This window comes from Deltaproteobacteria bacterium RIFCSPHIGHO2_02_FULL_44_16 (genome assembly GCA_001798185.1).
In the GTDB taxonomy this organism is placed as follows: domain Bacteria; phylum UBA10199; class UBA10199; order 2-02-FULL-44-16; family 2-02-FULL-44-16; genus 2-02-FULL-44-16.
Genome location: MGRM01000012.1, coordinates 109,903 through 161,685, shown reverse-complemented (window position 1 = coordinate 161,685; position 51,783 = coordinate 109,903). Strand labels below are relative to the sequence as shown.

The window sequence follows — 51,783 nt, the reverse complement described above, 5'->3', positions numbered from 1 at the left end:
AAGTGTTACCTATGTGCTTTTAAAAATCTGTTACCTATGTCCTTGGTTGCACAAATTCGATGAAAAATGAAAAGTCAAGACTTGACCCCCCTCCCTTTTTTACAAGATGTTTGAAAATGAGCTTGAAAAGGAAAATTGATGCCAAATTATTGGAAAGAGATTTTGAAAATATAAAACGGAAAACTCAACTGGCAGCGTTCTAGAACTCCAGATAAAAATGACTTCGTCATTCTTGGAGAGAAATCACTCGTTGTTTTGGATGAACGCACCAATCAAATCGTTCGAGAAGGTTCATGCCGATCAAGCCTTCTGCTCCTTGTTCTTTTAAATCACGACATCCAACCTCTGCTTCAGGAAAAGTCATTTTTTTCCGTGGAGAGTTACCGGGATAATGACAAGTCGTCTGTCGATTCGGTATGGGAAATTTGCCATAAAAGAGGAATATCCGGGTTTTTGATGATCGCTCCTGTAAATTGGAGAGCCATCGCTCCATATTGAGGAAGGAGTTTCCCAACAGTTTCGTGAAATTGTTTTCGATCAGGATTGTGAACTATGAGAATTCCTTCCACTGGGAAACCATCTTCTTCACGATAATCAGCGAATGCGATCCATTCATCGGGATAATTTTTTTTGGCTTCTTCCCATGTTATTCTTTGATTCATGATGAATTCATACACGAAATGAAGACGAGAAGCAATGAACAGAAATGATTACCCCTGAAACTGCAGATGCGTATCGCCGATTTGGATTTCGTCGCCATTTGAAAGGACATGTTCTTCAACGCGCTCGCCATTGACAAAAGTACCATTGGAGCTGTTCAAATCCACAAGGACATATTCGCTTCCTTTTTGTACGATCTGGCAATGTTGACGACTGGCTTTTGCATCTTTCACCATAATCGTGTTCGACTCAGCACGACCGAGCGACGCAAGGCCATTGAGACCAAAGATAGCTCCTGCATCAGTGCCATCAACAAAGAGAATGCGAGAATGTTTTTTTGAAGAATCAGAAGATTTTGTTTTTTGCGTTTTCGCGGTGTCTTGAAGATGTGGATTTGTAGTCTCTGCGACTCCTGAAAAATAATGGGGCCCTTCTTCTTCGATAATATATCCAGACTCATCAGTCACAGGTTCTGTTCCACGAGATATCATCTGACTGATCGGAAGATCAGTGTCTGTGGTGAGAGGGCGCTCATCCTCTTCACTCGTATCCGCAATTTCTTGAGAGACAAAAGATGTTTCTTCAATCCCTTCAAAAACTGCTTCATATTTTTGTATATTTTCATTGACCGCAGCGATGATCGTTTCAAACTTGGTTATTTTTTCCTGCACTTCACCTACGCGTTGGGTAAAATCTCCTGCTTCAAATTCTCCCAATGAATGACGAAAATTAATTTCATCAAAAGCATTTTTGTGATTCTCAAGTTCCTTCTCAATTTTTTGTTTGGTCGTCGTCAGGCTCGCCAGTTCTTGATCAATGGCGCCCTTGGTTTCGAGCAATCCTTTTTTTGCCTCTTCGCGTCTCTGTTCGTAGTCCATACGAACGCGTCGATAGACAACATCTGAAACTTGAGGTTTGCTTTCCTCAATTTTTTGGAGTCGATCGACAATTAAACCCCATTGCTCACGAACCGCGACGGCATGATCGAGGAGTTCTTTGTTCAGGGGTATTTGCACTTTGGTTGTTTCTGCTTTTTCGGCCACTGCATCCTCCGATTTCTTCAAAAGAATCAGGTAGTTATTTTAAAGGTGAAGAGAGGGGCCCGTCAATGACGAAAATAAGAAGGCCCGAAAGGGCAAAAAAGAGCCCTTTAGCACTATCGCTAAAGGGCCCAAAAGGGGGGTATGGTAAAACCTAATGTTGTGCTTCTATGGTTATTATCGGAAGGAGAGGATGCAAATGTTGCTTACTTCAAGTGATTTCTTAATTTATCTGATAAATATATGAAAAATAATAACTTAAATAAGTGACGTGCACTTAATTGTGATTTTTCTCTGTTTTATTCAGTTTTATCCAAAATGAAGTGCACGGCACTTATTTTAAATATATCAAACGATAATTATAAAGAGAGCAACCTTTGAAGTGGGACTTCGATAAAAACTAAACACAGGAGGAAATATGGGAAACCCATCTTTTCAAATCGTCGGGCAATTGCGAACATGTAAAGACCAGAATTGTAAAGAGAGTGAATTGCAAAGTGCTTTTCCGGTAGATGTAAAAAAAGTGGTTGCTCTTATGCCAAACAGTGATGCTGCCTTGGTGGCAGCAACCATGTTACAAGGGACGCAGGAAGATGAATTTATTGATATCATCCTTCGTGAAACCAGTCTTCTCGATTCCTCTGGTCGGTTGATTCGTGTTTCGATACCTGCTCCTACAAACAACAGCAACGAACAACTTTCACAATTAAGAGCTTCCTTTTTTAGAGGTGAGATTAATGAGCTGAGTGGAACGAATAATTTTGCTCTTCAGCTTCTTGAAAAAATTCCACAAGCTCATAGGAGTACGTCACACCGGATGAGCATTATTGCGATGGATGATGGGATTCCTCTGTCAATAAAGCCTTTAGGTGTATCGCCAGATGAAATCAAATAATTTAAGTGCTGTGCACTTAATCGTCAGAAAGATGCATTATTTTGTTTCTATGAGTCGATTGACAACGCTCGGATCTGCAAGAGTAGATGTATCTCCCAGATCATGAATTTCACCTGCAGCGATTTTGCGTAAAATGCGGCGCATGATTTTACCGGATCGTGTTTTGGGAAGCGCGTCGGTGAAGTGCAGCACGTCAGGTGTTGCAATGGGACCAATCTCTTTGCGAACATGATCACGTAGTTGCTGTCGCACTTCACTGTTTGCGATAATATCCGGTTTTAATGTCACAAACGCATGAATACCTTGTCCTTTGATTTCATGCGGCGCTCCAACAACTGCTGCTTCGGTGACATGCGGATGTGAAACAAGAGCGCTTTCAACTTCTGCGGTTCCGATGCGATGGCCTGCAACATTGATGACATCGTCGACACGTCCCATGAGCCAATAGTAACCATCTTCGTCCTTACGTGCTCCGTCGCCGGTAAAATAGAATCCAGGAAACCGTGAGAAATACGTTTCTTTGAAGCGTTCATGTTGGCCGTAGACTGTACGCATGATTCCTGGCCATGGCTTCGCGATGACGAGGAGTCCACCTTCATTGGTTGCAGCTTCACTGCCGTCCTCTCGTAAAATTTTCGGCTCTACACCAAAGAAGGGGAGCGTTGCCGAACCTGGCTTTGTTGCGACTGCGCCCGGAAGGGGGCTGATCAAAATCCCACCCGTTTCTGTCTGCCACCAGGTGTCGATCACAGGACATGCTTCGTTCCCAATGGTTCGGTGATACCACATCCAGGCTTCAGGATTGATCGGTTCGCCAACAGTTCCGAGAATGCGAAGTGAAGAGAGATCATATTTTTTTGGCCAACTCTCACCTTCACGCATGAGCGATCTGATAGCGGTCGGAGCTGTGTAGAAAATATTTACTTTATATTTTTCGCAAATTTTCCAAAAACGTCCTGCATCGGGATACGTCGGTATTCCTTCGAACATCACACTCGTCGCTGCGTTTGCGAGAGGTCCATAGAGGATATAGCTGTGACCAGTGATCCAGCCGATATCAGCTGTACACCAATAAATATCTTGAGGATGATAATCGAAAACAAAACGATGAGTGGTTGCGGTATACACCATATACCCAGCAGTGGTGTGCAGAACTCCTTTTGGTTTTCCTGTGGAGCCTGAGGTGTAGAGAATAAAAAGGGGATCTTCTGCATCCATTTTTTCCGGCGCGCATGAAGTTGATTCATTTTTTGTGACATCATGAAACCAATGATCTCTTTTTTCATGCCACGAAATTTTTTCTCCTGTTCGTTTTACCACCAGACACGTAGTGACATGATTCCCCTGTGTAGCGGCTTTTTGTATGGCTTCATCAGCAGTCTCTTTGAGGGGAATCTGTTTTGTGCCACGATAGCTACCATCAGCTGTAATCAGAAATGAACTTTTGGCATCGCAGATGCGATCAGCCAGAGAATCAGCAGAAAATCCACCGAAGACAACACTGTGAATCGCGCCAATGCGAGCGCAGGCGAGCATGACAATGGGAAGCTCGAGAATCATGGGCATATAAATGGTGACACGGTCGCCTTTGCGAACGCCTAATTTTTTCAGTGCATTTGCAGTTTGGCAGGTTCGATCAAGCAGTTCTTGATAGGTGATGACCCCAGATTCTTTTGGATGGTTTCCTTCCCAATAAAAGGCGACTTTGCGGCCAAGTCCAGCTTCGACATGACGATCAAGGCAATTGACGGTGATGTTTGTCTTTGCGCCTGTAAACCAGGAAATAGAAATATGATCGTGGAAATCGTATTGCCGAACAGAGTTCCACTTTTGAAACCAAACAAAATCCTGTGCGATCTCGTTCCAAAAGGGTTCTGGAGCAGTGATCGATTCTTCATAAATATTTTTATAGTTCTCTAAACTTTTAATCCACGATCTTTCACGGGCACGCTCATGCGGCTCAAACCGCCGGTTTTCCGTCAGGACTGATTCGATGGTTTTCATTTACACTCCAACCGGATGCCAGGCGGTTTTCATTTCGATGAGATCTTCAATCCAATAGGGACTTTGCGCTTTACGGTTATCAAACCATTCTTCACTCTGCGGGGTTTGACGAATAACGACTCGCTTGATGTTTTCGGTTGCGGATTCTTGAATCAAACGAATTATTTTTTCATCTTTTCCTGAATAATCGATGGCGTTGATATCCATATGTTGTGCAAGAGGCGTGATCAGTTCTGATTTCAATCCGGTGATGATGTTGATCACTCCAGCAGGAAAATCGGACGTTGCTAAAATTTCTCCGAAAGTAATTGCCGAAAGGGGTGATATTTCTGAAGCTATTGCAACGACGGTATTCCCGCTGACAACTGCCGGTGCAATCTTGGAGATAAGTCCCAAAAGCGGTTTTTCCTCTGGAGCAATAACACCAACAACACCTGTCGGTTGCGGAGAAGTAAAGTTCCAATACGGAGCAGCCACAGGATTGATAGAGGAAAAAAGTTGAACATATTTATCAGCCCAGCCCGCGTACCATACCAGTCGATCCACAGCTAGCGCTGTTTCATGGGTAGCGTTTGGTTTGGTCACTCCTGTGGTCGCAATGATTTCTTCAATAAAAGTTTCTTTTCGACTCTCGAGCATTTCAGCTGCGCGATAGAGAATTTGTCCGCGATTAAAAGCTGAGCGATCTTGCCAAGCGCTTTGCGCTTTTCTTGCGGCACGAACCGCATCGCGAATATCTTTTCGCGATCCTCGACTTGCATTGGCAATCAGTTTTCCTGATTTTGTTTTGATTTGATAATAACGATTTGACTCTGATCGCGGAAATTTTCCGTCGATGTAGAGTTTGTACGTTTTTTGAATTGGAAGTCTGTTCATAGTTTCTCCCTTGTAAGTCATTGCGAGGAGCGTTAGCGACGAAACAATCCGACACAAGGTGTCGTCCCGAGCGAAAGCGAGGGATCTCCGGGAGATCCTTCGTCTTCGCCTCAGGATGACCTTCGGTCAGATCGCCACGCCCTTCGACAAGCTCAGGGCTCGCGATGACATTCTATATTAATTCAACATAAGCTTTGAGTCCGTGCAGCCCACCTTCGCGACCAAAGCCGCTCTCTTTATAGCCGCCAAACGGTGACGAAGGATCGAATTGATTAAACGTGTTTGCCCACACCACGCCCGCGCGCATTTTATTGACGATTTTAAAAATCTTTGAACCTTTGTCTGTCCACACTCCCGCTGACAATCCATACGGAGTGTTATTTGCTTTTTCGATAACTTCTTCTGGTGTGCGAAAAGTGAGGATCGAAAGAACAGGACCGAAAATCTCTTCGCGCGCGATGCGGTGAGACTGTGCAACATCCGTAAAGAAGCTTGGCTTAAACCAAAAACCTTTTTCAGGAAGCGAGCAATTGGTCTGATGAAGCTTCGCTCCTTCAGCAACGCCACTTTCTACGAGTTCGCAAATTTTTCCGAGTTGTTCTCTGGAATTAATAGCGCCGACATCGGTATTTTTATCGAGGGGATCTCCAACGCGCAGTGTTTGGAGCCGGTCTTCGAGTTTACGAATCACGGTTTCGTAGATTCCTTCTTGCACAAAAAGTCGTGAGCCAGCGCAGCAGACGTGACCCTGATTAAAATAAATTCCATTGATAATTCCTTCAATGGCTTGATCGATCGGTGCATCTTCAAAGATGATATTTGCTGCCTTGCCACCAAGTTCAAGTGTTAAATGTTTCTGCGTTCCAGCAACTGCTTTATGAATAATTTTTCCGACTTCGGTTGAGCCCGTGAATGCAATTTTATTGACGTCAGCATGATTGACGATCATTGCTCCTGTTTTTCCAAACCCAGGAACAATATTGACAACTCCTGGCGGAAGATCAGCCTCTTGAATAATTTCTGCAAGGTGGAGTGAGGTAAGGGGAGTTGTTTCTGATGGTTTCAAAACAACAGTGTTCCCACATGCGAGTGCCGGTGCGATTTTCCAGGAGGCCATGAGAAGCGGAAAATTCCACGGAATAATTTGTCCCGCGACCCCGAGTGATTTTGCCTGACGACCGGGAAAGGCATATTCGAGCTTATCGGCCCATCCAGCGTAATAGAAGAAATGAGCGGCTGAAAGAGGAAGATCGATATCGCGCGATTCGCGAATCGGTTTCCCTCCATCCATGGTTTCGATGATGGCAAGTTCACGAGCTTTTTCCTGAATCATCCGTGCAATGCGATAGATATACTTTGCACGTTCCGTCGGTTTCATTTTTGACCAAACTTTTTCATAAGCACGACGAGCTGCTTTCACCGCGTGATCGACATCAGCTTCGCCTGCTTCTGAAACGGTTGCGAGAACGTTTTCATTCGCAGGATTGATTGTCTTAAAAGTTTTTCCTGATTTAGCAGGAACAAATTTTCCGTCGATGAAAAGATCGTAATGTTTTTTCAGCTTCACATGATCTGGTTTTTCGAGAGAGGGAGCGTAGTCCCAAAGATCACCAAAGAGAAGCTGTCGAGTTTTGACGACTTCAAGATGCGGCTGAGTTACTTTCTGTTGTTTTGTCATAAATTCGTAAGGAGGCGAAAGAATGATTCGCACGGCGCATACGGGCATGTTACGGAGCAGAGCGTATTCCGAAGTGAAAAATTGTATTGGTTTTGAAATTTGAAGGCTGACAGCGGAAGACATTCAAATTTCGGAAAATCCAAACAATTTTTCACGAGAAATAGCGGAGCGCAGTATGCCAGCGCCGGAGAATTATTGTTTTGCCTCCTTTCCTTTATAAAAGTTAATCAATCGTGAAATATTCACCAGCTTGATAATTCCCCTTCATCTCTTTCATAATTTGCATGAGCAAATCATTCGTAAGTGTCGAAGCTCCGAATCGAAAATAGTCTTTGTTCAGCCACATATCACCAAGCGTCTCTTTGACCATGACCAAATATCGCAGTGCCTCTTTTGCTTCGCGAATGCCGCCCGCTGGCTTCATGCCAATCATTTTTCCGGTTTCGTACCAAAAATCGCGAATGGCTTCGAGCATCACAAGCGTCACAGGCCGTGTTGCTGCAGGAGAAATTTTTCCTGTGGAGGTTTTAATGAAATCAGCGCCCATTTCCATCGCCAGCCAACTCGCTTTACGAACATTGTCATAGGTTCCGAGTTCGCCTGTTTCCAAAATGACTTTGAGATGAGCAGGACCGCAGGCCTCTTTGACTTTCGCAATTTCATCGCCGACTTTTCGATAGTGACCGGAGAGAAAAGCTCCGCGATCAATCACCATATCGATTTCATCAGCGCCGAGTTGCACCGCACTTCGGACATCAGTCAGTTTAATAGAAAGAGGATATTGACCTGATGGAAACCCAGTTGCGACTGATGCGATTTTAATATCGGTTCCCGTAAGTTGACGTTTGGCTTCGGCAATGAAGTTTGGATAGACACACACCGCAGCGACAGAGGGGATATCGGAGTTTCCGGGAAGAGGATAGCGAGCTTTGGTGCACATAGCTCTGACTTTTCCGGCAGAGTCTGCTCCCTCAAGAGTCGTGAGATCGATCATGCTGAGCGCCAATTTAAGACCAGCAAGTTTTGCAGATGTTTTAATACTTCGCGTGGCGAGCCGCGCTACCCGTTCTTCGATGCCGACTTGATCAATGGTTGTATGAATCATCGTTAAGAACTCACTTCAAAACATTTTGCTGTTACGGGTCCTGTCACCTCCGTCGTTCCACCTCCCCGCTTGCGCGGGGCACCCCTGGGATCCGACGTCGGTGCCACCCGAATCATTTGTCAGTTTTGAAGTTGCGTTCTTAATCTTTTTTCATAAGCGAATCAACCATGATCTTGACACTCTCACCTGGAATCTTCAGGATGCCCTCCACTGGAGGACTTATGGAATATACCGACTATTTCCCTCATGTTCGTGAAGCATCAGAATGGTTCAAAAAACGAATAAAAATCACACCGCGTGTGGTGGTTGTTCTTTCAGGAGGCCTTGATCCTTTTATCGAAGGACTTTCGGAGAAAACAACGTTTGTGGCTGGAGATATTCCGCACTTCCCGGTGTCGCGTGTCGAAGGTCATGCAGGAAAGCTGCATATAGGAACCTATCAAGGAGTTCCGCTAATAGCGATGCAGGGTCGCCAACATTATTATGAAGGATATACTCCACAACAAATCGTCTTTCCCTATTTTGTCTTCAATCAATTAGGAGCTACATTTCTCATTACCACAAATGCAGTCGGGGGGATCAATTTTGCACTCGAAGCTGGCGACATTATGATGGTGACCGATCACCTGAATCTCATGGAAGATAATCCGCTACGTGGCATTGCGATCCAGCGTCAGTTTGATCAGTTTACGAGTATGATCGATGCGTATGATCCGGCGCTGCGCGAACTCGCACAAAAAATTGCGATGAAAGAAAAAATGACACTGAAAGAAGGAATCTTTGCTGGGGTCTCGGGTCCCAATTATGAAACGCCCGCTGAGATTCGCATGCTTCGCGCACTCGGTGCTGATGCCGTTGGGATGTCGACGGTGTTTGAAGTCATCGCAGCGCGATTTTTAGCCATGCGTGTGCTCACCTTTAACGCGATTGCCAATCCGGCTGCTGATCGCCATGAAGGTCCCATGAGTCACACGAATATTTTGCAAGCCATGGAAGCAATGTCGCCGAAACTTGTCAGGTTACTACAAGAAATTGTGGCATCTTTAAAATAACTATGGAGAAAATAATTATCGGCACGCGAGCCTCTAAGCTTGCTCTCGTTCAAACCAAGATCATCGCAGACGGTCTTCGGCAAAATGGTTTTGAAATCGATATCAAAGAAATCACGACAACGGGCGATCGCATCAAAACATCACTTGCTGAAAGTGGTGGTAAAGCACTTTTTGTGAAAGAACTTGAAGAAGCGCTTCTGGAGAAAAAAATTGATCTTGCAGTGCATAGTTTAAAAGATGTTCCCGGATTTCTTCCAAAAGGACTGACAATTGCGTGCACACCTAAGCGTGAGGATGCAAGGGATGTCGTGATAGTATGTGGCCCTACTGATGTAGGGGCGCACGGCCGTGTGCCCCTACCGATGTTGCCTCAGGGAGCGAAGCTCGGAACATCGAGTCCTCGCCGGCGGATTCAGTTACAGCGACTGCGCCCTGATCTTGAAATTGTTCCGATGCGCGGCAATGTCGATACCCGACTTAAAAAACTTGAAGCAGGAGAGTTTGATGCCATTGTTCTTGCGGCAGCAGGACTCAAGCGGCTTGGAATATTAGAGTCTGAAGGTCATTGCGAGGACCCTGAGAAGAAACGAAGGGGACGAAGCAATCTCATGCAGACAGTGCTTTCAGGAGATCGCCACGCCCTTCGGGCTCGCGATGACATTCTTAACAACTTTCACAGCAGCCAGCATATCGTGCATTTTGAATACCTTGAAACTTTTCGTTTCATTCCGGCCATCGGGCAAGGAACGCTTGCACTTGAAACTCGAGAGAATGATCAAGCACTGATAAGAGTTCTTCAAAAACTTTTTAACGACGAAGAGACCTGGATTGCAACCGAAGCCGAACGAGCTTTACTTCAAGCCATCGGTGGCGACTGCCACACTCCCGTTGGTGCTTATGCGCGAGTGCAAGGAGATGAAATTCTTTTGAACGCTTTTCTCGCTGGTGCCAAAGGGGAAAAATTTTTCTCAGTTCAGAAAAAGGGAAAGAAATCGAAAGCAAAAGAACTTGGGAAAGAAGCTGGTGAGAAACTTATTCGTCATCTCTGTTGAAATAACAAACAGTAGCACCAATTCCAAAGCCGAATATAAAAGCTCCCGTGACCAAAACCGCAGCGCGTGCTAATGGTATCCCGGTACTATTTGCCACTTGTTGATTGACTTGCTGAGCATTGATAAGAACAATCGGTGTAACTGCTTGCCCTCTCAACATTATATTTGTCATTTCCGCACGAAGAGTAAGGGCTGAAAGGCTTACTAACCGTGCTAAAAGTTTCGGTTGTGTTATCGAACCGTAAGATGTTGAAGGAAGAAGTGTGCTGATGCGGTAAGAAGTTGCTGTAACAAAGCTGGCAAATGCTTGATCAGGATGAATTCTGCGCGCATATACGAGAGCTTGTCCAAGAGCATAAAAAAATTCCCTCGGTGCGCGAGCAAGCGCTTCTGTGCTTCCGATTAACATGGATCTTAACCCTCCCAGGGAAATCGCTGCAGTCCTTCCTCCTTGCGCCTGGAGTACTGTAATGAGTTGCAGAAGTCCTTCTGTATCGGTGGGCATAACCATTGTCGCTCCGACATAGAGAGGTGGTAGATCCGAATCTTCAATTTGATTTTCATTGGGGATGTACAAAGCAATAGAAGGATCCAGTGCAGCTGACAGGGCAGTAATAATGTTTTCATTTCCTGCATACATTGGAAGTCGAGCAGTAATGAGATCTCGCAATTGTGCTTTGGACGCTGCATCGGAAGAGCGAGGAGTAATGAGTCCGTCTATGGAATCTTCTTCTTGTTGGACAGCGACCGCTATTTGATGCGCTTCATGAAGAGTTATTTCATTGCCAAGTAATTTTGGTTCATGGCCAAGAAATTTTGCTCGTTGAACAATTTTTTGAGCAAGCTCAGAAGTTGTCAGAGGCTCTTCATCGACGAGATGTGGATCAATCAGTTTTTGACGTAGAGTCTGTTCAACTGCGGAAATATCACTCCATCGGCAAGTTCTTTTATCATAAGCTTCATCGGAGAATGTGCAGAGTCGAAGTTCGACGAGATTTCGAAAATTGTTTATCGATGAATTGTTCTTTATCGTTAAATAACCATCGCCTTGGCCAACTCCTTCTTCATGATCAATTGCTTCTACAATGCTCAAGGCTTCAGAAGTACTGAGCGTTGGAATAGCTTCTCGAAGAGAAGCTGTTATCTCGTGCTGTGAAACTTTTTGTCCCGCAGAAGGTAAAAAGATCATATGTTCTCCTATCTGAGGTCCTCTTACAACTATTGTGCTGTCACCAATTGCACGCATAAAAATCTCCTTTGTTTTGCTTTTATTGTCTCGACGCTAACGTCAGAAAGTTGCTTTGAATATCTTTACTTGAAGCAACCCCATTTTCTACAAAGATACTCTTGATATTATACTTTTTGTATTATACTAACAGTATAAAATTTTCAAGGGGGAGGTTTCTATGAAAGGGTTTTTTTACGATACACTTTTGGATGAAGAAAATATCTGTAATCTCGAGAGAGAAAAGAAAATGCTCCAACAAGGAGTGCTCCAAAAGAAGAAATTTGTGGTTTGTGGTGCGCGAAATACTGGAAAAACCTCTCTTGTCAAAAATGTTGTGATTCCCTATTTTCAAAAAAAACATTCCAAAAGCTTTGCCCTTTTTGTCGATTTAATGGAGGTCAAGAGTCTTGAATCCATTCATCAAAGAATACAGATCGGTTTTGAATCCGCTTTTAGTTCTGCCTTTCCGGCAAAAAATCTTGTGGCGTTGACAAAGCAGTTTTTGTCACAATTAAGGCCCGAAGTGAGTTTTGATTCACTTACGGGATCGCCAACGCTTTCACTTGGAATCTCACGAGATAAAAAATCAATTTCATTTCTTGAAATCTTTACTATTATCAATAAAAAAATTTCAAAGAACATGTCAGTTCTTCTTGTTCTGGATGAATTTCAGGATATTGCTCTTATACCGGAAGCGCAGGGACTGTTTCGACAAGCATTTCAGGAATTGCGAAAAATCCCGCTTATTCTGATGGGATCAAAAAAACATATTCTTTCGCAACTTTTTGCAAAACCAAATGCTCCCCTCGCATCATTTGGTGAAGATCTTGAATTTGAAAAGATTGCGTATGAAGTCTATCATCAATATATTTCAGAGCGTTTTCACTTCCGAAAACTTAAGATCGATTTTCCAACAGCACGAGAACTTCAGGATGCTCTTTTCCGTATTCCAGAATCGATCAATATTGTTTGTGCTGATCTTTGTGAAAACCACGAACGAAAAAAGATTGAACCACAGGATATTTTCCAATCCATTGATCATGTACTTGAAAAACGTCGAAGTCGTTTTGAAGAGTGGCTTTCACATTTTTCCGAAAAAGAAGAAGAGATTCTTGTTGCTTTGGCAAAATTTGGACCGATCAAACATCCTACGAGCCAGGTTTTTTTAAAAGAGATACATTCTACGGCGCGAACTATAAGTCTTACCATTTCTTCCTTTCTTGATAAATCAGTGATTGAAAGGAATGAAGAAGGATTCTGTATTGCTGATCCTCTGCTTTTTTATTTCCTGAAAAAGTTTCGGTGATATTTCTTCAGAAATTCACCAGAAAAGTTGCTTTGTAAAATCTTGATGAATTGGACCACTTTTAGTGGTCCATTAAAAGTGGACCACTTTTAGTGGACAAATAGCTTCCTTTTTGTTACAAAAAGAACATGAAACCAAACAAGAATTTTAAATACGATGTCCTTATTGAAACAGATGATCTTTGCGATAGAAAGTTGGAGCAAACTGATTTGCTCAAGCGAGCGAAAGCTAAAAAACGCACCATTGTTTTTGCTCCACGACGGTATGGAAAAACATCTCTGGTGAAAAATGTCATTGGAACTGCCTTTTTTTCCTTAAGTCGTCGTCATCTTGTTCTTTTTTTTGATCTGATGGGAGTTCAAAGTCTTGAATCCATCGCAAAAAGATTTCACCACGGTGTTTCTTTTGCTCTTTCTCAACGCTTTCCTGTGAAAACGCTTCTGAGAGATGTTGGAGATTATCTGCGCGGACTTTCATTGCAAGTAGAAATGGATTCCGTAACGGGTCAGCCATCACTGTCACTCATATCCAAAACAAAAGAAGCAAAAGGAGAAATGCTGCACTTTATGGAAACTGTCAAAGAGCTTTCTCGTAAATATCCCACAATGATTATTTTGGATGAGTTTCCTGATATTACTTTTGTTCCTGAAGCAGAAGCTCTCTTTCGAAGTCTTCTTCAGGAACTTGGGGATACTGCGGTTTTTATACTCGGTTCAAAGCGTCATTTGCTGACGCTTATGTTTCAAGATGCACATGCTCCTCTTTTTCACTATGGTGATGAAGTTCATTTGGGCCCTATTCCTCTTCAAGATTGGCTTGTCTATTTCCGCGAGCGAATGAAACCAAAAAAGATTCTTCTTCATCAAGAAGAAATGGAATGGATCCTCGAAACTCTTTGCGATGTTCCAAATGCTATTTGTGAGTTTGGAGCATGGCTTCTTGAGAATATTGCTCCAGGAACGACATTCACGATAGGACACTTGAAACAGGAATTGGATAAAATGGTCGAAAGCAAACAGAGCTATGCGTATTTGCTTCAGAGTTACACAGAGAAAGAGTGTGGTGTGATGAGTGCTCTTGCGAGACAGCGCTTTACCTTGGAGCCGCATTCAGAAATGTTTTTGAAATTGGTCAACACTTCAAAATCGAGTGTTGGAAAAATCATGAAGAAACTTCTTGATCGAGGTCTGATCGAGTATGAACTTGAAAAAGGCTATCGTATTTCGGACCCACTTCTTGGACACTATTTGGCGACGCGTTAAACTGTCACTCCCTATTTTTTTGTGACGTTATGCCATACGTAAAGTTGTCTGGAAGCGTCATGCATTTGGAGCATAAATGCGAGGTCAATATCACCATCATTATCAAAATCACCCCAACGAATGTTGTCGGTAACTGGATAATTTTTACCTTTCTCATATTCAAACCTGAGCTGTAAGCTTTCACTTTTATCTTGAGGACTAATGCTACATACAACGGTGTTCATTTTCTCAGGCGCTGTTGAAGGAGAGCGCCAACAATGAATAGTACTTAATTTTTTGGGAAAAGGAATATCTGCGCTGTATCGATCTGGTTCTCCCACTGTATTACTTGTTCGTAGAAGTCTGGGCGATTGCTCCCAGCGAGTTGCTTCTGCTTCGGTTGCTTTTACTGCTGGGGAAAATTGTAATATTGTTTCTGCCATAAAGCCTCCTTTAGTTACTTGAATTTGTGCATGGTGTATGTCTTTGTACTTATCGATGAACTTCTAAAACAGTTGCGCGGAAATTTGGAAGGAGATTAGTTGAACTTCAAAGGAAAAACAATTCTGGTGACGCGCCCTCAGGAACAAGCAGAGAAGACAATTCGCGAATTTGAAGCCCAAGGAGCATCAGTGCTTCATATTCCTTTCATTGAAATTACAGATCCTTCGGATCATTATGCAACGCTTGATGAGGCGCTGGCGTCTCTTTTCCAATACCACTGGATTTTGTTCACCAGTGGAAATGCTGTTGCGCGTTTTTTTTCTCGTCCGCATGCCCCTTGTGGAAAAGATCTTTCAAGTCGCGTTGCAGCTGTTGGACCAGAAACAGCAAAGCTGCTTCATGACCTCGATGTGCACGATATGATTATTGCGGAAACTCCAAGTGCAGAGGGTTTATTGGAAATACTTCGAAATTACTCCTTTGAAGGAAAACGTGTTCTTTTTCCGCGAGCCAAAGAGGGGAGAGATATGCTTGTGCAGGGTCTTGAAAAAAGAGGTGCGATTGTCGATGTTGTTGAAACCTATCAAACCATCTTTCCCAAAGATTTTGATCACGAGCAGTTCATTCATCTTATGGACGAGGGAAAACTTGACGTCGTTCATTTTGCCAGTCCATCAGCAGTGAAACATTTTATGCAGATGATTCTGGAGAGAGGTCTTCAGGAAAAAATGTGTCGGCTTCAATTTTTGGCGATTGGATCTACCACTGAAACTACACTTCGTAATTATGGAATTGAATCTCTTGAAAATATCGAAAAATAATTATTCTTCCGCATTCTTCGGTTTTACCGTTACGATTCCAGTCCCTTCAATCTGAGCGCTCCCGATAGGCGGGTCATTAAAAGTTTTTTGGCGAATTTGAAAGGTGGTTGATGCTGATTTATCATCGTCAAATTTAAGAGCGATGGAGGTCAACGGAGGGGAGGCAAGTTGCAACGCTTCGGTGAGCCACTTTTCAGGTGGACCGGAAGTTTCGAAATTGGGTCCACCATCTTTGAACGAACATTTTGATTGCCACTGTTCGAGAATGTTTCCCTTAAAGCGAAGATTTACCACTGCTGCTTCTTCACCAGTTTTTTTATACACGAGTTCAAAGGAAACTTGTGGAATTTGGATTTCCAGTTTGCATTCACCCCCGGGCCACGTCGCAAGCATGCCTTGAACATCAGCAATGATTTCAGCATCGCCATTGATGACCGCAGTATCCGCTGCTGTTTCTCCTTTAAGGTGAATTCGATATTTAATTTCAAAGCTTTCAGGAGAATTTTCAAAAACATAACTTAACGTCACCACTCCATCAATGCCGACCAAAAGAATATTGTTTGCGCTTTCTGTGTCTGATCTCTGTGAAGGGGATTCAGGAAGAGCATCTTCCAACGGAGGCTCATCTTCTTGAAATTCTTCTTCGATCTCTTCATCTTCGTTCACCGGTTTCTTTTGGTCGTCTGATGGAAGAATCTCTTCTTCAAGGATATCTTCTGTGTTGTCCAAAGGTGTTTGAGCTGATGTCCTTGGAGAAGAAAAGGTCAGAAAAAAAGAAAAAAATAATATGGAGAAAAAAAGTTTCATGAAAGTTTGCCTTGCAAGTGTGTGATCGCTCCGCTATACAATCGACGTCTTGGTGATAGCAGTTAACTTCTTTCATTTCAATAGGTTGTTCGGGGGGCCTTAGGTTTTAAATCACCTTGGGCCCTTTACGTTTTTCAAGGATAAACCATGATTGAACGATATACCAGAAAAGAGATGGGAAGTGTTTGGAGTCAAAAAACGAAGTATGATCTTTGGCTTCAGGTCGAACTTGCAGTCTGCCGCGCTTGGGCAAAGCGTGGAGAAATTCCTGCTGCAAGTTTGAAGGTGATCGAAACAAAAGCATCCTATGACCTTGAACGGATTCCTGTTATTGAAGAAGAAGTGAAACATGATGTGATCGCTTTTTTGACGAGCGTTGCGGAAAAAGTAGGACCCGATTCGCGATTCATTCACCTGGGAATGACTTCATCTGATTTAGTTGATACCGCATTTGCGCTTCAACTCAAAAGAGCATCTGCGTTGATTCAGAACGATATTACAGAATTTTTAACTGTTCTCAAAATACAAGCCCACACCTATAAAGACACTCCGATGATCGGAAGATCACACGGCATGCATGCTGAGCCCATTACGTTTGGACTCAAATGTGCACTTTGGTACGAAGAATTTCTTCGTCACCAACATCGTTTTACGTTTGCGTGTAATGATATTGCGGTTGGGAAAATTTCTGGAGCTGTAGGAACGTTTGTTCATCTTTCACCTGATCTCGAAGAAGAAGTGTGTCATGAGCTCGGTATCAGAGCTGAGCCGGTTTCAACGCAAGTGGTTCAACGTGATCGTCACGCCTTTTTCTTTTCTGTGTTGGCAGGGATTGCAGCCTCACTTGAAAAAATTTCAACCGAGATTCGTCATTTGCAACGGACCGAAGTTTTTGAAGTTGCCGAGAGTTTTGGCAAAGGTCAAAAAGGTTCGAGCGCCATGCCGCATAAACGAAATCCCATTCTTTCCGAAAATGTGACGGGACTTGCACGGCTTGTAAGAAGTTACGCGCAAGCAGCACTTGAAAATGTCGCTCTCTGGCATGAGCGCGATATTTCTCACTCGTCTGTCGAACGTGTGATAGCTCCAGATGCGACGATTCTGGTCGATTTTATGCTTGCTCGTATGAAAAATGTTGTGGCCAACTTGGATGTCTTTCCAGAACGCATGGCAGCAAATTTAGAATCATCGCGCGGATTGTATGCATCCCAAAGTTTGTTGCTTGATCTGGTGCGTGCTGGCATGACACGCGAAGAGGCTTATAAAATTGTGCAATCTTGTGCGATGGAGTCATGGAAAACAGGAAAGCATTTTTACGATCTCATTGCTGCTGAGAAACAGATTCAAAAAAATCTTTCTGAAAAAGAGCTCGATGAAATTTTTGATTTGAAACAATATTTGAAACACATTGATACGATTTTTAAGAGGGTGTTTAAAGAATAACTATGTCATTCTCGCGTAGGCGGGAATCCAGTGAAATCCCCACCTTCGTGGGGACAAGCTTCTGGATCCCTGCCTTCGCAGGGATGACAAAATCAGTTTGGGATAGGAGTTATTATGTTAGCGAAAATTTATGTGACATTAAAAAAAGGTGTCCACGATCCGCAAGGAGAGACCGTACAACATGCACTCTCTTCCATGGGATATAAAGAGGTCGCCGGAGTTCGAGTCGGAAAATATCTTGAAGTGAAGCTGAATGAAACAAATCGTGATGCTGCAGAAATCAAACTTAAAGAGATGTGTGAAAAACTTTTAGCAAACACCGTGATTGAAAGTTATCGAGTTGAATTTGAGAATTAATTTAAAAACGGCCGAAGGAGGCGAGCCTCGAGCGGCGTCTTCAGACGCTGGAAACGAAGCCTCAATACCCAGCAGGCTGAAGCGCAGGCAAAAATCTGGCGTGTGAGGATTTTTGCCGTAGTGAGAGGTTGCCTCCGAGAGACGTTTTGAATTTGGAGTAATATGAAATTTGGTATCGTCATTTTTCCAGGAAGTAATTGCGATCACGACTGTCATCACGTGATTACCAACGTGCTCGGCGAAGAAGCGATTTTTTTGTGGCATAAAGAAACCTATCTTCAAGGTGTCGACTGCGTAGTCCTTCCGGGTGGCTTTTCCTATGGCGACTATCTTCGCTCAGGTGCTATGGCGGCATGCGCTCCCATTATGAAATCGGTTCGCGATTATGCGGCAAGTGGTGGTTTAGTCTTTGGCATCTGTAATGGATTTCAAATTTTGCAAGAGGCTCGTCTTCTTCCAGGTGCGCTCATGCGCAATAAATCTCTTTCATTTATTTGTAAGGATCTTTTTGTACGCGTTGAAAATAATGAAACACCGTTTACTTTTTCCAATCGTCGAAATGAAGTCTTAAAAATTCCGATTGCGCATATGGATGGAAGTTTTTTTCTTGAACCGCGAGGCTTGGAAAAACTGAAACAAAATAACCAAATTATTCTTCGCTATGCCACAGCATCCGGTGACCTTGATGATGATGCGAATCCGAATGGTTCTGTGGAATCAATTGCAGGGATTTGTAATGAAACCAAGAATGTTTTTGGTTTGATGCCGCATCCTGAGCGATGCTCAGAAGAAATGTTAGGGAATAGAGATGGATTTAAAATTTGGGAGTCGCTTTTACAATGGAACAAGCAACACAGATAACACCTGAGCTTATTGATCAGCATGGTCTGACACCAGAAGAGTATGCGCATCTCTGCTCGCTTCTCGGACGCGAACCGAATTTTACTGAACTCGGTATCTGTTCGGTCATGTGGTCTGAACATTGTTCGTATAAAAGTTCGCGCATACACTTAAAAAAATTTCCGACAAGTGGTCCTCGTGTCCTGCAAGGTCCTGGAGAGAACGCTGGGATTGTTGATATCGGAGATGGACTCGCTGTCTGTTTCAAGATGGAGAGTCACAATCATCCTTCATATATAGAACCGTATCAGGGGGCTGCGACCGGTGTTGGTGGAATCTTGCGCGATATCTTCACGATGGGGGCTCGCCCGATTGCAAATCTTAACAGTCTTCGTTTTGGAAAACCTGATCATCCCAAAACCAAACAGCTCGTAAAGGGTGTGGTTGCAGGCATTGGCGGTTATGGAAACACAATGGGGATCCCCACTGTGGGTGGAGAAGTTTCGTTTGATGAGTGTTACGATCAAAATATTTTGGTGAATGCTTTTACCGTCGGTCTTCTTGCATCGAATAAAATCTTTAAAGGGAAGGCTGCAGGCCTTGGAAATCCCGTTATTTATATTGGCTCCAAAACAGGACGAGATGGAATCCATGGAGCAACGATGGCGTCTGATGAATTTGATGAAAATACTGACGAGAGTCGTCCGACAGTTCAAGTCGGCGATCCCTTTATGGAGAAGCTTTTGCTTGAAGCCTGTTTGGAACTGATGCAGACCGATGCGATTATCGGAATTCAAGATATGGGAGCAGCAGGTCTTACATGCTCCTCCTTTGAGATGGCAAGTCGCGCAGCGATGGGGATGAAACTGAATTTAGATCATGTTCCACAGCGCGAAGAGGGGATGACAGCGTATGAAATTATGCTTTCTGAATCTCAAGAGCGAATGCTGCTTGTCGCGCAAAAAGGAAAAGAAGAAGTGGTCGAAGCCATTTGCAAAAAGTGGGACATCGATATGGCAGTTGTGGGTGAAGTGACCGATATGGGTCGGGTGCAGATTTATCATCATGAAAAGCTTGTGGTCGATATGCCGGTTGCACCCATTTCAGACGAAGCACCGCTGTATGATCGCCCGCGCAAAGAACCCGAAACACAGAAAATGTTCAATACACTTGATGTCGATGCGCTTCCTGTTCCTCGTGATTTTAATCACGTACTCTTAAAACTCATCTCTTCGCCAAACCTGAGTTACAAAGGATGGGTCTGGGAACAATACGATCATACGGTCATGACGAACACCGTCATCGGTCCCGGAGCTGATGCTGCGCTCATTCGAATCAAGGGAACAAAAAAAGCGATTGCGCTCACAAGCGATTGTAACAGTCGTTACTGTCTTTTGAACCCTTACACCGGCGCGGCGTTAGCAGTTGCTGAAGCAGCTCGAAATCTTTCCTGTGTTGGCGCAACACCTTTGGCAATTACCGATTGTCTCAATTTTGGAAATCCGGAAAAACCGGAAATCATGTGGCAGTTTGAGCAAGCGGTGCGTGGGATTTCAGATGCGTGTCGCGCGCTTGAAACACCTGTGATCAGCGGAAATGTCAGTCTCTATAATGAGACCAAAGGAAAAGCGATCAATCCCACGCCAACCATTGCGATGGTCGGTCTTTTGGATGATGTTGAAAAACATGCAACGCCTTGGTGGAAAGATGAAGGAGATATCATTATCCTTTTTGGAGCGAATACTGCGGAATTTGGAGGGAGTGAATATCTCTCCGTGATGCATGGAAAGACCGCAGGTCTTCCACCTCATTTGGATTTGCGTCAGGAAGTGGGGGTGCAGAAAATATGTCGTCTCGGCATCAAACGAGGATTTATAAAATCAGCGCATGATGTTTCGGAGGGAGGACTTGCGATCTGTTTGGCGGAATGTTCGTTCGCACGCCCCACAGGACTTCTTGGTGTAAAGGTTGAAATCGCTGAGGAAATAAGAGCGGATGCGATCCTTTTTGGTGAAGCTGCTTCGCGAATTGTTATTTCGGTAAGTCCAAATATGGTGGAAACATTTTTAACGATTGCCAAAGAAGAGGGAGTGAAGGCTACGGTGATTGGACAGGTTGGAGGTCGTTCGCTCTCCATCAATCAATGGATTCATACGGATTTAGTGGAACTCTATAATGTGTGGAAAGATGCGTTTGGGAAAATGTTTTCTTAAGGTATGTTTGCAAAGATCTGTATGTCATTGCGAGGAGTCCCCCACGAATCTTGGGGGACGACGAAGCAATCCGACACAAAGTGTCGTCCCGAGCGAAAGCGAGGGATCTCCGGGAGATCCTTCGGCTTTGCCTCAGGATGACCTTCGGTCAGATCGCCACGCCCTTTTGGCTCGCGATGACATCAGACCCTAACTAAAGGATTTATTCTATGTGCGGTGTGGTTGGAGTTTGGAATCATAATGAAGCAGCGAATCTGGCGTATCTTGCGCTCTGTGCACAGCAGCATCGTGGACAAGAGAGCGCTGGGATTATTTCTGTTTCGAATGAAACTTTTTATCGACATAAAGCGATGGGAGAGGCGCTCGATATTTTTACAAACGATGTGATTGCTTCGCTTCGTGGAAATGCTGCGCTTGGTCATGTGCGATATTCCACCACAGGATCTTCAACGATCGAAAATGCACAACCTTTTGCTGCAGGGGGAGCGCGGGAAGCGCTCGCGATTTCCCATAACGGAAATCTGACCAATGCACTCTATTTGAAAGAAATGCTCGAAAAAGAGGGAGCTGTTTTTCAGTCCACCATGGATACTGAAGTGATTATGCATCTGATTGCGCGCGAACGCGAAGGAACTTTAGTTGATCGCATTGCGCGTTCACTCATAAAAGTAGAAGGGGCCTACTCCCTGGTTTTTCTTTCAAAGGATATGCTCATTGCTGCTCGTGATCCTCGAGGTTTTCGTCCGCTGGTGATTGGAAAACTGGCTGATGCCTTTGTCGTTGTTTCTGAACCGTGTGCGCTCGATCTGATGGATGCAACATTCTTACGCGAAGTGGAGCCAGGAGAAATCGTCACCTTTGATAAAAAAGGGCTGCAGTCGTTCAAACCATTTCCTTCAGAACCAAAAAAAGCGCACTGTATTTTTGAGTACATCTATTTCGCGCGACCTGACAGTCACATTTTTGGTCGCGATGTTTATCCGATTCGAAAAGGATTTGGTCAGCAACTGGCGCGTGAACATCCGGTCGATGCCGATGTCGTGATTCCCGTTCCGGACTCAGGTGTCCCTGCGGCGATTGGGTATGCGCAGGAATCCGGTCTTCCGTATGAAATGGGACTGATTCGAAATCATTATGTCGGTCGAACGTTTATTGAACCGAAAAATGAGATTCGTCATTTTGGTGTTCGCGTAAAACTCAATCCAGTCAAAGAAGTGCTTCAAGGAAAACGTGTTGTGGTTGTGGATGATTCGATTGTTCGTGGAACCACATCGATGAAAATCATCAAGATGATTCGCGCTGCAGGAGCCAAAGAAGTCCACATGCGTGTTTCCAGTCCACCCATTACCTGGCCCTGTTTTTATGGTATTGATCTTCCGACGCGCGAAGAACTCATTGCAGCGAATCAATCGATCGAACAGATTCGTGCGTTTATCACGGCCGATTCTCTTGGCTATCTTTCCCACGAAGGGCTCTATTGGTTCAACAAGCTCGAATCGCGCGAATGGTTTTGCGATGCCTGCTTTACCGGAAACTATCCCGTCCCCCTCACCGACGCCCCGCATATTATGGAACAGGTAAAAAGTAAAAATTGACGCAACCTTTTGGGGCCATCGGCCGATAATCCATACGAGATGTCGGGGGAGTGGGAATTAACGGAGCGACCTTATGGCGATCAAAGGCCTTTCCCCCTGCCGTCCAAAGAGGGCAGAAACAAAAGAAGGTTCCTATAAAGATGTCGATAGGGGCGATACCCTTTGGGGTATTGCTAAAAAACATCTTCAAGAGACCACCGATTCAACCACTTTTACGGCAAAACAGATTTGGGGTGAAGTTCAACGTCTCACGGCGATCAATACGATCTTCAATCCCAATCTTATATCTGTAGGTCAGAGGATCTTTTTTTCTGAGAAAAAACCAGTCAAAACAGATCCCGTTCAACCAGAACCAACTCAAAGTCAACCCATCATTGAAACAGGCAGCGCAGTATCATTGTCGAATCAAACTCAAGCATTAGCAGAATCTGCAGAAGTTTATCCCTATAGCCTTGTGGCTGAAGGACAAGTGATTTCATATCGAGATCCTACGCCTTCGGAGCATCGTTGGCTGATGCGGAGAAATAGAATTGTCTCTCGTCTCTTCACTGTGCCCGAGGTCGCAAAGTATATACACGATTTTATCGCCTCAGAAATAAAGCTCTCGGGCAGAGAGACGGGTCTTACGGATAATGAGTGGAGCAACCTGTATCGACGAATGGTGAGCACGGATCAGAGATATGTGGTTGTCAAAGGGCGAATAAATGATGCTTTCCCGAAGGACCCACAACACCCAAATCAGCATATCTTGGCCTCGACCGTTTCGATTGGTGAGGGAAAAACGGCAATCTTTGTCGATACTGAATTCATCAATGCTCTTCATGAACCTCATGAATTTTTCACTGCCGCGATCAAGCGAATGGGACGAGATCCTCGTGACCCTCGTTGGATCAGCAAGCACATCTGGCGAGTCTTTGCGCATGAACGTCTCCATAAGGACACAGAATGGATTGAGAATGGAAGGTGGGTTACTACCATTGAAGATCACAGCATTCTCGATGCCATCGCGATGGACATAGCTGAGACTCTCGATGCTCTCGATCAAAGGGGCGAGCTTCCCGATCTTTCGGAAGGTCCTGTTAACACGCGCGTCGCATCGCTTTAAATCCTCCTCTTTAAAGGAAACAGGCCCTAAATGGGAGGTTTTATGGCAGGACCGCCACTAGTAGACCCGGGAAAACCAGCTATCAAAGGCGCAGGTCAGCCCGATGCTTCAACGAGCATCCCTCCGCATTTTGATGGAGATGCTGGAGCCTCCTCGCCCCCACAACCAAATTTAGAACATTTACCCACTGGATGGGACTCAAACGGTGTTTTTCGATCAGGTTTTCCGGTGGACAAAAATATAAGACCACTTCAGTTTGAAAGGTTAATTTTTACAAGAACACAACAAATATTACAGAAACCGGGTGAAACAAGCGGACAACTCCATGAAAGACTTCGTGAACAAGCTACTAAAAGTATGTCAGCAATACGGAAGCCAACACAGGTCATTACTCCCTCATGGCTCACTGTAGATGCGAGCAAGATGCTGGGCATCAAAGACGCAGTTCTTGTTTCAACTTCAACCTGTGTGCATGAGCTACCATCCAGAATTTTCGTAGGTATCCTTAAAGCAGGCTGGGTTCAACAATTGAGCGATAACGGATATCAATATACCCTATATGATCTCGGAAGAAAGCTAACTTCTGCTGAAAAAAATGCGCTTTACGATGCTATGAGAGTTTGAGGTTAATAAATCCCTTCTCGGCCCTTACACCAATTCATAACGTGCCCCCTCACCGACGCCCCGCATATTATGGAACAGGTAAAAAGCCGCAACCTTTCATAAAATCCAGCGATAAGTGACACAGTGCAGCTGATGCAGTGTGTCTTGGCAAGACTTGACTCAAAGATTAGGCCTATGACCATGAACTCAACATTTTTTAGTTTCAAGGAAACCAAACTGGCTCACATTTCTCAAAAATCTTCACCAGTTTGGTGCTTAACTTTCTACTCTCTCGTTTTTGTTCTTTGCCCTCTGGTCTTAAATTCTTGCAGCGGCAGTGGTGGGCAGTTTGCGGATATGCGTCTGCAGGAATTCGGTGAAACACGTATTACGGAATCCAAAAAAACAACGATCACGATTGGAAATCCGAGTACCACAGAAGAGCAGCATCTCCGGCTCGTGAAATTTGATGCGGTCAGTAATGCCGCAGGTCATTTTCATCTCGACTCCATTATGGTTGGAGATCAAATTGTTTCTCCTCAAGATATTGTTGTTCCACCGGGAAGTATTCTGAAATTACAATTCACCTATTCTCCTCTTAATTTAGAAACGTCACTCGCAAATTACGGTGGTTGGGAAACAGGTGTTCCGGAAAGATGGCAACCTCAGCCTCTCGAGGAAGCAACAAACGAAGGCATAGAAAAGGGCGGAGCCCTGCAGAGGGCGATTGTGCAATTGGTGTACGATTTTCCGCGCGAGGGGATTGTTTTTGTGCAGCTTGTCGGGAAGGCCCTTCCAGGGCCGCGAGGAGAAGAAGAGAGTGGTGTCGTTCCTGGTGAATGCAGTCCAGGTGATGGGACGGCATGTTACACGGGTGGATTTGCGCTCGATATTCCGGGACTGATTCCCGACGGCCCAAAAGATTTGGAACTGACCGGTCCTGTTCGTCTTTCGATTTCTGGAACTGCTGCAACGCTTCGTATGGACGAGTTTCCACCGGTCGTGATGTATTTGCGAAGTCAGGAAATTTCTCAACTTCCGTCAGGTGTTACGGCGACACTTATTATTTCAGGAGCGCCAGGAGAAGTGGCTGAAGGAACGTTCGATGGTTCGCGTTTGGAACTTTCCAATGTTGCGTTTCGTATTCGCGTGGTGCTTGGTGAAGTGCCGGTCGATCAGGTTACGGTGGGAATGGCGGCCATTGTCGATATCGTGATTGAGAAACTTACATTGAAAACCATTGAACCTTATGATCACGGTGAAATCGCTCTTCATTTGGAGACAACGCTTTCTTCGCATCCCACTGGCAACGAACTCTTTGATCAGTTCTTAGGTGGTGCTGATGTCATTGTCGTCATGCGCGGTGAACTCGCCCTTTGAGAACTTGTGCCACTTCTGAAGCTATGCTAGTTTATATGCATGGCGATGCTTAAACTTGAAAAAGATGATCCAAAAAAAGAACTTGAGTTTGATGTCAAGTGCAGTCTCACTTTTACGCAAGCCCAGCGTATTCGCAAACTTCTTGAACTCTCACAACGTATGTTGAAACTTGCAAAGAAATATGAAGATCGAAAACCTTATCAAATTCTTAAACGAAAATAGAGTTCATTATGCGATCATCGGTGCTCAGGCATGTGCAGCGCACGGTTTTGTTCGGGCAACGGAAGATATCGATATACTCGTTGACCCAGAAGAAGAAAATATTCTCCGTGTTAAAAGCGCTCTGGAAATGTTTGGTTATGACACGGCAGATGCAAGTGTACAGGATTTTCAAACCCGAAAAATTCTTTTTCGCCAATACTGGATTGAAACAGATATTCACCCCTTTGCAGCCGGAATAGAAACGAAATCAGCATTGCAGAACAAAGTTCCAGGTGAGTACGAAGGCGTACCAACATTTTTTGCTTCCCTTGATGATCTCATCAAAATGAAAAAAGCAGCTGGACGACCGAAAGATAAAGAAGATCTTCGATATCTTCGAGAAATCAAGCGTCAAAAAGAGAAACAAAAAAAATAACATGCTCCAGTGTGATTTCAATAATTGTATGAGTGAAGTGATTGGTGAAGAGCACGGAATTACTTCACAAGATTTGGCCCTGCTTGAGCCCCAACTCAAAGGAGCGAGCGCTCAACTGACCACCTGGCATAAAAATAAAGATGCCATCTTTCTTGATCTTCCAAATCTTTCTCATCTTTACGAAGATATTCCAAAGCAAGCTTCACGTATTCAGAGACAGTTTGAAAATCTGGTTGTTCTTGGCATCGGTGGTTCAGCGCTCGGTTTGCGATGCATTGCGCATTCGTTGCTTCATCCTTTTCATAATCTCCTCGACAAAAAGCAACGACAAGGGAAGCCACGACTTTTTGTGTGTGACACGCTTGATCCCGATACCTTTTCTCTTCTCTTCGAGTATTTGGATTTAGAAAAAACTTGTTTTAATGTCATTTCCAAATCAGGGACAACACTTGAAACCATGGCTCAATTTTTTTTCATCATTGAGTGGCTTCAAAAAAGTATTGGTAAAAAATGGAAAGACCATCTCATTATTACGACCGATCCTGAAAAAGGGGCACTCCGTGCGTTTTCTGAAACAGAGAGAATCACTTCATTTGTAATTCCTCCATCTTTAGGTGGACGCTTTTCCGTGCTTTCTCCAGTTGGACTCTTTCCTGCTGCCTGCGTTGGGATCGATATTGAAGGTCTTTTGCAAGGAGCGACGTTAACATCTCTTGAAACGGCAACACGCATTGCCGCTTTTCATTTTTTGATGGCAACAAAAAAGAAAAAAACAATTTCTGTGATGATGCCTTATACCGATTCACTTCGAGATTTTTCAGAATGGTATGCGCAACTGTGGGCTGAAAGTTTAGGAAAAAACGGAAGAGGGATGACGCCAGTCAAAGCTCTCGGCGTGACAGACCAACATTCTCAGCTTCAACTGTATATGGAAGGTCCAAATGATAAACTCATTACTTTTTTGAACGTTCAGTCATATCGTACTGCGCCTGAAAAAACCCGTCTTCACAATGTGCCCGAGGCGTTTGCTTTTTTAGAAGGAAAAAGTTTTGATCGTATTGTACAAGCAGGGCAACAGGGAACCATGCGAGCGCTTGCGCAAGCGCATCGTCCGAATTTCACCATCACCTTATCAAAACTTCATGAACAATCGGTCGGTTCGCTTTTAATGACGTATGAAATAGCAACAGTTCTGATGGGAGCCTTAATGCAGATCAATCCTTTTGATCAGCCGGGTGTGGAACTTTCCAAACGATTAACGAGACAAATTTTAATTGAATCGTAGGGGCGAGTGGCACGCCCGGGCGAACGCCGTTCGCCCCTACGATTCAACAAAACAAAAAGTGTATTAATACCAAATCGATTTTCGTTTTTTGAGAAGGCGATGGATTGTGGTTTGAATCGTTTTGCGAATATCTTCCGATTTTTTTTCGACGAGTTTTTCATTTTCGGCGTCTGATTTTTTTTCCTTCGTAAAGCTGATCGGCTTTCCAAAATGAATGTGCCATTTACTCGGAAGAGGAATGAGACCTAAAGGGCCAAGCCACGGAAACGTCGGTGTAATCGGAATATAAGGAATTCCAAGCGGTTGCGCGAGAAGTTCTTCTTTGTAGAGAATCGGATGAATCTCTTCTGCTCCCACAATCGTTGTCGGAATAATGGTTGTTTTCGTACGCATGGCGAGTTTGACAAAACCGCCATGTCCAAACTGGTCGAGTTGATACCGATCATCGTAAAGCTTCCCGACTCCTTTGACCCCTTCGGGGAAAATAGCGACACATTCTCCAGCACACAAAAGCGTTGTGGCATTTTCGTGAGACGCACGTACTCCGCCAATGCGCTGAATGAAGTCACCCAAAAAGGGAAGATGAAAAACAAAATCATCCACTAAAAATCGAACTCTTCTTTTTCCACCAGAAGTATTAAAAACTGCGAGATGTACCATGGCGCCATCATACGGAAGCATGCCTGAATGATTGGCGACGAGAAGCACTTTTCCTTTTTGAGGGATGTTTTTTTCTCCGGTGACCGTGACGCGAAAATATTGTGAATAAAGAAATTGAAAAACGGGACGAAGTTTCTGGAGAAGACCTTCATCAACAAAATCAAAAGGATCGTGAATCATGAGGTTTCAGTTAATCGGGTCGGCTCACAACAGATAATCGATACGTCATGAGCATGGCGAAAAAAATAATGCCGTCAATGACGGCGCCTGTCACATAGATGAAATAAGGATCCATAAAAAAGTAAGAGATGACATAGGCAATCGTGGAACATGCTTTGGCAAAGATAATGATTTTGGAAAAAGATGCATTTCGAACAGGATCGTAGGCGACAAGAAAACAAAGGTATGCCTGGGTGAGCATAAGACTCACGGCAAGGACGAGCCAGAAAGAATGTTGTGTCAGAGAAGGACGAGGACCTCTCCATCCGAGAAGGGTGTGACCGATGTTGGTGATATACGTCAAAATCCAATCAGGGAAAAAAGCGACAACCGCTGCGGCTAAAAGAAACAGCACGGTCCAAAGTTTCATCCAGGCTCTGAGTGACCGCTCTTGTCGTGTCAATCCCGCATCTTTCATATTCATGAAGTTCACAGATGGCGTGAAGAATGTCAAAGAATGCTATTTCATGTCATCTTCATTGAAAATGAATTGTGGTCATCGCTGCATTGACAACCATTGTTTTGCCTGTTAGAAATCAACAGCTAACACATTGAAAAGACATGAGAATATGAATTTTCGTCCTACAGAAGCCGTGATTCACCTGAAAGCGCTCGAGCATAATCTTGTTCACATCACGTCTCTCCTTCCGAAAACGACGAAAATCATCGCGATTGTAAAAGCTGATGCTTATGGTCATGGCGCTGTTCCTGTTGCGAAGCGACTTATTGTCAAGGGAGTTCACGCGCTCGGGGTTGCAACGGTCGAAGAGGGAATTGAGCTGCGTGAATCTGGGATTGCGGTTCCAATTATTGTGATGGGAGGGATGCTCGGCTGCGGAAGCGCTGCCGCAAAGGCGATGATCCAAGCAAAACTTCTTCCGGTGATTCATTCGCTCGATGCGATTGAGCTTCTTGAGGGTGCAGCTTCGGCGTCGACAGAACTTTCCGTGCATCTCCAGGTCGATGCCGGGATGAATCGTCTCGGTGTTCGTCTTGAAAGTTTAAAGTCCGTGCTTCTCCGACTTCAAGTATCGCAGGTATTGAAACTTGTCGGAGTGATGACCCATTTTGCGTCGGCAGAAGATGCTGTCTATACCGCGTATCAAGCAGAACAATTTGAACTCGCACGGACAATGATCCTTTCGCATTTTTCTTCTGTCTCCCTGTGGCATGCCTCCAACTCAGAAGCCATTATGCGAAACGTAATGACATCGCGTGAGGGAGAGTGTTGGGGAGTAAGACCTGGCATTGCACTCTATGGTACTGTTGCAAGTCATGTGCTTCCTCCTCAGATAAAACTTCAGCCCGTAATGTCGTTGCGAAGCGCCATCTCACTTTTAAAATGGATTCCCGCGGGATCGCGTGTCAGTTATGGCGGCACCTTTGTGACAAAACACAAAACGCGTCTTGCTGTTGTGCCCATCGGCTATGCAGATGGCTATCCCTGGAATGTTTCTGGAAGGGCTTGCGTGCTTGTACGAGGTACACGTGTTCCGGTGATAGGAAGAGTCACGATGGATATGATTATGCTCGATGTTTCCGCGCTTGCGCTCACCGTACAAGTAGGCGATGAAGTCATCCTTCTCGGAAAACAGGGGAATGCTTTCATTGATGTGAGTGAAATTTCAACATGGGCTGAAACCATTCCGTATGAAATTTTTTGCGGCATTTCAAAACGGATACCTCGTGTCTGCAAAGAATGAAAGGTGGAGTGAAGCATGAATCGTGTTGCGCTTAGTATCACATCCATTGCAGGGAATGTAGGCGCTCGTCTTCTCTCTTCTCTGCACACCCTCGGAGCGTGGTGTCATTTTGTAAAGCTTACCTTTGTTTGGTTTTTACGTCCTCCGTTTCGCATGCGCCAGTTTTTTCGTCAGATGGAATTTGTTGGTGTGAAATCAACCGGGATTATTGCACTCACCTCATTTTTTACAGGTGCAGTCTTTGCGCTTCAATCAGGAGAAGTGTTCGAACTTTTTAATATGGAAAGTATGGTGGGAGCTACCGTTGGCATGTCGCTCACACGAGAACTCTCTCCGGTGTTTACCGCGCTCATGGTCATTGCTCGTGCGTGCTCTGCTATGGCAGCAGAGCTTGGAAGCATGAGGGTGACCGAACAGATCGATGCGCTCGAGACAATGGCGGTCGATCCGATTCAGTATCTTGTTGTTCCGCGTGTTGCGGCGACAACCGTCATGATGCCGCTGCTGACCATGCTTTTTAATTTTATCGGTATTATTGGCGCGTATCTTGTGGGCGTTCACCTTCTCTCGATTCATGAAGGACCATTCCTGACGCTTCTTTATTATTATGTCGACGTCGACGATCTTTTAGGAGGACTTCTTAAATCCGCTATTTTTGGTTTTGCGATTGCTTCGATCAGTTGCTTTATGGGTTTTCGCACGACATCAGGGGCTGCTGGAGTTGGAAAATCAACAACGCAAGCAGTTGTCGCTTCTGCTGTTACTGTCCTTGTGCTCGATTATTTTTTAACGACGTGGATACTGGAATTTATTTCAAAATGATTGAACTGAAAAACATCCATAAATCGTTTGGCAAACAAAAGGTTCTTCGAGGAATCGATCTGACAATTCCGAAAGGGAAGATTACGGTTATTCTCGGAGCTTCAGGATGCGGGAAAACAGTGCTCCTGCGGCATATCATCGGACTCTTTACGCCAGAGCAAGGAAAAGTGATTGTCGACGGAACTGATATCAACAAACTTTCACGTCATGAACTCAATGAATTTCGAAAACGTTTTGGAATGGTCTTTCAACATGCAGCTCTCTTTGATTCATTGACAGTTACGGAAAATATTGCATTTCCTCTTGTGGAACATGATCGAGAACGTGATCCCAAAAAAATTTCACGCATCGTCAAAGAAAAGCTCAAACTCGTGGGTCTTCCCGATGCTGCGGAAAAAATGCCGAGCGAACTTTCAGGAGGAATGCGAAAGCGAGTTGGCCTTGCGCGAGCGCTTGCGCTTGAACCCCGCATTATTCTTTACGATGAACCGACAACCGGCCTCGATCCCATCATGACTGTTGCGATCGATAATCTGATTTTGTCCATGCAGCAGGAGCTTTCAGTCACCTCGGTTGTCATTAGTCACGATATTCAATCTTCTCTTCGTGTTGCAGATCAAATTGCGATGATGCATGAAGGAAAAGTGATTGAATGTGCACCACCAGAAGCCTTTCAGGCTTCTCCTCAGTCAGTCGTTCAGGATTTTTTGCAGGCTGCACACCGTGCTAATCATAAAGGGAGGACGCAGTGAGAGAACGAACCACGGAAGTCAAAGTTGGCCTCTTTACTTTTCTCATTCTTATCGTGCTTTTTTGGGCCACGATTCGAGTTGCTGATCGCACTTCTGTGACTGGTCGAGGTTATGATCTGACCTTTGAAGTCGATTCGGCGACAGGTTTAAAAAAGAAAGCTCCTGTTGAACTTGCCGGCGTTGCCGTGGGAGTGGTGAAAGAGATCGATCTGGTCGATTCTCGCAAAGCTCGGATTCGATTGCGTCTTAATCCTGAAGTCAAACTTCCTGTTGATAGCAAGGCAAAGCTTCGCAGTCGTGGTTATCTGGGCGAAACCTATGTCGAGCTTGTTCCCGGAAGCGATGAGAATCGTTTGAGCGATGGGGATGAAATCAAAGACAGCACACGTTCAGGAGATTTGAACGATATTATTTCTCAATTTTCAGAGATTGGGAATGATGTCAAAGCCATTACGGGAAACATGAGAAATCTGGCGGGAGATAGCGGAGCCCCGGTGAATAATGCGATTCATAATCTTGAAGAATTTACGGAGGCGATTAAAGAGCTGACACTTCGCAATACCGAAAACATCGATCGTATTGCGAGTAATATGGCGGCGCTCACCCAGGAACTTCGTGAGTTGATTGAGCAGGGGCGACAGGATGTGGAGCATTCCATTGAAAATATTTCTTCGATTACCGGAAAAATTAATCGTGGCGAGGGGACCATCGGCAAGCTCGTGAACGATGAAGAGACTGTTGAGAAACTCAATGAATCGTTGGATGGTTTGAATGAAACACTCGGAGGATTTAATAAATTAGAAACGCAACTCGGTTTTCATACTGAATTTCTTGGTGAGTCCGAAGACTTTAAAAATTATATTTCTCTCTCTCTGCGACCTGTCCCCGATAAAGCGCTTCTTATCGATCTGGTTTCTGATCCTGATCCAACTCCCAAGCATGTGCTTCAACAAACAAGTGTGACGGTTGGCGGCGCAACGACGAATGTAACGACCGATACCTCGACGACGAATCGCAACAGTCTTCTTTTTTCAGTCCAGCTTGCAAAACAGTTTTATGATTTTCAAATTCGAGGTGGAATTATTGAATCCACCGGCGGTCTTGGACTTGACTATGATCATGGACCGTTTGGGGTGCATTTCTCCGCGTTTGACTTTCCCTCTGCTGCGAATGAAAAAGTTCACTTAAAACTTTTAGGTGATGTGGATGTGACCAAGAACTTTTTTGTGGTTGGCGGCGCTGATGACATGCTCAATCCTTTGCAAAAAACCGATTGGTTTGTCGGAGCAGGCTTTAAAATTGTAGAAGATGACTTTAAAAAACTTGCACGATTTACAGGTGGGTCCAGCTTATTGGGTAAATGAAGTCTAAAATGTCATCCTTCACTTCGTTCAGGATGACGTTATAAATTTATGAAAATCAAACGTGCTCTTATCAGTGTTACCGACAAAACCGGCATTGTTGCTTTTGCTCAAGAGCTTGCCGCGCTTGGCGTTGAAATTCTTTCGACCGGAGGAACGGCAAAAGTTTTGCGAGATGCTGGAATTGTAGTGAGAGATGTTTCCGATTACACCGGTTCTCCTGAAATTCTCGATGGAAGACTGAAAACACTTCATCCGAAAATTCATGGTGGTCTGCTTGCGATTCGTCAAAACAAAATTCATCTGCAGGAACTGAAAGAACAAAAGATCGAGACGATCGATCTTGTTGTGGTCAATCTCTATGCTTTTGAAAAAACCGTTGCTGATGGTTGCTCCTTGTCTCACGCCATCGAACATATCGATATCGGTGGTCCGACCATGCTTCGCGCTGCTGCGAAGAATTATCACGATGTTGCGGTTATTGTGGATCATGCTGATTATGTGTCGGTGCTTGAAGAAATGAAAAAAAATCAGGGAGAACTTTCGAAAGGAACGAAGTTCCGTTTAGCACAAAAAGTTTTTGCAACGACGGCTCGGTATGATGCAGCGATTGCAAACTATCTTACTGGATTTGAGAATGAAGAAAAGGTTGCAGATTTCCCCAAAACGCTAGGACTTATCTATGAAAAGGCGCAAGCCTTGAGATATGGAGAAAATCCGCATCAGAGAGCTGCGCTCTATCGTGATGTGAGTAATATGGTTGTCATCCCTGCGAAAGCAGGGATCTCAGGAGATTCCCGCCTTCGCGGGAATGACAGTTTGTCTGAGCCAAGCATTTTCAATGCGCGACAACTTCACGGGAAAGAGCTCTCCTACAACAATATTATGGATGCTGATGCGGCTCTTTCGGTGATCAAAGATTTCAATGATGCTCCTTTTGCTGCTGTCATCATCAAGCACGCAAATCCCTGCGGGGCCTCAGTTTCATCAATGTCTCTCGCGGATGCATTTTGCAAAGCGCGAGATGCCGATGCGCTTTCGGCTTTTGGTGGTATTGTGGCGCTGAGTCGAGAACTCGATAAAGCGACTGCAGAGGCGATCGGGGAAACTTTTTTTGAAGTGATTTTGGCGCCATCGTTTTCAGATGAAGCAAAAGTACTTTTGTCGAAGAAAAAAAATCTTCGTTTGCTGGAAGTGGAGGGTTTAGGAAAACGAGGAGCTTCTCCAGGATTGACCCTTCGCAAAGTTGCAGGTGGTTTGCTGGTTCAAGATCGAGATGTGGGAGAAGAAAACATTCATCAATATCAAATCGTGACCAAACGTTCACCATCCCAGGAAGAGGGTGTAGCTCTTAACTTTGCATGGAGACTGTGTAAACATGTGAAGTCTAATGCCATTGTGATTGCATCAGAAGATCAAACCTTTGGTATCGGCGCTGGCCAGACAAGTCGAGTGGATGCAGTTGAACAAGCAATTAAAAAATTGAACTCCCAAAAAATACCCAGAAGAGGGACGCAGTCCCTGGGGTCGGATGCCTTTTTTCCTTTTCGTGATGGTGTTGATATTGCAGCAAAAGCAGGGATCACAGCCATCATCCAACCCGGTGGCTCTCTTCGCGATGATGAAGTCATTGAAGCTGCCAATGAACATAATATCGCCATGGTCTTCACCGGTAAACGGCATTTTCATCATTAGAGTGGTTGACCAATAAGTGTCAGACACTTATTGGTCACAACCGATCATTTTCATCACGAACATTTCGCGTGTCCATGTCGCCAAGAAATCCTTGAAGAATATTTTTCTTGGCAATCCAATGGCTGCCGCGACCTTTGCCTGCGAGTTTTGCAAAAGAAGAATTGGAAAGATCGAGGAGAGCTTGTTGTCGTGAGATTATATGACCCGTTGCTTCGAGATAATCTGAAACTTTAATTTGTTTTCGAGTCGCAAGAAGTCGACGGAGAATATTGCGACGGGAAGCTAGATCAAGTTTTCCAAGAGAAGCATGACGGTCACTCTCCAAGCGAGGTGCTTCTCGCGCGAGAAACCCCCAGCGCTTATATTGCGTAAGAGATGCTTCAAGAGTGCGCTCTGCAATCGCTCCGCCTGGAGATGAAAGATGATAGAAATAGAATTGAAGGGGAAGAGGGGCGAGACCCGCTTGAAGATAGTTGCAGAAATATTTGAGTTCGTCATCTCCAGCATCACGTACAAATTCGCAAATGATCGCAATTGTTTGAACTGTTTTCATAGCAGAATAAAAAGAGCGAATCTGCGCTGGATTCAGTTTATTCCGATGTTCGATAAAGAAATTGACCAGAATAGTTATCAAGCGTGGATCATAGCGTGACATATCACAAGCTAAGGCGATAAGTTCTTCAAGCGAACGAAACCGATATGGCCACCGATATTTCTCGCCGATACAATGAGCGCCATGCTTTCGAAGTTCAAAATAGAGACGGCTTAAATGTCGATCAGTTGGAATTTTTTTGATCATTCAAACCTCAAGTTGATCGAGTAAATCATGTAGAAAATCCAAAGCATTTTCAGCTCCAGGAAGTCCTTTTCCCTGAAGGTTATCAAGCTGGTGTTCCACCAGGTCGGTGTCAGCGCCACGTTTGATCAAAGCTTTGGCGTGCCCGATATCTTTTTCTCTTCCTGCAAAACATTTCATGATGAGAATATCTTCTGCACCGAGAGCAAGAGCGTGGAGCATTTTTCCTTTATAGACGGTGATGAGTCGATCGCGAAAATCCTTGGGAAGAGAGTAGGTGAAGGTGCTGAAATAAGAGTTGTACCATTGACCTCCGATTTTCAATTCTTGGCCAACGTCCTTGACAATATTGTCGAGTTCAGCGGGACTCAGATCAGTTGAGAGAGGAAGTCCGTCAATGTCTGCCGTTGTAAGAGGAACATCGTGAGCCAGAAGCATCGCCGATCCACCTCCAATAAGCATCGTGACTTTTTTTGGAAGTCGACTATCTAGGAGCTTAAGTGCCTGTAACATTTCGCTTTTTTTCATGCACTTAGATAATGACAAACAAACGACTATAAGTCAATTAGATTGTTATTTTTGTGGATAGTTTGCTTTTAAACTAAAAAAGCTTTTATGAGCAACCAAAAGATTCTTACTCCGATAATATTTTGATTTGACGAAAATAAGGTGAATTCAAAGAGGAGAAAAATATGACCAATATCGATCGCTGTGATCCTTTAGTAACGAGTTGCCTCAATAGTGAAGAGCTGTTTTCAACTCAACTCAACTCAACTCAACTCAACTCAACTCAATCAATTGCTGAATTCTCTGATGCTTACAGCCCCTCCTTTAACTGGTATCAATTTGGTTTGGGGTATTCATCCAGAACAGTCGATGCCTTTTGGGAAAGAGATACTGGGGTTCGTTCTCATTGGGAGAAATGTGATGATGCTGTTTCTGTGGCTCTTGGTGTTGATTTTGGTCCTATGTATGGTTTTTCCATGATTTCCTGTTATGCCGTCTGGGGAATGGCAATGATTCCCGAAGTTTTAAAATCAATCCCTGATCGAGTAGAAATGGCGCAAAATGCTCGCAATGAATCTGAGTTAGGAGCTGCAGTGAGTGATGGTCTTTTTATTGCCTTCGATGTAGCGGCTGCTGGAGCTCCGCTGAGTGGAACAACTCCACTGCGTCTCACTCCAGCGGAAACTTTTCCAATGCCTGCCTTTGTTCCAGGAAGTCAAGGGGCTTTGGTTCAAGCTGCTGCAGCAAGTGGAATGGCCATCTCCATTGATACTGCGGCCATTGTTTCTGTCGGAAGTGTTCCCATCTTTATGTCATCAGTTGATGGTGGAGAAGGATCTGGACAATCTGGTCCTACAGATAATGACCTTGCGCAAGCGCTAGATGATGCAACAGATGAACTTATTGAACAAGCTGATCGAAGTGCATATTTAAAAGAAAGACCAACGCTATTACGTTCTCTTCGTGCGACGGTCGAGATGGCAAAAGGAAGTAAATCTTTAAGTGAGCTTGCTTCCAACTTGATTGAACAATTCAAGAGTCGTTTGAAGGTTGATCATGCATATGGTCGATATTGTGCGCTCATGAAAAGTTTAAAGAGAAAACCTGTTCCGCGCAATAGATTCGAATTCCGAAGGATTGATGGTCCTCATGGTTTTTCAACTGCTGAAAGGTTTCAGGCTATCGAGCAAAACGGGCTATACCCCGGAACCAGAGTTCGATGTCAGACAAGCAGGGATAGCGTACCAGAAATTTATGAGATTTCGAGCATTGGCGTAGATGGAACTCTTAGTTTTAAAGGAGCGTCTAGTGGGCATAATCCGATTTATGTAACGCGCATTTCTGAGTAATATTCTCCTCCTTGTCCTCACTCTTAAAATAGCGTATGTGCGTGGCTTAATGGAGGTTTTGTGAATATGTTGGTGGTCGAGTGAAAGATCTTGAAAAGACATTTATTCTTAATACAATTTTTCACTGGCTTCGTGAAGAAGATTGTATTGTTTTTCTTTTTGGTTCACGGGCAAAAAAAGTTGCGCTGAAAAGTTCAGATATCGATATTGGAATTTTTGCACATCGCGAAATACCAGCAGCTGCATTTGTCGAGATTGAAGAGATCCTCAACCAAGAGACACCAATGCTCAAAAAAATCGATCTTGTTGATTTTTCGAGTGTGGACCAAAAAGTCAAGAAAGAAGCCTTAAAGGAGATTGAAATATGGCACGTGGGGAAAAATTGCAGCGATCTTTTGAAGACTTTAAAGCAAGCTTCGAAAAATTAAATGAAGCGGTCTCAGATACGTTTCGTGCTCAATATAAAGAAGAGATCATTATTGAAATTGTCACAAAGCGTTTCGAATATACCTATGAAACTCTTTGGAAACTTTTAAAAGAATTGCTCCTGGAAGAAGGGGTTGAAACAGCAACTCCTCTTCAATGTTTTAAAGAAGCTTTTAAGATCGGATTGGTATCGCAAGAAAGCGAAGAAATTTTCCCTCTTATCGTAAAAAAAAGAAATGAAATTGTTCACATTTATTCTGCTGATAAAGCCTATGAGATCTATCTGTTGATCAGGAATTCCTTTATTCCGGCGATTACTGCGGTTTCAAAAAATTTACAAAAAAGAATTCATATCTCATAGTGGAGAAGAAATGAAAGTTTTGGTGATTGGCAGTGGCGGACGAGAGCATGCGCTTGTGTGGAAACTAGCGCAGTCTCCCAAAATCAAAAAGATTTATTGCGCTCCGGGAAATGCTGGCATTGCTGATCTTGCAACGTGTGTTGATATTGCCGCTGATAATATTGAAAAACTTGTGAACTTTGCTGCAGAGAAAAAAGTTGATCTCACCATTGTAGGACCAGAGAGACCATTAGTGTTGGGCATTGTAGACGAATTTCAAAAACGGGGACTCCATATTTTTGGTCCCACTAAACTTGCAGCACAACTTGAAGCTTCAAAGGTTTTTACAAAACGCTTCTGTCAAAAATATGCAATCCCAACAGCACGGGCCGAAATTTTTACAGATCTTAAAAGTGCACTTCACTCTCTCTCCAAAATTGATGGTCCGTGTGTGGTGAAAGCAGATGGTCTTGCAAGTGGAAAGGGCGTCATTGTTTGTGAAACAAAAGAGGAAGCTCAGGATGCTGTCGAACTCATGATGAAGCAAAAAGTATTTGGAGATGCTGGCACCACCGTCATGATCGAAGAAAAACTTGATGGAGAAGAGGCTTCATTTATTGCTATCGCTGATGGGATGCATGTTCTCCCCTTAGCTTCATCGCAAGATCATAAGCGACTTCTCGATCACGATCGCGGGCCGAACACGGGAGGTATGGGAGCTTATTCTCCTGCTCCGATTGTAACGCCAAGTGTACATCGAAAAGTGATGGAGCAGATTATGCTTCCGACACTGCGAGGGATGGCGATGGCAGGGACGCCATTCACTGGCATTCTCTATGCTGGTCTGATGATTGCTCAAGGTGAGCCGAAGCTTCTGGAATTCAATGTTCGTTTTGGCGATCCTGAAGCACAGCCACTGTTGATGCGTCTGAAAAATGATGTGATTGATGTCATTCAAGCAGCCATGCTTCGACGACTCGATCGTTTTGAACTGGAATGGGATGCTCGTCCTGCTGTCTGCATTGTTATGGCGGCTAAAGACTATCCGGAAAAAGGAGATCGAGGAAATGTGATCACCGGTCTCGAGAACGTTGCTTCACTTCCGGATGTCACTGTCTTTCATGCAGGGACCGCAGAAGTGGATGGCCGCATTGTCACGAATGGCGGTCGCGTGCTCGGGGTCACAGCGCTCGGTTCAAATATGCAGGTGGCTCTTCAAAAATCGTATGAAGCGGTTTCAGGAATTCATTGGAACGGATGTCAGTACCGAAAAGATATTGGACAACGCGCTCTGCGCTGACCATAGACAATGGACCACGGACCATAGACCTTTTAGTTTTAGTCAATGGTCCATGGTCAATAGTCGGTGGTCTTCATGAAAGGATGACTATGACTAAACCACAAGTGCTTATTCTCATGGGATCTGCAAGTGATCTGCCGGTGATGGAAGAGGCGGAAAAAATACTGACGGAGTTTGGGATTCCTTCGGAGAAACACGTTGCTTCAGCGCATCGTACTCCTGACAAGGTAGCTAAACTTGTTGCGGAAGCGGAAGGTCGCGGCATCGGGGTGATTATCGCTGGAGCTGGCTATGCTGCTCATCTTGCCGGTGTGGTGGCCGCAAAAACTGTTCTTCCGGTTATTGGTGTTCCGCTTGATTCCTCTCCACTGCAAGGACTGGACGCGCTTCTTTCAACTGCACAAATGCCTGGTGGAATTCCGGTTGCCTCGATGTGCATTGGAAATGCAGGAGCAAAAAATGCGGGAATTTTTGCAGCTGAAATTCTCGCGCTTTCAGATCAACCACTGAAAGAAAAATTACGACAATTTCGAAAGAAGATGGCGGATCAGATCGAAGAACGAGATCGGGAGATCAATCGATAGTATGACCACCATTCTTACTGTGGATTCTCAACAACCTTCAGAAGAACTCATTGAACAAGCTGTTACCTTTTTGCGCGATGGACAAGTGATCGCATATCCGACGGAAACGATCTACGGACTTGGCGCTGATGTTTTTAATGAGAAAGCGGTCAAAAATATTTATGCACTCAAAGCGCGCGATGTGGGATTGCCCATTTCTATTCTCATTTCAGATCTCGCCATGCTCCGTCAGTGTGCTTCTTCTGTCTCTGATCAAGCCTTAAAACTTGCTCGTACTTTTTGGCCCGGAGCACTGACCATTCTTTTTCCAGCGTCGAAACTTATTTCAAAAACGTATGTGACCAATACCGGAAAAGTTGGCATTCGAATCTCTTCTCATCCGATTGCCTCTGCTATTGTGCGTGCGTTTGGTCGTCCTATTACCACGACAAGTGCGAATCCTTCAGATTATCCCCCATCACTAACGGCGAAACATGTGCTGAAATATTTTGGAAATAAAATTCCCTGTATTATTGATGGCGGTGAATACGAACCTTCTCGAGGTTCGACCGTGGTCGATGTTGCTGAAGAGTCCATGCGCATTATTCGTGAGGGAGCGATTCCTGCCGAAGATCTTATCAAGTGTTTTCAAGGGAAATAAAAGATTAGCGATAAATTTCTCTTCGATGACCAATCCGATAAATTCGAACGAGTTTAGATTTATCTTCGATAGTATATAAAAGCCGATAGGTACCGCTTCGTACACGATAACCTTCATAGTTTGTAAGTTTTTTTATTCCTGGTGGACGAGGATTTTGTTCGAGATCTTTGATGATATCTGCAAAGTTGCGTTGAATCTCTTTTGGAAGAGAGCGAAATTCTTTAAGTGCCTTTGTCTCAAGTTCAACATGATATGGCATATTATAATTTTAATTCTTTTTTGAGGGCTTTCCAGGAATGAAAGCCCGTTGCTTCTTTGACTGATTCATCAAGATCGTGGGTATCGAGAATATCTTCAAGTTTTTCACGAAGAGCAGTTTCAATAATATAGTTTTTGCGAAATCCAAAACGCTCACACACTTCATCAAGTGTTTTGACAAGTTCTGGCGGTAGTTTGGTGGCAAAGGCTTCTCGGGACATATTTCCTCCTAAATCTTTCTAAAGTATGCTTTAGAAAGCTTTTTCAGTCAATCGAATTTATTCTCGACATTATTTGGAATATTGATTTTAGAAACTCTAAATACCAAGGAGGAAATGATAAGTGTCGGAAATCTGGTTGGGTGCGCTCATCCTGAGCGTTTACTCCTTTCAACCCCTGATTTGAATGGTGATGGAATTCGTGATCGAATTTATCAAGAAAAGTGTCCTGATGGTAGTAATTCAACTTTGGTAACGCTTTTAGCATTATTATTACAAAAAGATGGAACAGAGTTTCGACTTCAATCGCTTTCTCCTTCTTTTCCGACAAGCCTTCCTCGACGATGGCGATTTGCTTTTGATCGAACAGATTCCAAAGCAGAAAATTATGGTGTTTCTTTTGGGATGTCACCGCAGGTGTCAGCGCAGTTTTTCATTGGGGATTTAGTTCAGTTTGGTGTTTCTCAGGTTCGAATTACCGGTTTTGGTTTTGAGGTAGATGAAAAGGGAATGCGACAAGATGGCTTTTTCTATTATGTCGCTGGAGAAGAAACTGAAATTTGTCCATCAAAAGGTGCTTTTTCAATTGCTGCAGATAATTTGGATCTTAAGTTGGTTTCTGGTAAAAATGAATTTGGCAAAAAAATAAAACAAATTATGGAGATATTAGGAGAAAAATTCCCCAATGAAATGAGAGCACTTCGCTATGCCCATGCGGATGATTTGAGAGAACCATATCGAAGCCAAGTCGCAGCAAAACGACAAGCAATCACAGATGCAGTTGATAGATTAAGTGGCGATTCTTTTCCGGATCGATTTGGCCAGGATCTTGTTCGAGAACGCATTTTCGAACGTGTTGGCGTTTTGTCTCGACGTCAAGGTTGGACCCCATCGCATGCTGGTGGCTCACGTTTTCTTTAATGAGCAATAGTTATCCCTTTTTCCTCGCAAATCCTTTTTCCATGGCTCGTTTTGCTGCTTCGCGAAGTTCAGTGTCGACAAGCTCTGAAGTGACTTGATCGATAAATTCTTTTTCTTCAGCAGTTAAAGTTGCAGTTTTTTGGATTGGCGAATGTCCTGTCGATATCGTCCCAATTTCAAAACGAATATCGCGAATAGGATATTGAGGCGAAGCTGCTTGGATTTTGGAAAGTAACTCGGCTTTCATAAAGGAGAGTTCCTGAAGCCATGAAGAGTTTTTTGTTTTGATCACCAGAAGAGAACCTCTCCACGAGGAGGGCTCGGTGTTCGCAGCGAGGGTGGGACCCACAATCGATTCCCATTGATGCCAGAGATGGTATTGTTTCATCTTCTTTCGTAAACCGAGGCGGGAAGAGGTGGTTTCAAGGATATGATCAAGTCGCGTCAGGAACTTTGGCTTCTTCACTCTTGAAAAATAACAAAAAAAGGAGTGGCGCTGCAAGCCCCTTATTGACAAGAAATAATGATCCGGGAATACTGCAGCGCTTTGGGAGGGTTTATGAAAAAACGTGATATCGACCGATTTAAAAAGATTTTGGATGAAAGACGTAAGGAACTGGTTCAAACAGCTGATCTGACGCGTGAAGCAGGTCTTGGGGTTGAGCAGGCCGATCTTCCTGACGAAGTCGACCTTGCTGCCACTGAAGCTGACCAATCAATGAATTTGCGACTTCGTGATCGTGAATTGGTCTTACTCAAAAAAATCGATAAAGCCATTCAAAAAATCGAACTCGGAACATACGGCGTCTGTGAACGTTGTGAAGAAGAGATCGATGTGAAACGTCTTGAAGCGCGTCCAGTTGCTGAAATGTGCATTCGTTGCAAAGAAGAACTGGAACGCGTCGAACGCGGTTACGCCGAATAACGGAATCTCTAAAAAATTCTGACTTACTGTTGATGTTGTCATCCCTGCGAAGGCAGGGATCCAGAAGTTACTGACAATACTGGATTCCCGCCTGCGCGGGAATGACATTTTTGAAGTTTTTCAGATGGTCCTAAGATATAAATTCACCGCACATTTTTTTAAGAATCGCTGCAAGGCGTTTTTTTCCCTCTTTTTTTCGTTGAACTGTCATCGGTGTTGAAATGGTTTTTCCTGTTTCCAGAAAATAAAGCGTTGTTTCAAGAATGGAAAGTCCAAGGCCTTCTTCTAATGCAAGTGCATAGATCATCATTTGAAGATCATACATTTTTGCATGTTCCTCAATTGATCCGTTGAAAGTTCGGTCTGTTTTAAAATCAATGATTTCATATCCTCCGTTTTTTGGTCGGAGCCAATCGACTTTTCCGGTGATGATACTGTCCTTTCGTTTCCAATCAAAGCGCAGTTCATGTTCTCCTTCGCAAAACTGTGTACCGAAAGTCGTCATAAACGGTTCAAGTGTTGTTGTCAGTGAGCTCATCCATGAGGCCTCGGGGATGAGATGGTGTGAGTGACATGCATCTGTCAAAGCTGTCGCAATCGAGTCGGTGGAAGAGTGCGAAAGTATTTCGAGCGCTTCATGGAGAAGAGATCCATAAAGAGTAGGAGAGAGAGTTTCTGAATTTGGGAGTGTGAGTTCAGGAGAAAAACCGAAAATATATTTTTGCTCATATTCTTCAGGAGAACGGTCGTATGTTTCAATTTCAGAAACACTGATGATGGGAGATTGATGGAGAAAACGTGAAGTGTTTTTTGGTACTTTATATGTCAGAGGTAATTCAACTTTTTCACGTGAGAAAGTTTTTTCTTCGTTTTCTGGGAGCTGAGTGTTTACCGTAAAAGCAGATATTTGCTTCAGTGCTGGAAGAAGCCAACCATGCCACTCTCCGCGAATTTTTTCATCTTGGTGGATCGGAAGGATCAATCGATCTTTTGCGCGGGTCATGGCCACATACAACAAACGACGAGATTCTTGTTCTTCTTCTTTGTTATTCAGCGAGTGAAGCTCTTCATAGCTTTTGGTTGCGACAAGTGAGTCAAAAGGGGAATCGGGATTGTGTAATTTGAGTCCAAGTCCTCGGTTTCGAATAAAACACCACGGCTTCGTGGAGAGAGATGCGCGACGAATGAGATCGGGCAAAATGACGATCGGAAATTCAAGTCCCTTCGCCGCGTGCACACTCATGCAATGAACAACATTGCTACTGTCTGCAGACGCAGGCGCATCTCCAAAGCGAGCTTCTCGTTCGCAAAGATCCTGAAGATAATCGACGCATGCAGGAAGAGAAAGAAAAGATTCTGTTTCGAGAGATCGTAATAACGTGAGAAATTGTTCAAGATGAGCCCGTTTTTTTCCTGAAGGATCGAGCTGTGCGCAGATCCACTCATATCCCGTTGTTTGTAAAACCCACGAAAGAATTTCCGAAGGGAGCATGCTTTTTTGAAGGGAGGAGAGTTTTTTTAAAAAAGGACCTGCGTGAGCGTGATGTAAAATATTTTTTCGAAAATCTTTTCCTTCTTTTCCGGAAAGCAAAACACATTCATCATCAGAAAGTCCCAAAAGAGGCGAGCGAACAAGTCCCATGAGGGCAGTATCATTTTTTGGGTTGGCCGCAAAAAGAAGAGTGCAAAGGAGATCCTGAATTTCACTACTTCCTAAGAAATGCCGGCTTCCATGAATACGATAGGGAATCTGATGTTGTTGAAATGCTTGCTCGTAAATATCGATACTGGTCATCGCCTGAAAGAGACAGACTATATTTCCGTAAGGAATATGTTCGACGTCAACGAGTTCACGAATATGTGCTGCAATGCACGTTGCTTCTTTATGACGTCTCTCTGCTATTGAACTTTCTGACGTATGACACTGAAGAAGGGTGATATCTTTTTGATCTCGCTCTTTTCGAAAGGGACGGAGGTCAGCATGAAGCGAGAGATTTTCTTCAAGTGGACGGGCGGTGATATTGATTAAATCTATAATATGTGGTCGTGTTCTGAAATTCTCTGATAACGCAATCAGTTCTCCTCCACTTTCGCGAATACGAGAGATCATCGTAAAAAATGAAGTGAGATTGGCACCTCGAAATCGGTAAATGGATTGGCGAGGATCGCCGACAATAAAAAGATGATTTATCTTGGGATGAAAAAGAAGGGTGATCAGTTCTGTTTGAAGGTCATTGGTGTCCTGAAATTCATCTACCAAAAGATGGAGAAATCGTTTTTGATATTCGCGTAATATGGAAGGATGCTCTTGAAAAAGTGTGAGCGTGTAACGCTCGAGTTCCTGAAAATCGAGGCTTCTCTCTTTTTGAAGCTGTTGCTGGAATTTTTTCTCCACAGCTTGAAAAAGAGTAAAACAGGCTCTGATCACGTCATCTTGGCCCTGAGAAAGATAACGAGTGACATGCCATCGAAATCCCATGAGCTCTTCGAGAAGCTGCACTGTATTGCGGTATCCAAAACATTCCATCAGAAGAAGAGCTTCAGGCTGTTTATGTTCCAGAGAAGAAAAAAGCGTTTGATCAATAAGTTGATGAATCATGAAGTCTGCGCGATTTTCCTCGAGGATGTGAAAAGAGGGGTCGAGTTTTAAAAGAGGGGCATGAAGTCGCAGCACGCGTGCGCAAAAGCTATGAAAAGTTCCGATCCATGCTCGTTCAAGTAAAGGGATATCTTGGGGAGAGAGGAGAGGACGAAGGCGCTCTTTCAGTTCTCCGGCTGCTTTTTCCGTAAAGGTCATGATCAGAAAACGATCGAACGAAATATTCTTTTCAAAAAGAAGTCGCTTGCATCGTTCAATGAGAACTCTTGTTTTTCCAGATCCAGCTCCTGCCAAAACCGCAATGGAGCCATCTTTCTGGATGGCTTGACTTTGCGCTTCTGTAAAAACCTGCTGATTCATGACGTTCCTCTGCGACACGCTTGTGCGAATGTACAGTACTTGCACGGCTCAGATGTCAGATGTGAAAAATTTCCATTTCGTATCGCGGTGACATAGTCACGGGTATATTTGAAACTTGTCTCTAAAAGATCTTCCCACTCTTCTTCCGAAATCAACGCGCGCGAACGAGATGAAAGGGAAAAACTTTTTTCGTTATGTTCTTTTTTCAACATGCCTGAGGTCTTTTCACCTTTCATGACCGCAAACAGAAGTCCGCCAAGAGCGGAAGCGTGTGGAAGAAGAAGTTTTTGGACTGCGGCAATATACAGTGGAATTTGAAGATGAAGCCCATCTTCAATTTTTTTTCGAATGCTTTCAATCGATTTTCCGGTTTTGTAATCGACAATGAGAAAAGAAGAACCATCGTGCGACACATCGATACGATCGACACGTCCTTGAATCAAAATGTCATCATCATTTTCGAGAGAAAGCGAAAGTGGTTTTACGTGTTCTGTTCCAAAAATCCACTCACAGTGTGAAGGCAAGAGAGGAGTTGAGAGAGCGCGGGCTGTTTCAAGTTCGAGGAAAAGTGTTTTTTCAATCACTTTTCGAATAGCTTTTCGTTCAAAGGGGCGAAGCGCCGGAGCGCTTTGTTGCAAGAGATGATCGTGCTGAAGAAAAACTTCATCCAGAAGTTGATCGAGAAGTGCTGAGATCTCTTTCTCTTTTGAAGCATCAGTAAGCGCCGCTGAAAAAAGATTGCGATAGTCGCGATAAAAGCATTCTAGAAGAGCATGAATAATAGTTCCTCGGTCTTTGGGTTGAACTTCAGGAGTGATCTCTTCTTCAGGTTTGAGTCCTAAAACTTTTTCAAAAAAGAAACGCATCGGACACTCAGCGTAGGTTTCAAGACGAGAGGGACTGAAACATTCCTGAGTAAAGCGCTCTTTGAGGAGCTTTCGCGCTTCCGGGTCTTGAATAAGACCGTGGTAGGAGAGATGATCTTTTCGCATCGCTCTTCGCTCTTGCTCAATAGTGATGCGCTGAAGAAGCGCCTCTGTTCCGAGGGTCTGCAGAGCTTCAGGTGAAAAAACCTGAGATTCTATGGGCAGTGGGGGACCAAAGTTTTTGACAAAAGAGGACGGGATTGTTTCCTGCCCTTTGTGATCGAGAAGAGAAAAGGTCAGCACAACTTCTTCGGTAGCTTTCGTGAGAAACGTATAAAATCGAAAAGCATCCAGTGCTAATAGTTGATCTGCTGCAGGAAAAATTTCATCTAACAGAGGGTTTGGAGAGGCTGAGAAGTCGAGCTGGTCTGAGAAGAAAAAATGTTCCGGAGCAAGAAAAGGAATATTCCCTTCGTTCATTTCAGGAATGATGATTCTCGGGTGTGGTTGTGAAATACTTCTTTCAAAACTCCGTGTCTCGAAGGGGAGTTGTGGTTGATGGATGTTCTCTTGTTCCAAATGAAATTGAATGATTTCATAAAATTCGGTTCGCGAAAATGTTTTCAATTGAAGGAGATGTGCTTGTGCAGAGAGAGTCTGAAGAAGATGTAAGAAACGAAGATGCAGAGAAGGATCGCTGTGCGTGGGTTGCAATGATTTACGAAGTTGTTCCGCAAACGTAAGCAGTGAAGCCTCTTCTGGTAACGAAATCTGAAGGATTTCGGAAAAGATTCGAGAAACCGGAGCTGGCGCTCTTTCTGGGTTTTGCACGTTTTTCCATTCTTGAAATAAGATTTTTGGAAAAGCAGATCGCTGCCGAGTGACGATCATGGCAGGTGAAAAAGATTCATCCTCAGTCCCAAGGAGTTGTTGAAGACAAAATCGTGTTTCATCTAAAGAAGAACGTAACGAAAGAAGCGTGGTTTGCGCCATTTCATGATTTTTTTTTGGTAATTGTTGATGTGTGTGAGTGAGTGGTTGAAGGGTACTGATTGATTTTTTCAAAAAAGAGGCAAAAGGTTGATGCTCATCATCAGCTTCGGGAAGCGTGAGATGCATGTGTGTCTGCGCTGCAAGGTTTTGGAAAAGAGTCCGTTCGCCTGGTTGAAGATGAGTAAATTCATCGACAAATATCTCTCCTGTATATGAAAGGCTGCAAGCCCTTTGAAAAAGATCACCTTCGTCGAGAAGATGAAGGTCCTCTCGTTTTGTTTCATAACGTTTAAAAAGAGTGAGGAGGTCGTACTCCTGTAATGAACCACGAGTTTCGAGAAGGACTTCAAGTTGCTCCGGAGAAATTCCGTTTTTCTTTAGTGTATGAATGCTGCTCGCTGCATCTCGAGCGATTTGAAATGAAATGTGATGAGGATCGAAATAGCGGAGCTGTTGTGATTGAAGAAGCTCAAAACAGAGAAGAGTTTGCTGAAATGAAGTCATCGTCGGTGTTTTTTGTGTCAGACGATAAACAAAGCTGCGAAGAGAGAGAAAAATGTCGCCCACGAGCGCTGCGCGCTTTCCACTCTCTTCAAGAAAGGAAAGAAACGCCGTACGAAGCTCAGTTGCCAGTGTTTCATTGGGGGCAATGTAAACCGCTTTCCCTTTGGCAAGCGCATCCGAAAGTTTTTCAAAAAGAAGAGTGGTTCTCCCTGAGCCTACCGGGCCTGTGATCAAGGTTATTGGCATGGGAGAGATTTGTGCTGATATGAAGAACGGTGTCAACTTTACTTAAGTGCCGTGCACTTATTTGGAAGAAAAATGCATTTAAAGCGAGAATTTTTTCATTTAAGTGCACGGCACTTATTTCTCGCTATCTCGTTTATATCTTGTCTGCATGCTGTTTATAAACTCTTCTGTTCCAATAAATCGTAATCGACGTCGTTGAAGTAACTTGTTCAAATACAAGTTTTCAGAATCGACTGATGTTGTGGATTTCGAAGTTCCAGGAATTTGATTAAGTAGTCTCCCCATAAGTCCTTTTCGGTCCCCGAGCATATGAAAGCGATATCCTGAATAAGGCCAATTTTCAGGTTTATCAACAAGGCCGGCCTTTACAGGATTTAAGTGAAAATAATTCATGAGATGAAATGCATATTGCTCGTCTTCAACAATACGATAGTAAGGTTTGCTTTTCCAAAAATGTCCGCTTCGCCCAAAACGAGTATTAAATTTTTGAGAAAAATGTCCACGAACGGTGTGAAGAATATCCGCAATCGTAATTCCACGGGTGACACGATAAAGTTCATGCACATGGTTCGACATACAACAGAGATCATAGATAATGAAATTCAATTTGCGTTTACATTCTAGGAGATGATGTAAATACAATTGAAACTTCTCTTCAGCGTCAAAGAGAAATTCATTATTGTTGCATTTGCTGGTTACTGAATAAATTCCGTCGGGAATATGAATTATGGGGTAGCGGGGCATTATAAGCCTCTTTTTTCTCAATTAAGTGCACGGCACTTAATGCACATCATCCGTAGGCCTATACTGCAGTGCTTCGGCGATATGAGGTGGGCCGAGGGCGTCGGAGGATTCGAGGTCGGCGATGGTTCGGGCAATTTTCAATACGCGATGGGTTGAGCGAGCTGAGAGGTGCATTTTCTCGGTCGCTTTTTCGAGAAGCGATTCTGCATTTCCTTTAAAAGGACAGAATTTTTTTAAATCACGAGCATGGAGTTGAGCATTACAACCAATGCGTGAATCGTAGCGTGCTTCTTGAATTTTTCGTGCTGCGAGGACTCGCTGTTTAATCATCTCAGATGTTTCTGTCGGTTTATCTCCCATCAGATCTTTATGAGGAACTGGTTCGACTTCAATGTGAATGTCGATTCGATCAATCAGTGGTCCTGAAACTTTTCGTCGATAATGCTGAATACGATGCATATTACAAATACACGCACGTTTTGGATGACCATAATATCCGCAAGGACACGGATTCATCGCAGCCACCAACATAAAGCGAGCAGGATAGGTGACGCTCGCTCCAGTGCGAACAAGACGGACGAGACCAGACTCGAGTGGCTGACGCAGAACTTCCAAGACATTACGATTGAACTCAGCAAGCTCATCCATAAACAGAACGCCATTGTGTGCGAGCGAAATTTCTCCAAGTTTCGGTATCCCTCCACCGCCGCCGATAAGCCCTGCATACGAAGCAGAATGATGCGGAGCACGAAAAGGGCGTTCGTCAGAAAGAATCGTATCGTGAAGAAGTCCATGCAGACTTAAGACCTTCATCGTTTCCAATTTTTCTTCAGAAGTCAGTGGAGGAAGAATTGTGGGTAATCTCTCTGCAAGCATTGTCTTTCCAGAGCCAGGTGTTCCGACCATCAAAATGTTGTGTCCGCCCGCAGCAGCAATTTCGAGCGCGCGTTTCGCGATCGGCTGACCGCGCACTTCTCCAAAATTAAGTGGCGGCGCAGTTCGTTTTTGTTTTTTTGGAGGCATCTGTTTTGTGGGAACAAACTCTCCATTGAGAAATTGAACGACTTCGGTCAATGTTGAAAATCCAACAACTTCTGTTGAAGTGACAAGTTTTGCCTCTTCTTCATTTTGAACCGGAAGAATAATGCCCGTGAGTTGATGAGCCCGCGCAGCAATAGCCATGAGAAGCGCGCCATTAATGGGAAGAAGTTCTCCCGTCAGCGATAATTCGCCAGCCAGAAGATAGCGTTTGTCTGGATGAGGTTTGCAAATATTCCAGGCCGTGAGCATGCCGATGGCGATGGGGAGATCAAAATGAGCTCCACTTTTTTTCACATTTCCTGGAGCGAGATTTACAATGGTGCGACGATTGAGAAGTTTATATCCAGAATTTCGAAGCGCTGGCAACACGCGATCGCGCGCTTCTTTGACCGCGGTTTCAAGGAGACCGACCATGCTCCAACCAGGAAGGCCTTGCATTTGAACGTCGACTTCCACTTCGACGAGTTGCGTTTCGATTCCCACGAGTGCAGCGGCGTAAACTTGAGCAAGCATATAAATGATGCAAAGCAAAAGTGATGCCAAAGAAAACGGTTAAATTTCAATGATCGTAAAAATAAAAGTGGAGCGTTTTTTTACATTTTGTACGAAAACGCTTCAGTTTAAATGAAAACAGATTTTTTTCGTTATCCTACTGGCCAGTATTCAAAAAAATTGTAACAAGCTGCGAAACTTGTTGTGCAATTCGACGTGAAAGAGGTTGGAGACGTGTTTCAAGTTCATCAGGTGTGAAATAGTATTCTGTTGAAAAAGGATGTGTGTGATATTGTAAACCAAAGCGCCCATCTGAATTGGGCACAAACGAAAAAGAGGAAACATTTGCCGCTACGAGAAATTTTTCTCCGTCATTGATACAGTCTACAGAACCGCCAATGCCAGCTCTGGTAAGCGTCGTGTAGAGATACCAATTTTGACGACTGACCCATAACTTCCCATCTTCCTCCAAGCGAGCAAGCAGATTTCCATCATTCCTTGTCAGCTTGGCGCATTTTTCAACTTCACGTTGCATGTTACATGCGAGTTGTTCGTAACCTTGAAGATTACTACAATCGTGGCGACTTAAAATGTCACGAATTTCGGGTTTGACTCTGAATCCCATAAGATTCCTTTACAGTATCACTGACGTTTTTATTATCGTTGCTCTCGAAAAAAAGTTGCGAACAATAACGGCTTTTGATCCTCCTCACCTTTATCCCCAAAATGGTGATTGAAGCAATAGAGATCAGAATTTTCCCAGTTAAGTGCACGGCACCTAAATAATGTGTTTGA

At 44.0% G+C, this 51,783-nt stretch carries 51 protein-coding genes; 30 read left to right on the top strand and 21 right to left on the bottom strand.

The window, feature by feature from the left end; genetic code table 11:
* Positions 1–380: 380 nt before the first annotated feature.
* Entirely contained in the window at positions 381–662 is a 282-nt protein-coding gene (locus A3C46_09535; GenBank protein ID OGQ22506.1) for a hypothetical protein, read from the bottom strand.
* Positions 663–710: 48 nt separating this feature from the next.
* Positions 711–1,703 (bottom strand): hypothetical protein, encoded by a 993-nt coding sequence (locus A3C46_09530; GenBank protein ID OGQ22505.1) that lies wholly within the window; start codon positions 1,701–1,703, stop codon positions 711–713.
* 415 nt (positions 1,704–2,118) lie between these two features.
* On the opposite strand from A3C46_09530, the gene A3C46_09525 reads away from it, so the two are divergent.
* Positions 2,119–2,595 carry a hypothetical protein gene (locus tag A3C46_09525; GenBank protein OGQ22504.1) on the top strand — a complete coding sequence of 159 codons (477 nt, stop codon included), beginning with the start codon at positions 2,119–2,121 and terminating at the stop codon, positions 2,593–2,595.
* Between the two features lie 36 nt (positions 2,596–2,631).
* On the opposite strand, the gene A3C46_09520 is transcribed toward A3C46_09525, so the two are convergent.
* The 4 genes from A3C46_09520 to A3C46_09505 form a co-directional block, all read right to left on the bottom strand.
* On the bottom strand, positions 2,632–4,599 hold the full coding sequence (locus tag A3C46_09520; GenBank protein OGQ22503.1) for an acetate--CoA ligase: 1,968 nt from the start codon (positions 4,597–4,599) through the stop codon (positions 2,632–2,634).
* A complete protein-coding gene (locus tag A3C46_09515) occupies positions 4,600–5,475 on the bottom strand; it encodes an aldehyde dehydrogenase (GenBank protein ID OGQ22502.1) in 876 nt (291 codons plus the stop codon).
* 172 nt (positions 5,476–5,647) lie between these two features.
* On the bottom strand, positions 5,648–7,042 hold the full coding sequence (locus A3C46_09510; GenBank protein ID OGQ22516.1) for a betaine-aldehyde dehydrogenase: 1,395 nt from the start codon (positions 7,040–7,042) through the stop codon (positions 5,648–5,650).
* 334 nt (positions 7,043–7,376) lie between these two features.
* Positions 7,377–8,258, bottom strand: coding sequence for a deoxyribose-phosphate aldolase (locus A3C46_09505; GenBank protein OGQ22501.1), 882 nt, complete (start codon positions 8,256–8,258; stop codon positions 7,377–7,379).
* Positions 8,259–8,479: 221 nt separating this feature from the next.
* Here A3C46_09505 and A3C46_09500 point away from each other — a divergent pair, with 221 nt between their 5' ends.
* Both A3C46_09500 and A3C46_09495 read left to right on the top strand, forming a co-directional pair.
* Positions 8,480–9,310 carry a purine-nucleoside phosphorylase gene (locus A3C46_09500; GenBank protein OGQ22500.1) on the top strand — a complete coding sequence of 277 codons (831 nt, stop codon included), beginning with the start codon at positions 8,480–8,482 and terminating at the stop codon, positions 9,308–9,310.
* A gap of 2 nt (positions 9,311–9,312) precedes the next feature.
* Positions 9,313–10,362 carry a hypothetical protein gene (locus A3C46_09495; GenBank protein ID OGQ22499.1) on the top strand — a complete coding sequence of 350 codons (1,050 nt, stop codon included), beginning with the start codon at positions 9,313–9,315 and terminating at the stop codon, positions 10,360–10,362.
* On the opposite strand, the gene A3C46_09490 is transcribed toward A3C46_09495, so the two are convergent.
* Positions 10,343–11,608, bottom strand: coding sequence for a hypothetical protein (locus A3C46_09490; GenBank protein ID OGQ22498.1), 1,266 nt, complete (start codon positions 11,606–11,608; stop codon positions 10,343–10,345). The genes A3C46_09495 and A3C46_09490 overlap by 20 nt on opposite strands.
* Positions 11,609–11,768: 160 nt before the next feature.
* Here A3C46_09490 and A3C46_09485 point away from each other — a divergent pair, with 160 nt between their 5' ends.
* A complete protein-coding gene (locus tag A3C46_09485; protein ID OGQ22497.1) occupies positions 11,769–12,896 on the top strand; it encodes a hypothetical protein in 1,128 nt (375 codons plus the stop codon).
* Between the two features lie 128 nt (positions 12,897–13,024).
* Positions 13,025–14,158 carry a hypothetical protein gene (locus tag A3C46_09480; GenBank protein OGQ22496.1) on the top strand — a complete coding sequence of 378 codons (1,134 nt, stop codon included), beginning with the start codon at positions 13,025–13,027 and terminating at the stop codon, positions 14,156–14,158.
* An 11-nt stretch (positions 14,159–14,169) separates the two neighbouring features.
* Here the strand turns inward: A3C46_09480 and A3C46_09475 are convergent, their stop codons facing one another.
* Positions 14,170–14,580 carry a hypothetical protein gene (locus A3C46_09475; GenBank protein OGQ22495.1) on the bottom strand — a complete coding sequence of 137 codons (411 nt, stop codon included), beginning with the start codon at positions 14,578–14,580 and terminating at the stop codon, positions 14,170–14,172.
* A gap of 99 nt (positions 14,581–14,679) precedes the next feature.
* Here A3C46_09475 and A3C46_09470 point away from each other — a divergent pair, with 99 nt between their 5' ends.
* Positions 14,680–15,402: a hypothetical protein gene (locus A3C46_09470; protein ID OGQ22494.1), complete on the top strand. Its 723-nt coding sequence runs from the start codon at positions 14,680–14,682 to the stop codon at positions 15,400–15,402.
* On the opposite strand, the gene A3C46_09465 is transcribed toward A3C46_09470, so the two are convergent.
* The gene (locus A3C46_09465; protein ID OGQ22493.1) at positions 15,403–16,209 is read right to left on the bottom strand and encodes a hypothetical protein; all 807 of its coding nucleotides are present in this window, start codon (positions 16,207–16,209) and stop codon (positions 15,403–15,405) included.
* A 147-nt stretch (positions 16,210–16,356) separates the two neighbouring features.
* Between A3C46_09465 and A3C46_09460 the strand changes: the two genes are divergently transcribed.
* The 11 genes from A3C46_09460 to A3C46_09410 all read left to right on the top strand — a co-directional run bounded on the left by A3C46_09460 (position 16,357) and on the right by A3C46_09410 (position 27,667).
* The gene (locus A3C46_09460) at positions 16,357–17,652 is read left to right on the top strand and encodes an adenylosuccinate lyase (protein OGQ22492.1); all 1,296 of its coding nucleotides are present in this window, start codon (positions 16,357–16,359) and stop codon (positions 17,650–17,652) included.
* 114 nt (positions 17,653–17,766) lie between these two features.
* Complete coding sequence (locus A3C46_09455; protein ID OGQ22491.1) at positions 17,767–18,009, top strand: phosphoribosylformylglycinamidine synthase; 243 nt, start codon at positions 17,767–17,769, stop codon at positions 18,007–18,009.
* Positions 18,010–18,171: 162 nt separating this feature from the next.
* Positions 18,172–18,870 carry a phosphoribosylformylglycinamidine synthase I gene (locus A3C46_09450; GenBank protein ID OGQ22490.1) on the top strand — a complete coding sequence of 233 codons (699 nt, stop codon included), beginning with the start codon at positions 18,172–18,174 and terminating at the stop codon, positions 18,868–18,870.
* A complete protein-coding gene (locus A3C46_09445; protein OGQ22489.1) occupies positions 18,849–21,062 on the top strand; it encodes a phosphoribosylformylglycinamidine synthase II in 2,214 nt (737 codons plus the stop codon). The genes A3C46_09450 and A3C46_09445 overlap by 22 nt, the downstream gene beginning before the upstream one ends.
* 209 nt (positions 21,063–21,271) lie before the next feature.
* On the top strand, positions 21,272–22,657 hold the full coding sequence (locus A3C46_09440) for an amidophosphoribosyltransferase (GenBank protein ID OGQ22488.1): 1,386 nt from the start codon (positions 21,272–21,274) through the stop codon (positions 22,655–22,657).
* Between the two features lie 73 nt (positions 22,658–22,730).
* On the top strand, positions 22,731–23,762 hold the full coding sequence (locus A3C46_09435; GenBank protein OGQ22487.1) for a hypothetical protein: 1,032 nt from the start codon (positions 22,731–22,733) through the stop codon (positions 23,760–23,762).
* A gap of 30 nt (positions 23,763–23,792) precedes the next feature.
* Complete coding sequence (locus A3C46_09430; protein ID OGQ22486.1) at positions 23,793–24,386, top strand: hypothetical protein; 594 nt, start codon at positions 23,793–23,795, stop codon at positions 24,384–24,386.
* Positions 24,387–24,560: 174 nt separating this feature from the next.
* Positions 24,561–25,745, top strand: coding sequence for a hypothetical protein (locus A3C46_09425; protein OGQ22485.1), 1,185 nt, complete (start codon positions 24,561–24,563; stop codon positions 25,743–25,745).
* 39 nt (positions 25,746–25,784) lie between these two features.
* On the top strand, positions 25,785–25,967 hold the full coding sequence (locus tag A3C46_09420; GenBank protein OGQ22484.1) for a hypothetical protein: 183 nt from the start codon (positions 25,785–25,787) through the stop codon (positions 25,965–25,967).
* Positions 25,927–26,382, top strand: a complete 456-nt coding sequence (locus A3C46_09415) for a hypothetical protein (GenBank protein OGQ22483.1) — start codon at positions 25,927–25,929, stop codon at positions 26,380–26,382. Before A3C46_09420 ends, A3C46_09415 begins: the two co-directional genes overlap by 41 nt.
* 1 nt (position 26,383) lies before the next feature.
* Positions 26,384–27,667, top strand: a complete 1,284-nt coding sequence (locus A3C46_09410) for a hypothetical protein (GenBank protein ID OGQ22482.1) — start codon at positions 26,384–26,386, stop codon at positions 27,665–27,667.
* Positions 27,668–27,730: 63 nt separating this feature from the next.
* On the opposite strand, the gene A3C46_09405 is transcribed toward A3C46_09410, so the two are convergent.
* Positions 27,731–28,507, bottom strand: coding sequence for a hypothetical protein (locus A3C46_09405; protein ID OGQ22481.1), 777 nt, complete (start codon positions 28,505–28,507; stop codon positions 27,731–27,733).
* Positions 28,508–28,517: 10 nt separating this feature from the next.
* The gene (locus tag A3C46_09400) at positions 28,518–28,964 is read right to left on the bottom strand and encodes a hypothetical protein (protein OGQ22480.1); all 447 of its coding nucleotides are present in this window, start codon (positions 28,962–28,964) and stop codon (positions 28,518–28,520) included.
* A 151-nt stretch (positions 28,965–29,115) separates the two neighbouring features.
* Here A3C46_09400 and A3C46_09395 point away from each other — a divergent pair, with 151 nt between their 5' ends.
* From A3C46_09395 to A3C46_09375, 5 genes are read left to right on the top strand one after another with little or no spacing between them, the layout of a single operon-like run.
* Positions 29,116–30,249 carry an alanine racemase gene (locus A3C46_09395; protein ID OGQ22479.1) on the top strand — a complete coding sequence of 378 codons (1,134 nt, stop codon included), beginning with the start codon at positions 29,116–29,118 and terminating at the stop codon, positions 30,247–30,249.
* A 15-nt stretch (positions 30,250–30,264) separates the two neighbouring features.
* Positions 30,265–31,071, top strand: coding sequence for an ABC transporter permease (locus A3C46_09390; protein ID OGQ22478.1), 807 nt, complete (start codon positions 30,265–30,267; stop codon positions 31,069–31,071).
* Positions 31,068–31,823, top strand: coding sequence for an ABC transporter ATP-binding protein (locus tag A3C46_09385; protein OGQ22477.1), 756 nt, complete (start codon positions 31,068–31,070; stop codon positions 31,821–31,823). Before A3C46_09390 ends, A3C46_09385 begins: the two co-directional genes overlap by 4 nt.
* Positions 31,820–33,187 (top strand): hypothetical protein, encoded by a 1,368-nt coding sequence (locus A3C46_09380; GenBank protein ID OGQ22476.1) that lies wholly within the window; start codon positions 31,820–31,822, stop codon positions 33,185–33,187. Before A3C46_09385 ends, A3C46_09380 begins: the two co-directional genes overlap by 4 nt.
* Before the next feature lie 48 nt (positions 33,188–33,235).
* Positions 33,236–34,879, top strand: a complete 1,644-nt coding sequence (locus A3C46_09375) for a bifunctional phosphoribosylaminoimidazolecarboxamide formyltransferase/IMP cyclohydrolase (GenBank protein ID OGQ22475.1) — start codon at positions 33,236–33,238, stop codon at positions 34,877–34,879.
* Positions 34,880–34,913: 34 nt separating this feature from the next.
* On the opposite strand, the gene A3C46_09370 is transcribed toward A3C46_09375, so the two are convergent.
* Positions 34,914–35,678, bottom strand: a complete 765-nt coding sequence (locus A3C46_09370; protein ID OGQ22474.1) for a hypothetical protein — start codon at positions 35,676–35,678, stop codon at positions 34,914–34,916.
* Entirely contained in the window at positions 35,679–36,137 is a 459-nt protein-coding gene (locus tag A3C46_09365; GenBank protein ID OGQ22473.1) for a hypothetical protein, read from the bottom strand.
* 230 nt (positions 36,138–36,367) lie between these two features.
* Here A3C46_09365 and A3C46_09360 point away from each other — a divergent pair, with 230 nt between their 5' ends.
* The 6 genes from A3C46_09360 (at position 36,368) to A3C46_09335 (ending at position 40,821) form a co-directional block, all read left to right on the top strand.
* Positions 36,368–37,531, top strand: coding sequence for a hypothetical protein (locus A3C46_09360; protein OGQ22472.1), 1,164 nt, complete (start codon positions 36,368–36,370; stop codon positions 37,529–37,531).
* A gap of 80 nt (positions 37,532–37,611) precedes the next feature.
* Positions 37,612–37,959 carry a hypothetical protein gene (locus A3C46_09355; protein OGQ22471.1) on the top strand — a complete coding sequence of 116 codons (348 nt, stop codon included), beginning with the start codon at positions 37,612–37,614 and terminating at the stop codon, positions 37,957–37,959.
* The gene (locus tag A3C46_09350; protein ID OGQ22470.1) at positions 37,896–38,318 is read left to right on the top strand and encodes a hypothetical protein; all 423 of its coding nucleotides are present in this window, start codon (positions 37,896–37,898) and stop codon (positions 38,316–38,318) included. Before A3C46_09355 ends, A3C46_09350 begins: the two co-directional genes overlap by 64 nt.
* A 10-nt stretch (positions 38,319–38,328) precedes the next feature.
* Positions 38,329–39,597, top strand: coding sequence for a phosphoribosylamine--glycine ligase (locus tag A3C46_09345; GenBank protein OGQ22469.1), 1,269 nt, complete (start codon positions 38,329–38,331; stop codon positions 39,595–39,597).
* An 89-nt stretch (positions 39,598–39,686) separates the two neighbouring features.
* Positions 39,687–40,181, top strand: a complete 495-nt coding sequence (locus A3C46_09340) for a 5-(carboxyamino)imidazole ribonucleotide mutase (protein ID OGQ22468.1) — start codon at positions 39,687–39,689, stop codon at positions 40,179–40,181.
* Position 40,182: 1 nt separating this feature from the next.
* Positions 40,183–40,821, top strand: a complete 639-nt coding sequence (locus A3C46_09335; protein ID OGQ22467.1) for a threonylcarbamoyl-AMP synthase — start codon at positions 40,183–40,185, stop codon at positions 40,819–40,821.
* 4 nt (positions 40,822–40,825) lie between these two features.
* Here A3C46_09335 and A3C46_09330 read toward each other — a convergent pair whose 3' ends face one another.
* Both A3C46_09330 and A3C46_09325 read right to left on the bottom strand, forming a co-directional pair.
* Positions 40,826–41,080: a hypothetical protein gene (locus A3C46_09330; GenBank protein OGQ22466.1), complete on the bottom strand. Its 255-nt coding sequence runs from the start codon at positions 41,078–41,080 to the stop codon at positions 40,826–40,828.
* Position 41,081: 1 nt separating this feature from the next.
* Positions 41,082–41,300 (bottom strand): hypothetical protein, encoded by a 219-nt coding sequence (locus tag A3C46_09325; protein OGQ22465.1) that lies wholly within the window; start codon positions 41,298–41,300, stop codon positions 41,082–41,084.
* Between the two features lie 114 nt (positions 41,301–41,414).
* On the opposite strand from A3C46_09325, the gene A3C46_09320 reads away from it, so the two are divergent.
* Positions 41,415–42,218, top strand: a complete 804-nt coding sequence (locus A3C46_09320) for a hypothetical protein (protein ID OGQ22464.1) — start codon at positions 41,415–41,417, stop codon at positions 42,216–42,218.
* A 10-nt stretch (positions 42,219–42,228) separates the two neighbouring features.
* Here A3C46_09320 and A3C46_09315 read toward each other — a convergent pair whose 3' ends face one another.
* Positions 42,229–42,720, bottom strand: a complete 492-nt coding sequence (locus A3C46_09315) for a hypothetical protein (GenBank protein OGQ22463.1) — start codon at positions 42,718–42,720, stop codon at positions 42,229–42,231.
* Positions 42,721–42,777: 57 nt separating this feature from the next.
* Between A3C46_09315 and A3C46_09310 the strand changes: the two genes are divergently transcribed.
* The gene (locus A3C46_09310) at positions 42,778–43,143 is read left to right on the top strand and encodes a conjugal transfer protein TraR (protein ID OGQ22515.1); all 366 of its coding nucleotides are present in this window, start codon (positions 42,778–42,780) and stop codon (positions 43,141–43,143) included.
* Positions 43,144–43,273: 130 nt separating this feature from the next.
* Here A3C46_09310 and A3C46_09305 read toward each other — a convergent pair whose 3' ends face one another.
* From A3C46_09305 to A3C46_09285, 5 genes are all read right to left on the bottom strand, one after another.
* Complete coding sequence (locus A3C46_09305; protein OGQ22462.1) at positions 43,274–46,102, bottom strand: hypothetical protein; 2,829 nt, start codon at positions 46,100–46,102, stop codon at positions 43,274–43,276.
* Entirely contained in the window at positions 46,099–48,711 is a 2,613-nt protein-coding gene (locus A3C46_09300) for a hypothetical protein (protein ID OGQ22461.1), read from the bottom strand. Before A3C46_09300 ends, A3C46_09305 begins: the two co-directional genes overlap by 4 nt.
* A 114-nt stretch (positions 48,712–48,825) precedes the next feature.
* Complete coding sequence (locus A3C46_09295) at positions 48,826–49,455, bottom strand: hypothetical protein (protein ID OGQ22460.1); 630 nt, start codon at positions 49,453–49,455, stop codon at positions 48,826–48,828.
* Positions 49,456–49,491: 36 nt separating this feature from the next.
* Positions 49,492–51,009, bottom strand: a complete 1,518-nt coding sequence (locus A3C46_09290; GenBank protein ID OGQ22459.1) for a hypothetical protein — start codon at positions 51,007–51,009, stop codon at positions 49,492–49,494.
* Positions 51,010–51,145: 136 nt separating this feature from the next.
* Positions 51,146–51,613, bottom strand: coding sequence for a hypothetical protein (locus tag A3C46_09285; GenBank protein ID OGQ22458.1), 468 nt, complete (start codon positions 51,611–51,613; stop codon positions 51,146–51,148).
* Between the last annotated feature and the right edge of the window lie 170 nt (positions 51,614–51,783).

What these genes read in the sequence shown, in the direction of transcription:
- A3C46_09465 (OGQ22493.1), bottom strand. Translation starts at nt 16,209, where the DNA reads ATGAAACTTTTTTTCTCCATATTATTTTTTTCTTTTTTTCTGACCTTT.
- A3C46_09475 (OGQ22495.1), bottom strand. Translation starts at nt 14,580, where the DNA reads ATGGCAGAAACAATATTACAATTTTCCCCAGCAGTAAAAGCAACCGAA.
- A3C46_09410 (OGQ22482.1), top strand. Translation starts at nt 26,384, where the DNA reads ATGCTCCAGTGTGATTTCAATAATTGTATGAGTGAAGTGATTGGTGAA.
- A3C46_09375 (OGQ22475.1), top strand. Translation starts at nt 33,236, where the DNA reads ATGAAAATCAAACGTGCTCTTATCAGTGTTACCGACAAAACCGGCATT.
- A3C46_09405 (OGQ22481.1), bottom strand. Translation starts at nt 28,507, where the DNA reads ATGATTCACGATCCTTTTGATTTTGTTGATGAAGGTCTTCTCCAGAAA.
- A3C46_09370 (OGQ22474.1), bottom strand. Translation starts at nt 35,678, where the DNA reads ATGATCAAAAAAATTCCAACTGATCGACATTTAAGCCGTCTCTATTTT.
- A3C46_09310 (OGQ22515.1), top strand. Translation starts at nt 42,778, where the DNA reads ATGAAAAAACGTGATATCGACCGATTTAAAAAGATTTTGGATGAAAGA.
- A3C46_09400 (OGQ22480.1), bottom strand. Translation starts at nt 28,964, where the DNA reads ATGAAAGATGCGGGATTGACACGACAAGAGCGGTCACTCAGAGCCTGG.
- A3C46_09440 (OGQ22488.1), top strand. Translation starts at nt 21,272, where the DNA reads ATGTGCGGTGTGGTTGGAGTTTGGAATCATAATGAAGCAGCGAATCTG.
- A3C46_09305 (OGQ22462.1), bottom strand. Translation starts at nt 46,102, where the DNA reads ATGAATCAGCAGGTTTTTACAGAAGCGCAAAGTCAAGCCATCCAGAAA.
- A3C46_09335 (OGQ22467.1), top strand. Translation starts at nt 40,183, where the DNA reads ATGACCACCATTCTTACTGTGGATTCTCAACAACCTTCAGAAGAACTC.
- A3C46_09390 (OGQ22478.1), top strand. Translation starts at nt 30,265, where the DNA reads ATGAATCGTGTTGCGCTTAGTATCACATCCATTGCAGGGAATGTAGGC.
- A3C46_09345 (OGQ22469.1), top strand. Translation starts at nt 38,329, where the DNA reads ATGAAAGTTTTGGTGATTGGCAGTGGCGGACGAGAGCATGCGCTTGTG.
- A3C46_09500 (OGQ22500.1), top strand. Translation starts at nt 8,480, where the DNA reads ATGGAATATACCGACTATTTCCCTCATGTTCGTGAAGCATCAGAATGG.
- A3C46_09435 (OGQ22487.1), top strand. Translation starts at nt 22,731, where the DNA reads ATGGCGATCAAAGGCCTTTCCCCCTGCCGTCCAAAGAGGGCAGAAACA.
- A3C46_09515 (OGQ22502.1), bottom strand. Translation starts at nt 5,475, where the DNA reads ATGAACAGACTTCCAATTCAAAAAACGTACAAACTCTACATCGACGGA.
- A3C46_09490 (OGQ22498.1), bottom strand. Translation starts at nt 11,608, where the DNA reads ATGCGTGCAATTGGTGACAGCACAATAGTTGTAAGAGGACCTCAGATA.
- A3C46_09495 (OGQ22499.1), top strand. Translation starts at nt 9,313, where the DNA reads ATGGAGAAAATAATTATCGGCACGCGAGCCTCTAAGCTTGCTCTCGTT.
- A3C46_09325 (OGQ22465.1), bottom strand. Translation starts at nt 41,300, where the DNA reads ATGTCCCGAGAAGCCTTTGCCACCAAACTACCGCCAGAACTTGTCAAA.
- A3C46_09455 (OGQ22491.1), top strand. Translation starts at nt 17,767, where the DNA reads ATGTTAGCGAAAATTTATGTGACATTAAAAAAAGGTGTCCACGATCCG.
- A3C46_09445 (OGQ22489.1), top strand. Translation starts at nt 18,849, where the DNA reads ATGGAACAAGCAACACAGATAACACCTGAGCTTATTGATCAGCATGGT.
- A3C46_09430 (OGQ22486.1), top strand. Translation starts at nt 23,793, where the DNA reads ATGGGAGGTTTTATGGCAGGACCGCCACTAGTAGACCCGGGAAAACCA.
- A3C46_09415 (OGQ22483.1), top strand. Translation starts at nt 25,927, where the DNA reads ATGAAGATCGAAAACCTTATCAAATTCTTAAACGAAAATAGAGTTCAT.
- A3C46_09460 (OGQ22492.1), top strand. Translation starts at nt 16,357, where the DNA reads ATGATTGAACGATATACCAGAAAAGAGATGGGAAGTGTTTGGAGTCAA.
- A3C46_09450 (OGQ22490.1), top strand. Translation starts at nt 18,172, where the DNA reads ATGAAATTTGGTATCGTCATTTTTCCAGGAAGTAATTGCGATCACGAC.
- A3C46_09485 (OGQ22497.1), top strand. Translation starts at nt 11,769, where the DNA reads ATGAAAGGGTTTTTTTACGATACACTTTTGGATGAAGAAAATATCTGT.
- A3C46_09360 (OGQ22472.1), top strand. Translation starts at nt 36,368, where the DNA reads ATGACCAATATCGATCGCTGTGATCCTTTAGTAACGAGTTGCCTCAAT.
- A3C46_09340 (OGQ22468.1), top strand. Translation starts at nt 39,687, where the DNA reads ATGACTAAACCACAAGTGCTTATTCTCATGGGATCTGCAAGTGATCTG.
- A3C46_09420 (OGQ22484.1), top strand. Translation starts at nt 25,785, where the DNA reads ATGGCGATGCTTAAACTTGAAAAAGATGATCCAAAAAAAGAACTTGAG.
- A3C46_09505 (OGQ22501.1), bottom strand. Translation starts at nt 8,258, where the DNA reads ATGATTCATACAACCATTGATCAAGTCGGCATCGAAGAACGGGTAGCG.
- A3C46_09525 (OGQ22504.1), top strand. Translation starts at nt 2,119, where the DNA reads ATGGGAAACCCATCTTTTCAAATCGTCGGGCAATTGCGAACATGTAAA.
- A3C46_09535 (OGQ22506.1), bottom strand. Translation starts at nt 662, where the DNA reads ATGAATCAAAGAATAACATGGGAAGAAGCCAAAAAAAATTATCCCGAT.
- A3C46_09295 (OGQ22460.1), bottom strand. Translation starts at nt 49,455, where the DNA reads ATGCCCCGCTACCCCATAATTCATATTCCCGACGGAATTTATTCAGTA.
- A3C46_09320 (OGQ22464.1), top strand. Translation starts at nt 41,415, where the DNA reads ATGATAAGTGTCGGAAATCTGGTTGGGTGCGCTCATCCTGAGCGTTTA.
- A3C46_09350 (OGQ22470.1), top strand. Translation starts at nt 37,896, where the DNA reads ATGGCACGTGGGGAAAAATTGCAGCGATCTTTTGAAGACTTTAAAGCA.
- A3C46_09300 (OGQ22461.1), bottom strand. Translation starts at nt 48,711, where the DNA reads ATGCCAATAACCTTGATCACAGGCCCGGTAGGCTCAGGGAGAACCACT.
- A3C46_09395 (OGQ22479.1), top strand. Translation starts at nt 29,116, where the DNA reads ATGAATTTTCGTCCTACAGAAGCCGTGATTCACCTGAAAGCGCTCGAG.
- A3C46_09330 (OGQ22466.1), bottom strand. Translation starts at nt 41,080, where the DNA reads ATGCCATATCATGTTGAACTTGAGACAAAGGCACTTAAAGAATTTCGC.
- A3C46_09425 (OGQ22485.1), top strand. Translation starts at nt 24,561, where the DNA reads ATGACCATGAACTCAACATTTTTTAGTTTCAAGGAAACCAAACTGGCT.
- A3C46_09290 (OGQ22459.1), bottom strand. Translation starts at nt 51,009, where the DNA reads ATGCTTGCTCAAGTTTACGCCGCTGCACTCGTGGGAATCGAAACGCAA.
- A3C46_09385 (OGQ22477.1), top strand. Translation starts at nt 31,068, where the DNA reads ATGATTGAACTGAAAAACATCCATAAATCGTTTGGCAAACAAAAGGTT.
- A3C46_09285 (OGQ22458.1), bottom strand. Translation starts at nt 51,613, where the DNA reads ATGGGATTCAGAGTCAAACCCGAAATTCGTGACATTTTAAGTCGCCAC.
- A3C46_09520 (OGQ22503.1), bottom strand. Translation starts at nt 4,599, where the DNA reads ATGAAAACCATCGAATCAGTCCTGACGGAAAACCGGCGGTTTGAGCCG.
- A3C46_09480 (OGQ22496.1), top strand. Translation starts at nt 13,025, where the DNA reads ATGAAACCAAACAAGAATTTTAAATACGATGTCCTTATTGAAACAGAT.
- A3C46_09365 (OGQ22473.1), bottom strand. Translation starts at nt 36,137, where the DNA reads ATGCTTATTGGAGGTGGATCGGCGATGCTTCTGGCTCACGATGTTCCT.